This window comes from Amycolatopsis sp. NPDC057786, from assembly GCF_042797905.1.
In the GTDB taxonomy this organism is placed as follows: Bacteria; Actinomycetota; Actinomycetes; order Mycobacteriales; family Pseudonocardiaceae; genus Amycolatopsis.
Map to the genome: position 1 here is coordinate 1 of NZ_JBHVKW010000059.1, position 52,353 is coordinate 52,353.

General features: G+C 68.3%; 49 protein-coding genes and 1 pseudogene. 29 read left to right on the forward strand and 21 right to left on the reverse strand.

The genetic code is table 11. The features are described 5' to 3' along the window. Nucleotides 1-168 precede the first annotated feature (168 nt). Nucleotides 169-573, forward strand: a complete 405-nt coding sequence (locus ACFVM3_RS26225) for a hypothetical protein (RefSeq protein ID WP_125685073.1) — start codon at nt 169-171, stop codon at nt 571-573. Here the strand turns inward: ACFVM3_RS26225 and ACFVM3_RS26230 are convergent. The 9 genes from ACFVM3_RS26230 to ACFVM3_RS26270 all read right to left on the reverse strand — a co-directional run bounded on the left by ACFVM3_RS26230 (nt 551) and on the right by ACFVM3_RS26270 (nt 9,881). Beyond that, a complete protein-coding gene (locus ACFVM3_RS26230; RefSeq protein WP_378442623.1) occupies nt 551-1,105 on the reverse strand; it encodes a hypothetical protein in 555 nt (184 codons plus the stop codon). The genes ACFVM3_RS26225 and ACFVM3_RS26230 overlap by 23 nt on opposite strands. Nucleotides 1,106-1,478: 373 nt before the next feature. Beyond that, nucleotides 1,479-1,850 carry a hypothetical protein gene (locus ACFVM3_RS26235; protein WP_378442625.1) on the reverse strand — a complete coding sequence of 124 codons (372 nt, stop codon included), beginning with the start codon at nt 1,848-1,850 and terminating at the stop codon, nt 1,479-1,481. 579 nt (nt 1,851-2,429) lie between these two features. Next, nucleotides 2,430-3,368: a squalene cyclase gene (locus ACFVM3_RS26240; RefSeq protein ID WP_378442627.1), complete on the reverse strand. Its 939-nt coding sequence runs from the start codon at nt 3,366-3,368 to the stop codon at nt 2,430-2,432. A gap of 10 nt (nt 3,369-3,378) precedes the next feature. Continuing rightward, nucleotides 3,379-4,146, reverse strand: coding sequence for an HpcH/HpaI aldolase/citrate lyase family protein (locus tag ACFVM3_RS26245; protein ID WP_378442629.1), 768 nt, complete (start codon nt 4,144-4,146; stop codon nt 3,379-3,381). Further along, nucleotides 4,131-4,916 (reverse strand): 2-oxo-hept-4-ene-1,7-dioate hydratase, encoded by a 786-nt coding sequence (hpaH, locus tag ACFVM3_RS26250; RefSeq protein WP_378442631.1) that lies wholly within the window; start codon nt 4,914-4,916, stop codon nt 4,131-4,133. Before hpaH ends, ACFVM3_RS26245 begins: the two co-directional genes overlap by 16 nt. A 184-nt stretch (nt 4,917-5,100) precedes the next feature. After that, nucleotides 5,101-6,195, reverse strand: coding sequence for a 3,4-dihydroxyphenylacetate 2,3-dioxygenase (hpaD, locus tag ACFVM3_RS26255; RefSeq protein WP_378442633.1), 1,095 nt, complete (start codon nt 6,193-6,195; stop codon nt 5,101-5,103). 29 nt (nt 6,196-6,224) lie between these two features. Continuing rightward, nucleotides 6,225-7,730 (reverse strand): 5-carboxymethyl-2-hydroxymuconate semialdehyde dehydrogenase, encoded by a 1,506-nt coding sequence (hpaE, locus tag ACFVM3_RS26260; protein WP_378442635.1) that lies wholly within the window; start codon nt 7,728-7,730, stop codon nt 6,225-6,227. Between the two features lie 16 nt (nt 7,731-7,746). Then, a complete protein-coding gene (locus ACFVM3_RS26265) occupies nt 7,747-8,418 on the reverse strand; it encodes a GntR family transcriptional regulator (protein WP_378442637.1) in 672 nt (223 codons plus the stop codon). After that, nucleotides 8,400-9,881, reverse strand: a complete 1,482-nt coding sequence (locus ACFVM3_RS26270; protein WP_378442639.1) for a fumarylacetoacetate hydrolase family protein — start codon at nt 9,879-9,881, stop codon at nt 8,400-8,402. Before ACFVM3_RS26270 ends, ACFVM3_RS26265 begins: the two co-directional genes overlap by 19 nt. A 149-nt stretch (nt 9,882-10,030) precedes the next feature. On the opposite strand from ACFVM3_RS26270, the gene ACFVM3_RS26275 reads away from it, so the two are divergent. Beyond that, nucleotides 10,031-11,404: an MFS transporter gene (locus tag ACFVM3_RS26275; protein WP_378442641.1), complete on the forward strand. Its 1,374-nt coding sequence runs from the start codon at nt 10,031-10,033 to the stop codon at nt 11,402-11,404. Between the two features lie 19 nt (nt 11,405-11,423). On the opposite strand, the gene ACFVM3_RS26280 is transcribed toward ACFVM3_RS26275, so the two are convergent. Next, entirely contained in the window at nt 11,424-12,113 is a 690-nt protein-coding gene (locus ACFVM3_RS26280) for an IclR family transcriptional regulator (RefSeq protein WP_378442643.1), read from the reverse strand. 59 nt (nt 12,114-12,172) lie between these two features. On the opposite strand from ACFVM3_RS26280, the gene ACFVM3_RS26285 reads away from it, so the two are divergent. The 4 genes from ACFVM3_RS26285 (at nt 12,173) to katG (ending at nt 16,957) form a co-directional block, all read left to right on the forward strand. Then, nucleotides 12,173-12,706, forward strand: a complete 534-nt coding sequence (locus ACFVM3_RS26285) for a flavin reductase family protein (RefSeq protein WP_378442644.1) — start codon at nt 12,173-12,175, stop codon at nt 12,704-12,706. Nucleotides 12,707-12,737: 31 nt separating this feature from the next. Next, entirely contained in the window at nt 12,738-14,195 is a 1,458-nt protein-coding gene (gene hpaB, locus ACFVM3_RS26290; RefSeq protein WP_378442646.1) for a 4-hydroxyphenylacetate 3-monooxygenase, oxygenase component, read from the forward strand. Nucleotides 14,196-14,258: 63 nt separating this feature from the next. Then, complete coding sequence (locus ACFVM3_RS26295) at nt 14,259-14,690, forward strand: Fur family transcriptional regulator (RefSeq protein ID WP_378442648.1); 432 nt, start codon at nt 14,259-14,261, stop codon at nt 14,688-14,690. A 32-nt stretch (nt 14,691-14,722) separates the two neighbouring features. Beyond that, a complete protein-coding gene (gene katG, locus ACFVM3_RS26300; protein WP_378442650.1) occupies nt 14,723-16,957 on the forward strand; it encodes a catalase/peroxidase HPI in 2,235 nt (744 codons plus the stop codon). Between the two features lie 51 nt (nt 16,958-17,008). On the opposite strand, the gene ACFVM3_RS26305 is transcribed toward katG, so the two are convergent. The 4 genes from ACFVM3_RS26305 to ACFVM3_RS26320 are packed head-to-tail and all read right to left on the reverse strand — an operon-like array spanning nt 17,009 to nt 19,903. Further along, on the reverse strand, nt 17,009-17,491 hold the full coding sequence (locus ACFVM3_RS26305) for a DUF4383 domain-containing protein (RefSeq protein WP_378442652.1): 483 nt from the start codon (nt 17,489-17,491) through the stop codon (nt 17,009-17,011). 40 nt (nt 17,492-17,531) lie between these two features. Beyond that, nucleotides 17,532-17,987 carry an ester cyclase gene (locus tag ACFVM3_RS26310; protein WP_378442654.1) on the reverse strand — a complete coding sequence of 152 codons (456 nt, stop codon included), beginning with the start codon at nt 17,985-17,987 and terminating at the stop codon, nt 17,532-17,534. Then, nucleotides 17,984-18,880: a hypothetical protein gene (locus ACFVM3_RS26315; RefSeq protein ID WP_378442656.1), complete on the reverse strand. Its 897-nt coding sequence runs from the start codon at nt 18,878-18,880 to the stop codon at nt 17,984-17,986. The genes ACFVM3_RS26310 and ACFVM3_RS26315 overlap by 4 nt, the downstream gene beginning before the upstream one ends. 12 nt (nt 18,881-18,892) lie before the next feature. Then, complete coding sequence (locus tag ACFVM3_RS26320; protein WP_378442657.1) at nt 18,893-19,903, reverse strand: hypothetical protein; 1,011 nt, start codon at nt 19,901-19,903, stop codon at nt 18,893-18,895. A gap of 191 nt (nt 19,904-20,094) precedes the next feature. Between ACFVM3_RS26320 and ACFVM3_RS26325 the strand changes: the two genes are divergently transcribed. From ACFVM3_RS26325 to ACFVM3_RS26345, 5 genes are all read left to right on the forward strand, one after another. Continuing rightward, nucleotides 20,095-21,495, forward strand: coding sequence for a fatty acid desaturase (locus ACFVM3_RS26325; RefSeq protein ID WP_378442659.1), 1,401 nt, complete (start codon nt 20,095-20,097; stop codon nt 21,493-21,495). Then, a complete protein-coding gene (locus ACFVM3_RS26330) occupies nt 21,492-21,686 on the forward strand; it encodes a ferredoxin (protein WP_378442661.1) in 195 nt (64 codons plus the stop codon). Before ACFVM3_RS26325 ends, ACFVM3_RS26330 begins: the two co-directional genes overlap by 4 nt. Nucleotides 21,687-21,688: 2 nt before the next feature. After that, a complete protein-coding gene (locus ACFVM3_RS26335; RefSeq protein ID WP_378442662.1) occupies nt 21,689-22,897 on the forward strand; it encodes an NAD(P)/FAD-dependent oxidoreductase in 1,209 nt (402 codons plus the stop codon). A gap of 173 nt (nt 22,898-23,070) precedes the next feature. After that, entirely contained in the window at nt 23,071-23,697 is a 627-nt protein-coding gene (locus tag ACFVM3_RS26340; RefSeq protein ID WP_378442663.1) for a TetR family transcriptional regulator, read from the forward strand. A 115-nt stretch (nt 23,698-23,812) separates the two neighbouring features. Continuing rightward, on the forward strand, nt 23,813-24,115 hold the full coding sequence (locus ACFVM3_RS26345; protein ID WP_378442664.1) for a DUF1905 domain-containing protein: 303 nt from the start codon (nt 23,813-23,815) through the stop codon (nt 24,113-24,115). A gap of 3 nt (nt 24,116-24,118) precedes the next feature. On the opposite strand, the gene ACFVM3_RS26350 is transcribed toward ACFVM3_RS26345, so the two are convergent. Both ACFVM3_RS26350 and ACFVM3_RS26355 read right to left on the reverse strand, forming a co-directional pair. After that, the gene (locus tag ACFVM3_RS26350; RefSeq protein WP_378442665.1) at nt 24,119-24,901 is read right to left on the reverse strand and encodes an ArsR/SmtB family transcription factor; all 783 of its coding nucleotides are present in this window, start codon (nt 24,899-24,901) and stop codon (nt 24,119-24,121) included. 249 nt (nt 24,902-25,150) lie between these two features. Continuing rightward, nucleotides 25,151-27,181, reverse strand: a complete 2,031-nt coding sequence (locus ACFVM3_RS26355; protein WP_378442666.1) for an MMPL family transporter — start codon at nt 27,179-27,181, stop codon at nt 25,151-25,153. A gap of 106 nt (nt 27,182-27,287) precedes the next feature. On the opposite strand from ACFVM3_RS26355, the gene ACFVM3_RS26360 reads away from it, so the two are divergent. Beyond that, nucleotides 27,288-27,761, forward strand: a complete 474-nt coding sequence (locus tag ACFVM3_RS26360; protein ID WP_378442667.1) for a MarR family winged helix-turn-helix transcriptional regulator — start codon at nt 27,288-27,290, stop codon at nt 27,759-27,761. A 12-nt stretch (nt 27,762-27,773) separates the two neighbouring features. Continuing rightward, a complete protein-coding gene (locus tag ACFVM3_RS26365; protein WP_378442668.1) occupies nt 27,774-29,234 on the forward strand; it encodes an SDR family oxidoreductase in 1,461 nt (486 codons plus the stop codon). A 48-nt stretch (nt 29,235-29,282) separates the two neighbouring features. On the opposite strand, the gene ACFVM3_RS26370 is transcribed toward ACFVM3_RS26365, so the two are convergent. Beyond that, complete coding sequence (locus tag ACFVM3_RS26370; protein ID WP_378442669.1) at nt 29,283-30,998, reverse strand: glycoside hydrolase family 6 protein; 1,716 nt, start codon at nt 30,996-30,998, stop codon at nt 29,283-29,285. 235 nt (nt 30,999-31,233) lie between these two features. Between ACFVM3_RS26370 and ACFVM3_RS26375 the strand changes: the two genes are divergently transcribed. From ACFVM3_RS26375 to ACFVM3_RS26385, 3 genes and pseudogenes are all read left to right on the forward strand, one after another. Continuing rightward, nucleotides 31,234-31,911 (forward strand): response regulator transcription factor, encoded by a 678-nt coding sequence (locus ACFVM3_RS26375; protein ID WP_378442670.1) that lies wholly within the window; start codon nt 31,234-31,236, stop codon nt 31,909-31,911. After that, complete coding sequence (locus ACFVM3_RS26380; RefSeq protein WP_378442671.1) at nt 31,904-33,298, forward strand: sensor histidine kinase; 1,395 nt, start codon at nt 31,904-31,906, stop codon at nt 33,296-33,298. The genes ACFVM3_RS26375 and ACFVM3_RS26380 overlap by 8 nt, the downstream gene beginning before the upstream one ends. A gap of 57 nt (nt 33,299-33,355) precedes the next feature. Next, nucleotides 33,356-34,369, forward strand: a pseudogene (locus ACFVM3_RS26385) (acyltransferase family protein); the annotation flags it as partial. Nucleotides 34,370-34,486: 117 nt separating this feature from the next. Here the strand turns inward: ACFVM3_RS26385 and ACFVM3_RS26390 are convergent. Continuing rightward, a complete protein-coding gene (locus ACFVM3_RS26390) occupies nt 34,487-35,935 on the reverse strand; it encodes a DHA2 family efflux MFS transporter permease subunit (protein ID WP_378442672.1) in 1,449 nt (482 codons plus the stop codon). A gap of 221 nt (nt 35,936-36,156) precedes the next feature. Between ACFVM3_RS26390 and ACFVM3_RS26395 the strand changes: the two genes are divergently transcribed. Next, on the forward strand, nt 36,157-37,008 hold the full coding sequence (locus ACFVM3_RS26395; RefSeq protein ID WP_378442673.1) for a maleylpyruvate isomerase N-terminal domain-containing protein: 852 nt from the start codon (nt 36,157-36,159) through the stop codon (nt 37,006-37,008). 16 nt (nt 37,009-37,024) lie between these two features. Here the strand turns inward: ACFVM3_RS26395 and ACFVM3_RS26400 are convergent, their stop codons facing one another. Next, complete coding sequence (locus ACFVM3_RS26400; RefSeq protein ID WP_378442674.1) at nt 37,025-37,414, reverse strand: winged helix-turn-helix transcriptional regulator; 390 nt, start codon at nt 37,412-37,414, stop codon at nt 37,025-37,027. Between the two features lie 98 nt (nt 37,415-37,512). Here ACFVM3_RS26400 and ACFVM3_RS26405 point away from each other — a divergent pair, with 98 nt between their 5' ends. Continuing rightward, the gene (locus tag ACFVM3_RS26405) at nt 37,513-37,920 is read left to right on the forward strand and encodes a RidA family protein (RefSeq protein ID WP_378442675.1); all 408 of its coding nucleotides are present in this window, start codon (nt 37,513-37,515) and stop codon (nt 37,918-37,920) included. Between the two features lie 4 nt (nt 37,921-37,924). Here ACFVM3_RS26405 and ACFVM3_RS26410 read toward each other — a convergent pair whose 3' ends face one another. Then, nucleotides 37,925-38,404: a cupin domain-containing protein gene (locus tag ACFVM3_RS26410; protein WP_378442676.1), complete on the reverse strand. Its 480-nt coding sequence runs from the start codon at nt 38,402-38,404 to the stop codon at nt 37,925-37,927. Nucleotides 38,405-38,579: 175 nt separating this feature from the next. Continuing rightward, the gene (locus tag ACFVM3_RS26415) at nt 38,580-39,011 is read right to left on the reverse strand and encodes a VOC family protein (protein ID WP_378442677.1); all 432 of its coding nucleotides are present in this window, start codon (nt 39,009-39,011) and stop codon (nt 38,580-38,582) included. Nucleotides 39,012-39,113: 102 nt separating this feature from the next. Here ACFVM3_RS26415 and ACFVM3_RS26420 point away from each other — a divergent pair, with 102 nt between their 5' ends. From ACFVM3_RS26420 to ACFVM3_RS26470, 11 genes are all read left to right on the forward strand, one after another. Then, nucleotides 39,114-39,770, forward strand: a complete 657-nt coding sequence (locus ACFVM3_RS26420; RefSeq protein WP_378442678.1) for a GntR family transcriptional regulator — start codon at nt 39,114-39,116, stop codon at nt 39,768-39,770. A gap of 132 nt (nt 39,771-39,902) precedes the next feature. Continuing rightward, on the forward strand, nt 39,903-41,216 hold the full coding sequence (locus ACFVM3_RS26425; RefSeq protein WP_378442679.1) for an ABC transporter substrate-binding protein: 1,314 nt from the start codon (nt 39,903-39,905) through the stop codon (nt 41,214-41,216). After that, a complete protein-coding gene (locus ACFVM3_RS26430; protein ID WP_378442680.1) occupies nt 41,216-42,163 on the forward strand; it encodes a carbohydrate ABC transporter permease in 948 nt (315 codons plus the stop codon). Before ACFVM3_RS26425 ends, ACFVM3_RS26430 begins: the two co-directional genes overlap by 1 nt. Beyond that, entirely contained in the window at nt 42,156-42,995 is an 840-nt protein-coding gene (locus ACFVM3_RS26435) for a carbohydrate ABC transporter permease (RefSeq protein WP_378442681.1), read from the forward strand. The genes ACFVM3_RS26430 and ACFVM3_RS26435 overlap by 8 nt, the downstream gene beginning before the upstream one ends. A gap of 32 nt (nt 42,996-43,027) precedes the next feature. After that, a complete protein-coding gene (locus ACFVM3_RS26440) occupies nt 43,028-44,359 on the forward strand; it encodes a GH1 family beta-glucosidase (RefSeq protein ID WP_378442682.1) in 1,332 nt (443 codons plus the stop codon). 131 nt (nt 44,360-44,490) lie between these two features. Then, a complete protein-coding gene (locus tag ACFVM3_RS26445) occupies nt 44,491-45,966 on the forward strand; it encodes an amidohydrolase family protein (RefSeq protein WP_378442683.1) in 1,476 nt (491 codons plus the stop codon). Further along, entirely contained in the window at nt 45,963-47,105 is a 1,143-nt protein-coding gene (locus ACFVM3_RS26450) for a M20 family metallopeptidase (protein ID WP_378442684.1), read from the forward strand. Before ACFVM3_RS26445 ends, ACFVM3_RS26450 begins: the two co-directional genes overlap by 4 nt. Nucleotides 47,106-47,136: 31 nt before the next feature. Beyond that, complete coding sequence (locus ACFVM3_RS26455) at nt 47,137-48,021, forward strand: GNAT family N-acetyltransferase (protein WP_378442685.1); 885 nt, start codon at nt 47,137-47,139, stop codon at nt 48,019-48,021. After that, on the forward strand, nt 48,018-49,124 hold the full coding sequence (gene menC, locus ACFVM3_RS26460; protein WP_378442686.1) for an o-succinylbenzoate synthase: 1,107 nt from the start codon (nt 48,018-48,020) through the stop codon (nt 49,122-49,124). Before ACFVM3_RS26455 ends, menC begins: the two co-directional genes overlap by 4 nt. Before the next feature lie 76 nt (nt 49,125-49,200). Continuing rightward, entirely contained in the window at nt 49,201-50,871 is a 1,671-nt protein-coding gene (locus tag ACFVM3_RS26465) for a PucR family transcriptional regulator (RefSeq protein WP_378442687.1), read from the forward strand. Between the two features lie 141 nt (nt 50,872-51,012). After that, nucleotides 51,013-52,281, forward strand: a complete 1,269-nt coding sequence (locus ACFVM3_RS26470; RefSeq protein ID WP_378442688.1) for an MFS transporter — start codon at nt 51,013-51,015, stop codon at nt 52,279-52,281. The last annotated feature ends 72 nt before the right edge of the window (nt 52,282-52,353 follow it).

Genomic DNA, 52,353 nt, shown 5'->3' on the forward strand with positions numbered 1-52,353 from the left:
GAAAAATCGCCCAGGCAGCCTAGCCCACACACCTACACCATGACACAACTACCGAGACACACCCTTGACACATCTCCCGAGACATGACAACGGTTCTAACCGTCCTTACCACTCACGAGTTGCGGCAGTCGCTAGTCTTGATCTTCGACTGCGAGGGAGACTGAATTCATGGCGGAATGGGCCGATCTGGTCGCGTTCGTACGGCACGAATATCGGGTGGTGAAGGACGAAACGGACGAAATTCGCATCCGATTGTCCTACGGCGACGACGACTACGAAGAGCGGGCCCAGACCGTGGTCATCGCACGGGAGGTCTTCGACCGCCGCGAGGACTGGGTGCAGATCGCGACGCCGTTCGCGCGCGTCGACCAGGTCGACCTCGCGACCGTACTGACGGAGATCGGCAACACGATCGTCGTCGGCGGGCTGGTGGTCATGGGAGAGCACCTGGTGCTGCGCCATTCACTGCCATTGGTGAACCTCGACATCAACGAGTTCACCGACCCGCTCGAACTCGTCGCCGGTTCGGCGGAGCTGCTGGAGCAGCAGTTCACCGGACGCGACGACTACTGAGCCGGGTGACCTCCTCGAACGAGGTCACGCGCTCGCATTCCTCTTCCGTGAGCTTGTTGATGGCTGCCCGGTACGCCTGCGCTTGAGCCGTACTGGGCAGCTCGCCGTCGAGGAGATGCGGAAGACCGAGTTCGAACCCGCAGCGGGCCCGCGCGCCGTAGCGGTGCCGGGTGCGGGCGACCGCGGTGGCGACGCGGAGCCCGTGCTCGGTGCCCGGCGGCGTGGCGGGCCTGTCGGTCTCGATGGCCGCGAACCGGAATCCGTTGGCCTGGTCGCATTCCGCGCAGCCGACTGGACCCGAGCCGAGTCCGCTGTCGCAGTCGGTACAGATCAGCCTGTCGAGGGCGGCGTCGACGACTCGCCATTCGAACACGGAAGTGTCGGCGACGACCGATTCGGCGAGGTCGGTTTCCTCTTTCGTCCCGGCGGTCACCTCGTATTCAGCGACGAACGATCGCCACCGGTCCTCGACGCTCGCTTCGACGGCGGCCAAGGCCTCGGCGGGGCGGCCGCCGCGAGGAAGAGCGGTCATGGCAAGACTCTAAACCTAAGGTGTGCGCTATGGGTCCGTCGAGATGGGGTGGGCTCTTCGCCGAAGACGAGCGAGGGCGTGCGTTCGGCGTCCGGGGCTCGGTGGACGCCGGGGGCGAGCTTGTCCATGGCAGGTGATCGATCTGCCGGAGGTGCGCCCGTCGGTGCCCGAGCATCGACTGTGTTGGCGGCGTATCTGTTGACCTATCACAGGTGACCGAACTCCGGCACCGTCACCGCGGAATGTCGGGCAGAGTCGAATGTGGGGCAGAGTGACGAAATTGACCAGTGGTCTTTCGCGGAGATTGGCGTACCCGGAATCCGGGCACGCCAACTCTACCGCAAGAACACTGGCTTCCGGTTATGTGATCACATCACGCTGTTCCATATACGCGGCCAGAGCAGCTGCCGTCTTCCTTGTGGCATACCTGGACAGCCACCTTGGTGCCGTCCTTGATCGCGTCGTCAAAATGCCCACAACCTGCCGCCGCTCCGTTTTCGTCTTCAACCTTGGCGCGAAGCTTTCCATCGACCCACAGCTTGGCGACGATGGTGTCACCATCAAACGCTTCATCGCAGGCGTAAAGATGTTCCCCGTGTCCCTTGAACGTGGCGTGCCCATCGTGCATATACGCCCTGATCGTCTCATCCTTTACGGATGCCGCCGAGGCGGTCGCCGGAGCGAGAACGGCGATCCCGAGAGCGGCGGCCATTGTGGTCAGGCGGATAGCGGTCTTGCTGATCATACGATTTCCTCCAATTGATCTGGCGCCCGAGTTGATCGGTGCCGTTCAATCGGAGAATATGGGTCTGCCGGGACCGGGACTAGATGTTTTCGGTGGAGCGAAAACCATCGGCCGCGGCGGTGCTGATCGCCTGTGCGTACCGGCCGACGGCGCAACCGAAGAGCAATGGTCACAACGGTAGCTCGCCAGCGGGCTGTATGGCACTGAACCGATGCCCGGCTTTTCCAAGAAGGACTACGCCTCGCGATTGTCACCTGGATCGAAACGAAGTACCACCGCAAACATGGGTGATCCGCTCGGACTGCGCCGGGGCCCGTCAGCAGCGCTGGCTCGCGTGACCGGACCGGTCAGGCTTGACTGTGTGGATTTCGGGTCGTCCAACGCCCCAAAATCCACACAGTCCCGCATGAGAGCGCCGATCACGACCGCCGACAGAGGCGGATCGCCGCCTTGTCCGCCACGGTGACTGGGAAGTGCGCGTCGCAACACGCCGCACCATCACTGCTCACGGAGGAGGCCCGACAGCCACCATGGGTGACGGGCCCGCGCCACGCCCACCGCGGCGAGCCAAGCACGCACTCAAGACGCGGAATCCCACCAGTTCAGCACCCGAGTGCCGTACAGCGTCAGCCACTTCGAAGGCTCACCCGCCGCGACGTCGACCTCGAACCACACCCTCCCGGCGTGCCGATGGGCCTGTAGCCAGGTCCCGTCCGGCTGCCGTGCGGCACGGATGCGTTCGACGGCTTCGGCCATTCGTGGATCCGGAGCCGTGCCGCCGTGCAGCGAAGCCTCCCGGAAGTAGTCGGCCGCGTTCAGCACGTCGTAGAACCAGCGGAACGGATACGCGAAGACCGTGATCCACGGCGCGATCTCCGAACCCGTCGACAGCCGCCGGAACAGGCCTCGCTCCAGCAGGTACTCCTCACCCGCGCGCCGCGCGGCCCGCGAAGCCGGAGTGCCACCGGTCGCGGTTTCGAAGGCGAGCAGGCCCTTGAGCGAGTTCAGCGTCGAGTGCACGGACGAGCGCTGGGAACCTGAGACCCATTCGCAGTTCCAGCCACCATCGGGCTGTTGATGCTCCGAGAACCACGTGACGAGCGGGGCGACGTCGGCGCCGAGCCACAGGCCGTTCGCGAGCGTCCACGCGTTGATGCAGCAGTCGACCTCGCCACCCCAGTACGGGAGATCGTCGTACTCCCAACGGCTGTTCCGAGCGAGAAGTTCGGCCGTCCCGCGCAGGACCGCGGCGTCCATGCCCCACTCACGCAGAGTGTTGAGCGACCACGTCGTCGCGGTCCACGGCTGCTCGCCTTCCGTACCGGTGAATCCCGCGGGAAAGAACGCGCCGCCCGCCCACTGGCCGTCCGGATCCTGGTGGGCGAGCAGCCGCGCGCCGAAACCTTCGGTCGCGATCCGCGCCCGCGTCGCCTCCCAGACCTCGGGCGGCTCGTGCGCGAGGTCGCGTTCCACCTGCCAGCGCAGGGCGGGGTCGGAGTCGAGCAGCCACGGGAGCATGCCCAAGACCTTAAGCCCGATGCCGCCGCGCGAGCGCCTCCGAACCTTGTGCGAGCAGGGTGACATCTGCGCCGACCAGCACGAACGAAGCGTCGGCGTCGAGATAGCGCCGGGCCTGCGCCGGGTCGAACGCGTTGACGCCGACCGGTTTTCCCTGCGCGCGAACGGCCTCGAAGGTGCCCAAGACGGCCGAGGTGACGTCGGGGTGCGTCTGCTTTCCGAGCAGGCCCATCGAGGCGGCCAGATCGGACGGCCCGACGAACACCCCGTCGACGCCGTCGACAGCGGCGATCTCGGCGGCCGCCGAGACTCCCGCCGTCGACTCGATCTGCACGAACAGTGACGTGAACTCTTCGGCCTTCGCGAGATAGTCCTCGACCCGGTTCCAGCGCGCCGACCGCGACAATGCGCTGCCGACACCGCGCACGCCCCGAGGCGGATAGCGGACGGCCCGCACGACGGCCTCCGCCTCCTCCGCGCTGTCGACCATGGGAACCAGCAGGTTCTGCGCGCCCAGGTCGAGCAGCTGCTTCAGCGCGACCGCGTCACCGGACGGGGCGCGCACCATCGGCGTGATGGGATACGCGGCGATCGTCTGCAGCAACGACTGCACTGTCTCGAGCCCGGCGGGGGAGTGCTCGGTGTCGACGAGCAGCCAGTCGAGCCCCGAGCCCGCGCAGATCTCCGCGACGACCGGGCTGCCCGACGTGACCCACATGCCGACCAGCGGCCGCTCGCCCAGCCGATCCCGGAACGGCGGATCTAGACGAAGCGGCATGTGATCGCCCCCAGATCCCGGTAGTCGGCGGTCACGGTGTCGCCCGGGTGCACCCACATCGGCCGCGTGAACGACCCGGCCAGCACGATGTCGCCCGGATCGAGCTTGTCACCGTGCTGCGCGAGCTTGTTCGCCAGCCAGGCGACGCCGTTCGCGGGATGGTTCAGCACCGCGGCGGCGACACCGGATTCCTCGATGGTTTCGTTCCGGTACAACAGCGCCGAAACCCACCGCAGGTCGACGGCGTCGACGGCGACCGGGTTGCCGCCGTAGACCATCCCGCCCATGGCCGCGTTGTCGCTGATCGTGTCGACGATGGTCCGGCCGGCCATCTCGATCCGGGAGGACAGGATCTCCAGCGCGGGCACGACGTACTCGGTCGCCCGCAGTACGTCGAATACCGTGGCGTCCGGCCCGGCGAGGGAATCACGGAGCACGAAGGCCAGCTCGACCTCGATGCGCACGTTCGAGAACCGGCTGTGCTCGATCACGGAACCGTTCTCGAACACCATGTCCGCGAAGATGGCGCCGTAGTCGGGTTCGGTGATCCCGGTGGCGGCCTGCATGACCTTCGACGTGAGCCCGATCTTGCGCCCGACCGGCCGCCGCCCCGCCGCGATACCCCGGCGCCGCCATTCGTTCTGCACGGCGTACGAGTCCTCGACTGTCATGTCCGGATAGCGCGCCGTCAGCAGCGGGATCGTCTCCCGGGCCTCCTCCGCGGCCGCCAGTTCATCGGCGATCGCGGTGATCGTTTCCTGTTCGAGCATGTCCCCGCCCTATTGTCTGCTGGTGAACCCGCGACCGCGATCGACGTCGGCAGGGCGCACCTGGTCATCACCGTCACTGCGGCGGATAGGGCGCCCTGCCACCGCGATAGCGGGGCCTTCGGCCGGGGCGGGTTCACGCGTTCGGTCGCCTTTCAGATACATCCGCAGCTCCGCCAACCGGCACTCAGAGCTGGTTGCCGAGCTTGTACTCGCCCTGTTTCCACGCCGGCAGTTCGCCTTCGTCGTCACCCTTGCGGGTGTAGGAGAAGCCGTCGGCGCCGATGGTGACCTCCAATTCGCTTTCCTCGGTCCGCGCGACCACGGGCTGCGGCTTGCCGTCGAGGTCGAGGACGAGTGAGGCGTCGGTGTACCAGGACGGGACCACCGGCGTGCCCCACCAGTCGCGGCGCTGGTTGTCGTGCACGTCCCAGGTCACTACCGGGTTGTCGGGGTCGCCGGTGTAGTAGTCCTGCGTGTAGATCTCGACGCGATGCCCGTCCGGGTCGCGCAGGTACAGGTAGAACGCGTTCGAGACGCCGTGCCTGCCGGGGCCGCGTTCGATGTGGTCCGACATCCGCAGCGAGCCGAGTTTGTCGCAGATGGACAGGATGTTGTGCTTCTCGTGCGTGGCGAAGGCGACGTGGTGCATCCGCGGCCCGTCGCCGCCGGTCATCGCGGTGTCGTGCACGGTCGGCTTGCGGCGCATCCAGGCCGCGTACGTGACGCCCTGGTCGTCCTGGATGTCTTCGGTGACGCGGAAGTTGAGGTCTTCCATATGCTTCACCGCGAGCGGGACGTCCGGCGTGACCTGGTTGAAGTGGTCGAGCCGGACCAGCGCGCCCGGGACGTGCAGGTCGTAGCGCCAGCTGAGCCTGTCGACGTGCTGCACGTCGTGGAAGAACTCGAGTGGGAAGCCGAGGGGGTCCTGCACCCGCACCGAGTCGCCGATGCCCTTCGTGTAGCCATCCGCACGGCGTTCGACCCGACAGCCCAATTCGGTGTAGAACGCGACGGCCTTGTCCAGGTCCTCCGGCGACCGCACCCGATACGAGAAGGCCGCGACCGCCGCGACCGGCCCCTGGCGCAGCACGAGGTTGTGGTGGATGAACTCGTCGATCGTGCGGAGGCTGATCGTGGTCTCGTCCTCCTCGGTCACCGTCAGGCCGAGGACGTCGGCGTAGAACGCGCGCGACCGCGCCAGATCGGTGACGACGAGTTCCATGTACGCGCAGCGCAGGACGTCCGGCGGTGGCGATTTCGGGGTGGGGATCGGCTTCATTGCGAAATCCTTTGTGGACGGGGAACGGGTCAGCCCTTGCCGAAGGCGGGGTTGTGCACCTCGCCGAGGTTGATGTGCACCGCCTGCTGGTCGGTGTAGAAGTCGATCGAGCGGTAGCCGCCCTCGTGCCCCAGCCCGGACGCCTTCACCCCGCCGAACGGCGTGCGCAGGTCGCGGACGTTGTTCGAGTTGAGCCACACCATGCCCGCTTCGACGGACTGCGCGAAGTTGTGCGCCCGCTTGAGATCGTTGGTCCAGACGTAGGCCGCGAGGCCGTACTTCGTGTTGTTCGCGAGTTCGAGCGCTTCTTCTTCGCTGTCGAACGGCGTGATCGCGACGACCGGGCCGAAGATCTCCTCCTGGAAGATCCGGGCGTCCGGTTTGACGTCGGCGAACACCGTCGGCGCCACGTAGTTCCCGGTCGGGAAGCCGTCCGGGCGGCCGCCGCCGGCGACCAGCCTGCCCTCGGTCTTGCCGATCTCGATGTACTTCATGACCTTGTCGTAGTGCTCGGGGTGCACCAGGGCGCCGACCTCGGTCGCGGGGTCGCTCGGGTCACCCACCTTGACCCGCTTGGCCTGCGCGGCGTAACGCTCGACGAACTCGTCGTAGATCGCGCGCTCGACCAGGATCCGGCTGCCGGCCGTGCAGCGTTCGCCGTTGAGGGAGAACACGCCGAAGATCGTCGCGTCGATCGCGGTCTCCAGATCGGCGTCGGCGAAGACGATGGCGGGCGACTTGCCACCCAGTTCCATCGACAGTCCTTTGAGGAACGGCGCGGCGTTGCCGAAGATCAGGCTGCCGGTGCCGCTCTCGCCGGTGAACGAGATCAGCGGGACGTCCGGATGCTTCACCAGCGCGTCGCCGGCGTCCTCACCGAAGCCGTTGACGAGGTTGAACACGCCCGGCGGCAGCCCGGCCTCCTCGAAGATCTCCGCCCACAGCGAGGCGGAAAGCGGGGTGAACTCCGCGGGTTTGAGCACCACGGTGTTGCCGGTCGCGAGCGCGGGCGCGAGCTTCCACGACTCCAGCATGAACGGCGTGTTCCAGGGCGTGATCAGCCCGGCGACGCCGATCGGCTTGCGGTTGACGTAGTTGATCTGGCGGCCGGGCACCTTGTAGGTGTCGTCGGCCTGCGCGACGATCAGGTCGGCGAAGAACCGGAAGTTCTCCGCCGCCCGGCGCGCTTGGCCCAGCGCCTGCGAGATCGGCAGGCCCGAGTCGAAGCTCTCGAGCGCGGCCAGCCGCTTGTCCCGCGACTCGACGAGATCGGCGATGCGGTTCAGCACGCGCGAACGCTCGCGCGGCAGCAGCTTCGGCCAAGGTCCCTCGGTGAACGCCTTCCGCGCGGCGGTGACGGCGCGGTCGATGTCGGCCTTCTTCCCCGCGGCGGCCTGGACGTAGACCTCGTTGGTGACCGGGTCGATCACGTCGAAGACGGCGCCGTCGGCCGAATCGGCGAGTTCGCCGCCGATGTAGTGCCGGATCCGCTCCGGGACACCGTCCGGGATCGGCCGGGGAGTGGTGGTGGTCAAGACTAGCCCTCCTCAGTCAGCGGGTCGCGCGCTCTCGAGCGTCCAAAAAGGCCTGCATGGTGGCCCAGCGGTGATTGCGCGCGGCGAATTCGATGTCGAGCGGATCGGCCTCCTCGGTGATCAGCCGGAGGATCTCCTCGTGCTCCTCGACCGACCGGTGCGCTCGGTCGGGCACGAACGCGAACGTGGAGTCGCGCAGCCCGGACAGCCGGGTCCAGCCCTGGTGCACGAGCTCTAGGATCTGCGGGTTGGGGCAACACTCGAAGAGCAGCGAGTGGAACTGCTGGTTCAGCGCGGTGAACTCATGCGCGTCGAAGTGGTCCAGCAGCGTGATCATGCGCTCGTTCACACGCCGCGCCCGCGCGATGTTCTCTTCGGACAGCTGCGGAGCGGACAGCGCCGTGGCGACACCTTCGACGACCCCGAGGGTCTGCATCGCGTGGACGTACTCGTTCTGGTCCACCATCGCCACCCGCGCGCCTACGTTGCGCTCGAAGGTCACCAGCCGTTCGGCCTCCAGCCGCCGGATCGCCTCGCGCACCGGGACGACGCTCATGTCGAGCGCGCCGGCGATCTCCGCGAGGACAAGCCGGTAGCCAGGTCCGTACTCGTGCCGGGCGATCCGCTCACGCAGCCACTCGTAGGCGAGTTCGGATTTGCTGGTCGTCTTCACTGCTTCTTCTGCCATGCCTCATACCTTTCCCGCCACAACGGGTTCAGCGGGAAGAGCCCCTCGATCGGGCGGCCCTGTCCGACCTGCTCGGCGATCCACGCGTCCTCGTCCTCCTGGACGAGTGCCGCGTCGGCGATCTCTTCGGCCAGCGACGGCGGGATGACGACCACGCCGTCGTCGTCGCCGACGATGATGTCGCCGGGCAGCACGGTGGCCCCGCCGCAGGCGACCGCGACGTCGGTGTCCCACGGCACGTGCTTGCGGCCGAGGACCGCCGGATGCGGGCCCTGCGAGAACACCGGGAGGCCGGTCGCGGCGACGGCCTCGAAGTCGCGGACGCCGCCGTCGGTGATCACCCCGGCCGCGCCGAGGTAGCGCGCCCGCAGCGCCAGGATGTCCCCGAGCGTTCCGGAACCCTTGTCACCGCGGGCTTCGATGACGATCACCTCGCCGGCGCCGACCGAGTCGAAAAGGCGCTTCTGCGCGTTGTAACCGCCGCCATGGGACTTGAAGAGGTCTTCGCGGTTCGGGACGAAACGCAGCGTCCTCGCCGTGCCGACGACCTTCGAGCCGGGCAGATTCGGGCGCACGCCGTCGATCGCGACGTTGTTCAGCCCGCGTTTGCGCAGCTGGGCCGACAAACCCGCGACGGGCGCGCGAACGAGCTTGGCGCGCAGTTCCTCGCTGAGCGCGGGAGTGTCCACTTCGACCTGTTCGACGGGTGTGCCCCAGGCCTCGGCGCGCTGCTTGTCGTCGACCTCGGGCAGGCTGCCGATGTCCGAAAAGGACCGGATGCCCTGGGTGACGGTGGTGTGGAGCCGCCCGCTGCTGAGGGACGTGCCGGGAACGTCCACTTCGACCACGACGACGTCACCGGGGGAGACCACCGTCGAGCCGGCGGGGGTCCCGGTGAGGATGACGTCGCCAGGTTCGAGCGTGAAGTGCTGGGAGAGGTCGGAAACGAACTGGCGCAAGGGGAACAGCAGCCCGGCTGTGGTGTCCTCCTGCACCAGGTCGCCGTTCACCCAGGTGCGGACGCGCAGCGACGAGGGATCGATGTCTCGCGCGTCGATGAGGCCGGGGCCGAGCGGGGTATAGCCGTCGCCGCCCTTGGAACGGACGTTGGAGCCCTTGTCCGCGGCGCGCAGGTCGTAGAGGCCGAAGTCGTTCGCGGCGGTGACCGCGGCGACGTGCTCCCATGCCCGCTCCGGTTTGACCCACCGCGCCGTGGTGCCGATGACCAGCGCGATCTCGCCTTCGAAGGCCAGCAGTTCGGTGCCCGCCGGACGTTCGACCGTGCCGCCGGACGTACCGATCGAGCTCGACGGCTTGAAGAAGTACGACGGGTTCGCCGGCCGCCGCCCGCGCTGCTCGGCGCGGGACGCGTAACTGAGATGGACGGCGATGATCTTGCCCGGCCGGGTGTCCAGCGGACCGGACGCGCGGCCGGAAGGCGATGCTGCCTCGTAAGTGCCCATGTTCCCCTGAATCCTCGACCCTTGCTTCGTATCTAATAACGTATATGATTCCGTGCCACAGTGGCAAGGCGGTCACCGAGTGGCCTTCGCCTCGCCCGGGGATCCCTGCGGGCCGCCACTCGCGTCAGGCCTATGTCAAAGGAGTCAAGGTGTCGAATCCAGCGCAGGATGAACGCACGCCCGGCCGGACCGCTCCACCGTCTTCCGATCGGCGCCGGGTCGCGTTCGCGACCGTCGTCGGCACCACGGTCGAGTGGTACGACTTCTTCGTTTACGCGTCCGCCGCCGGTCTCGTCTTCGGCAAGCTGTTCTTCTCCGGCCTCGGTGCCAACAGCACGCTCGTCTCCTTCGCCACGGTGGGCGTGAGCTTCCTGTTCCGTCCGCTCGGCGCGTTCCTCGCCGGGCACTTCGGCGACAAGTACGGCCGCCGGGTGGTCCTGGTGCTCACCCTGATCCTGATGGGCGTCGCGACCACGCTGATCGGCGTGCTCCCGACGTTCGACCAGATCGGTGTCCTCGCGCCGGTTCTGCTGATCCTGCTGCGGATCCTGCAGGGCGTTTCGGCGGGTGGTGAATGGGGCGGCGCCGTCCTCATGGCCGTCGAACACGCGCCGTCGAAGCGCCGGGGGCTCTTCGGCGCCTCGCCGCAGATCGGTGTCCCGCTCGGGCTGCTGCTGGCCTCCGGTGTCCTGGCGCTGACCAGCCTGCTCGTCCCCGGCCAGGCGTTCCTGGACTGGGGCTGGCGTATCCCGTTCCTGCTCAGTGTCGGGCTGATCCTGGTCGGCCACTACGTGCGGCGCCGGGTCGAGGAGAGCCCGGTCTTCCGGGAGATCGCCGAACGGCGTGAGCAGACGCGGACCCCGATCATCCAGCTGTTCCGCAAACACGCGGTGCTCGTTCTGGTGGCCGCGCTGGTGTTCGCGGGCAACAACGCCGTCGGCTACATGACCACCGGCGGTTACATCCAGAACTACGCGACCAACCCGAAGGGCCCGATCGGCCTCGAACGCGGGCCGGTGCTGTGGGCGGTGACCGCGTCGGCGGCGACCTGGCTGCTGTCGACGTGGGCGGCGGGCGCGGTGTCCGACCGGATCGGCAGGCGGCGTACCTACGTGGTCGGCTGGATCGCGCAACTCGCCGGCGTCGGGCTGCTCTTTCCCTTGGTGGACACCGGGAACATCGTGTTGCTGGCGCTGGGCCTGATCATTCTCAGCGTCGGGCTCGGCTTCACCTACGGTCAGCAGGCGGCGTTCTACGCGGAGCTGTTCCCGGCGTCGATCCGGTTCTCCGGCGTCTCGATCTCGTACGCGCTCGGCGCGATCCTCGGTGGCGCGTTCGCGCCGACGATCGCCACCGCGCTGGTCGACGCGACCGGCACGTCGGTGTCGGTTGCCGTCTATCTGGGCGGGATGACCGTCATCGGCCTCATCGCCACCTTGCTGCTGCGTGATCGGTCGGGAATCCCGCTCGGACCGGACCACGAAGCCGAGCAGACGGTCAGCCCGCTGCGCTTCTCGAAGTGATCCCCGCCGTCCGTGACGCTCACCCGCCGAGAGCGTCACGGACGGCCTTCGCCGCCGCCTTGAGCCGCTCCGCGAGCTCGGCGGGGGTGCGCGTGCTGGACAGGTAGACGACCGCGAGCGCCGCGGGGGCGTGGCCGCGCAAGGGGAGTGGCACGGCCACCGAGCTGAGATTCTCGATCACTTCACCATGGCTGTCCGCGTAGCCGCGGGCGGCCACTTCCTGTACTTCCACGGGCCGGTCTTCCGCCGGCAGCTGGGAAAGAATCGCGCGGCCGGGAGCGCCCGCGGTGAACGGATGCCTGGACCCCGGGCGCTGCGCGACGGACGCGACGGCGTGCCGGGGTTCCACGCTGACCAAGGTCACGCATTCCTCACGGTCCATCACCGCCACGAAGCACGTCATGCCGAGTTCGTTCGCGACCGCGGTCAGTTCGGGCAACGCCGCGGCCTGCAGATCGTGTTTGATCCCCGCCGCGAGCGCGGCCAGCCGCGCGCCGAGTTCGTATTTCCCGGCGGGTTCCCGGGTGAGGAGCCCGTGCTCTTCGAGGGTGCGGATGAGCCGGTACGCGATCGAGCGGTGCACGCCGAGTCGTTCGGCGATCCGGTCGACGCTGAGCGGTTCTTGGGCGTCGGCAAGGACTTCGAGCACGCGGATGCCGCGGCTGAGGGTCTGGGACGTGCTCGCGGTCTTGCGGGACTCCGAAACCATCGTATACGATCCATTTCGATAGTTGAACTGGCTGTTCGATTATAGAACAGGAACCGACGATGATGTCACGCGAAACCAGTTTCTCGCCGGGATCGAGCCTGTACCGGCCGCCCGCGCAGTTCTTCCGAGGTTGTCTCGGCCGGTTCGCGACGGGAGTGGCCGTCGTGACCTTCGATGCCGCCATGAAACGGCACGGCCTGACGGTGAACTCCTTCACCGCGGTCTCGATGGATCCGCCGCTCGTGCTCGTCTCGATCCAGCGCACCGTGAAAAGTCACGACCTGCTCGCCGGTCGCCCGTTCGCGGTCAACGTCCTCGGCGCGGAACAGGAGGCGCTGGCGATGAACTTCGCCGGCCGCCCGACTCCCGAAGGTGCGCCGACGTGGGTCGAAGGCGGGCACGCGCCGCGGCTCGGCGGCGTCCTCAGCTGGTTCGACTGCACGCCGTGGGCCGCCTACGACGGTGGCGACCACACCCTGTTCCTCGGCGAGGTGCAGGAGTTCGACTACCGCTCCGGCGACGCGCTCGGCTTCGTCAACGGGCAGTTCTCGACCATCCACGAATCCGCGCAAGGCCACGAATCCCTGTTCTGACAACGACGTCCACCCCGAGAAGGAGCACGACATGGGAGCCCGTACCGGACAGCAGTACCTCGACAAGCTCAACGCGATGACGCCGGAGTTGTACGTCGACGGCGAGAAGGTGACCTCCAAGGTCGCCGAGCACCCGGCGTTCCGCAACAACGCGCTGACCTACGCGAAGCTGTTCGACCTCCAGCACGACCCGGCGCACCGTGACGTCCTGACCTACGAGTCGCCGACCACGGGGGAGCGGGTCGGAACCTCGTTCCTGGTGCCGCGCAACGAGGAAGACCTCAAACGCCGCCGCGCCGCCTTCTCCGTGTGGGCGCAGTACTCCAACGGTTTCCTCGGCCGCACCGGCGACTACATGAACTCGTCGCTCACCGCGCTCTCGACCGCGAAGAAGTTCTTCTCCCAGGCCGATCCCGTGTACGGCGAGCGCATCGCGAAGTACTACGAGATGGCGCGCGAGAACGACCTCCTCGCGACGCACACCCTGATCCCGCCGCAGGTCAACCGTTCCGTGTCGGGCAGCCAGCAGGGCGGCGGCAACCTGTCGGCGAAGGTGGTCGAGGAACGGGAAGACGGCATCGTCGTCCGCGGCGCCCGGATGCTCGCCACCATCGCGCCGATCGCCGACGAACTCCTGGTCTTCCCGTCGACGGTTCTGCGCGGTACTCCTGAGGACGCGCCGTACTCCTACGCTTTCGCCGTCCCGAACGACGCGCCCGGTCTCAAGTACTTCTGCCGGGCCGGGCTCGACCACGGCCGCTCGCACTTCGACGAACCGCTCGCGTCCCGGTTCGAGGAAATGGACGCGGTCGTGGTGTTCGACGACGTTTTCGTCCCGAACGAGCGGGTCTTCCTGCTGGGGCACCCGGAGCTGTGCAACGCCTGGTATTCCGAGACCGGCGCCGGCGCGCTCATGACCCACCAGGTCGTCACGCGCACGCTGGCCAAGACGGAGTTCTACCTCGGCCTCGCCAGTGAGATCGCCGCCGCGATCGGCATCGGCGGTTTCCAGCACATCCAGCAGGACCTGTCGGAGCTGATCTCGTACGTCGAGATCGAGAAGGCCGTGCTGCGCGCGGCGGAGGCCGACGGCAAACTGAGCGAGGACGGCGTCTTCCTGCCCAAGTGGGAAGTCCTCAACGCCGCCCGGAACTGGTACCCCACGAAGGTCTCGCCGCGGCTGACCGAGATCATCCGCAAGTTCTCCGCCTCCGGCCTCATGGCCCTGCCGGGTGAAGCGGACTTCGAGGCCGAAGGCCGTCCCGACATCGACACGTACCTCCAGTCGGCCACCCTGCCCGCCAAGGATCGCGCGCGGCTGTTCAAGCTGGCGTTCGACGCGTCGGTCTCGAGCTTCGCCGGACGGGAGTCGCTGTACGAGTACTTCTTCTTCGGCGACCCAGTGCGGATGGCGGGCGCCCAGGTGAACGCGTACCCGAGGGAGGCGCTGCAGGAACGGGTCCGGGAACTGCTGGCGCGCGACGAGTGATCCGGGGACACGCCCGGGAGGCAAGAACTTGATTCATTCCAGAAAATGGGCCAGACTGCGCCCGTGCCCACGACCCAGGACTTCGAGCGGATGCTGCGCGGGGCCTCCCTGCGCGTGACGCGTCCCAGGGTGGCCGTGCTGACAGCGGTACGCGACCACCCGCACGCCGACACCGACTCGATCATCGGGGCCGTGCGCACGGAACTCGGCGAGGTCTCTCACCAGGCCATCTACGACGTGTTGCGGGCACTGACCGCCGCGGGTCTCGTACGGCGGATCCAGCCGTCGGGGTCCGTGGCACGGTACGAGTCCCGGGTCGGGGACAACCACCACCACGTCGTGTGCCGGACCTGTGGTGCCATCGCCGACGTCGACTGCGCCGTCGGTCCCGCACCGTGTTTGACCGCGTCGAACGACCAAGGCTTCGTGATCGAAGAGGCCGAGGTCATCTACTGGGGCCGGTGCCCCGACTGTGCCGTTGAACCCCGTTCCTGAGCCCTGCAGTTCTGATTCCCGGAAGGATTCCCGTGTCTGACAGCCCGGACGCCGTAATCGGCGAAATGAACGAAGAGAGCGCGGGCGGCTGCCCCGTCTCGTCGGGCCGCCGCAATCACCCCACCGAAGGCGCGGGCAACCGTGACTGGTGGCCGAACCAGCTCAACCTGAAGATCCTCCGGAAGCACTCGGCCGCTTCCGACCCGATGGACGCCGGGTTCGACTACGCCGCCGAGTTCAAGACCCTCGACCTCACCGAGCTCGCCAAGGACGTCGACGCCGTTCTCACCACGTCGCAGGACTGGTGGCCCGCGGACTTCGGCCACTACGGCGGCTTCATGATCCGCATGGCGTGGCACAGCGCGGGCACCTACCGCATCGAGGACGGCCGCGGTGGTGCGGGCGCGGGTATGCAGCGGTTCGCCCCGCTCAACAGCTGGCCGGACAACGGCAACCTGGACAAGGCCCGCCGCCTGCTCTGGCCGGTCAAGAAGAAGTACGGCCGCAAGATCTCGTGGGCCGACCTGATGATCTTCACCGGCAACCGCGCCCTGGAGACGATGGGCTTCAAGACCTTCGGCTTCGCCGGTGGCCGCGCGGACGTGTGGGAGCCGGACGAGGACGTGTACTGGGGTCCCGAGCGCACCTGGCTCGGCGACGAGCGCTACACCGGTGACCGTGAGCTGGAGAACCCGCTGGCCGCCGTGCAGATGGGTCTCATCTACGTGAACCCGGAAGGCCCGAACGGCAACCCGGACCCGCTGGCCGCGGCCCGCGACATCCGCGAGACGTTCGGCCGGATGGCGATGAACGACGAGGAGACCGTCGCGCTGATCGCCGGCGGCCACAGCTTCGGCAAGACGCACGGCGCGGCCGACCCGGACAAGTACGTCGGCCCCGAGCCCGAAGGCGCCTCGATCGAGGAGCAGGGCCTGGGCTGGAAGAACACCTTCGGCAGCGGCAAGGGCCGCGACGCGATCACCAGTGGTCTCGAGGTCACCTGGACGCCGACCCCGACCCAGTGGAGCAACTGGTTCTTCCACAACCTCTTCGAGTACGAGTGGGAGCTGACCAAGAGCCCGGCGGGCGCCCACCAGTGGGTCCCGAAGGACGGCAAGGCGAAGAACACCGTGCCGGACCCCGAGGACGGCAAGCTCAACCGCGCGCCCGGCATGCTCACCACCGACCTGGCGCTGCGTTTCGACCCGGTCTACGAGCAGATCTCGCGCCGGTTCTACGAGAACCCGGACCAGTTCGCGGACGCCTTCGCCCGCGCCTGGTTCAAGCTGACCCACCGTGACATGGGCCCGATCCAGCGCTACCTCGGCCCGCTGGTGCCGCAGGAGACGCTGATCTGGCAGGACCCGGTGCCCGCCGTCGACCACGAGCTGATCGACGACGCGGACATCGCCTCCCTCAAGGAGAAGCTGCTCGCTTCGGGCCTTTCGGTCTCGCAGCTGGTCTCCACCGCTTGGGCGTCGGCCTCGACCTTCCGCGGCAGCGACAAGCGCGGTGGCGCGAACGGTGCCCGCATCCGCCTCGAGCCGCAGCGCGACTGGGAGGTCAATGACCCGCAGACGCTGGCGCAGGTGCTGCGGACCCTCGAGGGTGTCCAGGAAGCGTTCAACAGCGCGCAGACCGGCGGCAAGAAGGTCTCGCTCGCCGACCTGATCGTGCTGGGCGGCGTCGCCGCCGTCGAGCAGGCCGCGAAGGAGGGCGGCTTCGAGGTCACCGTGCCGTTCACCCCGGGCCGCACCGACGCGACCGAGGAGCAGACCGACGCCGAGTCGTTCGCCCCGCTGGAGCCGACCGTCGACGGATTCCGCAACTACCGTGGCAAGGGGCACCGTCTCCCGACGGAGTACCTGCTCATCGACCGCGCGAATCTGCTGAACCTGAGCGCGCCCGAGATGACCGTCCTCGTCGGCGGCCTGCGGGTCCTCGGCGCGAACGCCCAGCAGTCCAAGCACGGCGTGTTCACCGAGAAGCCGGGGTCGCTGACCAACGACTTCTTCGTGAACCTGCTCGACATGGGGGTCCAGTGGACCGCCACGTCGGAGGACGCGGAGACCTTCGAAGGCCGCGACTCCGCGACCGGCGAGGTCAAGTGGACCGGTACCCGTGCCGACCTCGTGTTCGGGTCCAACTCCGAGCTTCGCGCGGTGGCGGAGGTCTACGCCAGCGACGACGCGAAGGAGAAGTTCGTCCGTGACTTCGTCTCCGCGTGGGACAAGGTCATGAACCTCGACCGGTACGACCTGGTCTGAACCTGATCCGGACGTCCGGGCCCGTCGCTTCCGCGGCGGGCCCGGACGTTTTCATTGGTGCTGCATGTCGGGTTCCGGGTAGTCGCCCGCCTTGCGTTCGAGCGCGGTGGTGAAGACACCCAGCGCGATCATGCCGACGCCGAGGCCGAGATGCAGCCAGTTGTCGGCGACGTTGAACGGGAGGAAATTCCCCGGACTGCTCTGAGGGATCGCCAGGCCGATGATCCACAGAAGCAGATAGCTCCCGCCGCCGATCATCAGGAAGATCCGGGAAGCGGCGCGTTTGCGCGCGGCGAGCACGCCCACCACGCCGAACAGCAGATGCACCAGGTTGTGCAGGATCGACACGGCGAAGACACCGAACAACCGGGCTTCGGAATGGTGTCCGGCGAACTCCAGCTCGTCGTAGCCGGTGGTGATGCCCGGGATGAAGCCGAGGACGCCGACCACGAGGAAGACCGCGCCGACGGCCGGCGCGGCCACTTGCGGCGGACGCCGTCGGGTGCGGATGCCGTCGGCCTGTTCTTCTTCCATGCCGGCCGGGTACCCCGGGTTCTCCGGGGTAATCGTCGGCTCAGACGTCGCCCGACGCCAGGAGTGTCAGTAGTTCGGCGTGCCCGGCCTGGGTGATCAGGCTGGCGGCGTCGAAGTAGATGCGCTCGTTGGTGATCCTGTCCTCGTCGAAGAAGAACACCGCGATGATCGGCACTCGGAACGCCTTGCCGGTGGGCGGGCGGCCGTAGAACTCGCCGAGGTTGGTGCCGAGCAGGTCGAATTCGACGATGACCGACTCGTCGGCGAAGTGGTATCGGACGTTGTCGTGCCGCTGGTCCGGGAACGCGGTCCGGGTCATGCGGTAGTACGCCATGACCTCTTCGTCGCCGTCGAAGACCTGCCCGGTGGCCATGATCTCGTAGTGCGGATGGCCGTTGAAGGTGCCCAGCGTGCGGTCGAACTCGTGGGCCACCTCGGTGTCCATGTGCTCTTCGATGATCTTGAGGCGGCGCTCGCGCAGGTCTTCGCTGATCACTGGTCCTCCGGGTGGTTCCTGGTCGCGATCCGGAGCCTACCGCCGGCGGCCTCGTCGTCGGTGCCGTAGAGCAGCCTGCCGCACGAGCGGGACAGGCAGGTCATGGCCTCGATCTTGTGGCCGGGGAAGTCGCCGATCCTCACCGGAACGGTGGAGAGAGCGATCGACCCGTCGGAGCCGAGGACGCCGGCCTCGTACACGGCCGAATCGAAGGGGCCTTCGTCCCCGGGGTCGGAGGCGGCGGAGATCAGGACGCGGTCGTCCGCGGTGATCTCGACGTCCGAGGTGTGCCGGACGTGGGTGGCCGGGTACGGGACGCGGAACGGGATCGCTTTCGGCTTCTTGAAGGACAGCTTCGAGACGGAGAACTCCGCCGAGTAGAGCGTGGCCGGGCGGGAGTCCTGACCGCGGTCCGCCCAGACCGCGAACAACCGGTCATTCACCTTTTTCAGTGCGAAGCCCTCGTAATTGTCCTCCGGGTCGCCCTTCGGCACCTGGAAAGTGCCGAGTACTTTCAGGCGCCTGTCCTTCAAGGTGAAGTGAAAGCCTTTGCCGTCGCTGGTCAGCGCGAGGAATTCGCCGTTCTTCCCCGGTACGGGTTCGGCCGCTTCGAGATCGACCGGGAGCTCGCCGGGCCAGTCGATGGTGTCCACCTTGGACACCTTGCCGTGGTCGAGACGAACCCGGACAGCGCGATTCTCGCCGGGTTTCTTGTTGTCCCGGAGGACAAGTGCGTCGATCCGGTCGTCGTCCCGGTCGAGGACGGCGATACCGCTGGCGCCGGACGTCATGCCGGTGCCGATGGATTCCCAGCCGTCGTCCGCCAGTGCGGCCGACGGCAGGAACAGGGGAATGGTCAAGGCCGGGAGAATCGCGAAGGAGGCGAATTTCATGTCGCGCCCCGTTCAGCCGCAGGACAGGGTGCCGGCGCGCAGCGCGTGGCCGCCCTCGTTGCCGTCGTCGGCCCAGACGACCTGCTTGCTCCCGGAGGCGCACGTGGCCGAAATCGCGAACCCTTCGTTGTTGTAGTCCGGCATCCCGGCCGGACGGTCGTAGGTGGCCGTGACGGCGAACTTGCCCTGCGCGTCGACGGCCAGCGTCGTCGAGTCACCGCCACAGGTGTCGTCGCAGACCGCCCACAGCTTGCCGGTCGAAGCCTCGTACTCGAGTTCCATGATCGAGCCGAGCCCGCTCGCGAAACTCGCGACCCGGGTGTACTTCCCGCCCGCCTGGTCGAGCGCGTAGGCGTAGATCATCCCGTTGCTTTCGAGGCCGACGAGGTAGAGGCCGGTGCCGTGGCCGGGATAGGTGCTCGGGTTGTACGGCGCTTTCGTGCGCTGATCCACGAATCCCTTGGCGGTGAGGGCGCTGTCCGGGACCCACGAGACGGCTTCGAGGCCGTCGTTGGCCGACACCTTCGGCAGGTCCGCGGTCAGGTTCCATTCGGCCTTGGCGCTGAGGGTCTTGGCCGAACCGGACACGTCGTACCGCAGCACCTTGAGGGCGCTCGTCTTGCTGTTGTCGCCGTCGCGTTCGGTGGCCGCGACCACGCCGTCCGGGGTGGCGACGACGGCTTCGGCGTCGGGGTCGCCCTTGCCGTCGCGGTAGCGCAGCGCCTTGCCCGACGACCAGCCGTTGGCGGTGTCCGGCCGCCACTTGGCGCCGTCGCGCACGAGGCGGTACAGCGTCCCGGGACCGTTCTTGACCGCCCACAGGACGTCGGGACTGCCGAAGGACAGGCCGCTCATGTTGCCGCCGAGGACGTTCGAACCGTCGGCGTTCGTGACGGCTGAAGCGCCAGGCCAGGGGCTGTTCGCCAAAGTGCTCGCGGTGGCGGTCGTGGCGGGCAGGACCAGCAGGGCGGCGGCTACGGCGGCCACGGCGGCGGGCCGGATCCGGCGGGGTGATCGGGGCATTCGCGCTCCTTCGGGGCGGACGAAGTGGGTCGCGGCGTGGCTTCACAAGTTAAGTAAGTTTCCTTACGAATACAAGATATCGCCAGGTTCCCACGAAACGAAGCAACGCCGGATTTACAAATGATGTCCACTTGTCAACGAGGTGTACATCGCCTACAGTTTTGTAAACCCAGCCAACGGAGGAGGGTGCGATGAGCGAGATGACGGGCACGATCCCGGCGGGCTCGACCGAACGGTGGACCGACCGCAAGCGGTACCTCTGGCTGATCGGCCTGGTGGTCCCCTCGCTCGCCTTCCTGGCCATCGGGCTGCACGCGGCCACCGGCTGGGGCGTGTGGTTCTGGATCGGGCCGATCGTGATCCTGGTGATCGTGCCGCTGATCGACCTGCTCGCCGGGCTGGACCGCAGCAATCCGCCCGACGACGTGATCGAACGGCTGGAGAAGGATCGCTACTACCGGTGGATCACCTTCGCCTTCCTGCCCATCCAGTACGCGGGTTTCGTGGTGGCGTTCTGGCTGATCGCCCGCGGTGACCTGTCCGTCGCGGACAAGATCGGGCTGGCGATCTCGATCGGGTGCATCGGCGGTATCGGAATCAACACCGCGCACGAACTGGGGCACAAGAAGGAAAGCCACGAGCGCTGGCTGTCGAAGATCGCGCTGGCGCAGAGTTTCTACGGCCACTTCTACATCGAGCACAACCGCGGCCACCACGTCCGGGTGGCGACCCCGGAGGATCCGGCCAGCAGCCGCGTGGGAGAGAGCTTCTACCGGTTCTGGCCGCGCACGGTGTTCGGCTCGCTGAAGTCCGCGTGGGGCCTGGAGCGCAAGCGGTACGCCCGGCGCGACCGGCATCCGTTCCGCATCGGCAACGACGTGCTCAACGCCTGGCTGATGTCGGCGGTGCTGTGGGCGGCGATGACCGTGTGGCTGGGGCCGGGGATCCTGCCGTATCTGGTGATCCAGGCGGTGATCGGGTTCTCGCTGCTGGAGGTCGTGAACTACATGGAGCACTACGGCATGCGGCGGCAGAAGGTCGGCCCGCCGAACCGGCGCCGCTACGAGCGAGTGGATCCCAGCCACAGCTGGAACTCCAACAACATCGCCACCAACGTGCTCCTCTACCACCTGCAACGGCACAGCGATCACCACGCCAACCCGACCCGCCGCTACCAGACGCTGCGCGACTTCGCGGAATCCCCGGTTCTGCCGACGGGCTACGCCGGGATGATCGTGCTGGCGCTGTTCCCGCCGGTGTGGCGCCGCGTGATGGATCCGCGCGTCCTCGCGCATTTCGACGGCGACATCTCCCGTGCGAACATCCAGCCGTCGAAACGCGCCAAGATCCTGGCGCGCTACGGAACGCGAGTCACCGCGCCCTCCCGGGTCGTCGCCGACACGCACGGCGACGCGACCGAAGGCGGGATGTGCCCGGGCTGCGGCTATGTCTACGACGAGAAACTCGGCGACCCGCGTGAGGGTTTCCCCGCCGGAACGCCGTGGTCGTCGATCCCGGATTCGTGGTGCTGCCCGGACTGCGGGGTGCGGGAGAAGGTCGATTTCGTGGCACCGGGAAGGGTCGGAGCATGATGAGGATCGAAGCGGACCGCGCGAAATGCGACGGGCTGGGCATGTGCGAGGCGATGGCGCCCGACTTCTTCGAGGTGGGCGACGACGGGACGGTCGTCGTGCTCGACGAGCGGCCCGGTGAGGAATACCGCCAGGACCTGTCGGCCGCCGTCGACGCCTGCCCGGTCCTCGCGTTGAAGCTGCGGGACTGACCATGGCTCTGGTCGTCGTGGGAGCGTCACTGGCCGGACTGCGCGCGGTCGAAGCCGCGCGCCGGGACGGGTACCGGGGACGGATCGTGCTGATCGGTGCGGAGGAACAGGCTCCCTACGACCGGCTCCCGCTGTCGAAATCCTTCCTGGCCGCGGACGGCGCCGGGCGAGTCGACCCCTTCCACACCGAGGCCGCGCTGCGCGACGAGTTCGGCATCGAGCTGATGCTCGGCGCGCCGGCGGACGGGCTCGACACCGCCGCGCGCGAGGTGTCGGTCGCCGGGACGACGGTTCCCTACGACGCACTGGTGATCGCGACCGGCGCCACCGCGCGGCGGCTCCCCGGAAGCGACGGGATCGCCGGGGTCCACACACTGCGGACCGTCGAGGACGCGCTCGCCGTCCGGGCCGCACTCGACGATGGCGCGCGCACGGTCGTGATCGGGGCGGGTTTCATCGGCTCGGAGGTCGCCGCCGCGGCCCGGAAACGCGGCCTGTCGTCGACGATCGTCGAGGCGCTCGACGTCCCGCTCGTCCGAGCGGTCGGGGCCGAGGCGGGCGCGGTGTGCGCTTCACTTCACCGCGAGGCGGGCACTGAACTACGGCTGTCCACGATGGTCACCGGCCTGGAATCCGACGGCGGCGCGGTGACCGGCGTCCGGCTTTCGACCGGTGAGGTACTGCCCGCGGATCTGGTGGTCGCCGGCATCGGTGTCGTCCCGGCCACCGCCTGGCTGGCGGGGAGCGGGGTCCCGCTGCACGAGCGCGACGGCGGCGTCGTATGCGATGCGACGCTTTGGACAGGCGTCCCCGGCGTGTACGCCGCCGGCGACGTCGCGCACGCCTCGAACCCGTTGTTCGACGGTGAGCTGATGCGGCTGGAGCACTGGACGAACGCCGCGGAGCAGGGTGCCGCGGCAGCTCGTCACGCGCTCGCCCCAGAGTCGGCCCGCGAGCTGGCGCCGGTGCCGTATTTCTGGTCGGACTGGTACGACCACCGGATCCAATTCGTCGGCACCCCGCGGGCGGACGAGGTGGTGGCCGCCGTCCCGGAGGCCGGCGGCTTCACGGCGCTGTACCGGCGCGGGGACCGCGTCGTCGGGGCGCTGACCATCGACCGGCCGCGCGAGATCATGAAGTACCGACGCCATATCGCGGGGCGGGCGTCGTGGCCGGAGGCGCTGGCGTTCGCGGCGGGCACGGCGGCTTAGAAGTGCCACTCGGACGGAGTTCGACGACAAGGGGGGAGGGCACGCGCGTCTCTTTTCGGCCGAAGGCCTCGGATTTGTGGAGGTGGGCCGCCTGCCTGCCGGGTGAGTGACCAGCCGATGCCGCGGCCCGGCTGCCGAAATCCGAAAACGCGCCTGGAAAGGCACAGCCTAGAATGACGATCATGAGTGAGGCATCGGTCACGGGAGGTCCGTACCGTCAACCGATCGTCTCGGCGGCGATCGAGTTGACCGTGCGTTCCGGCTGGTCCTCGGTGACGATGAGCAAACTCGCGGAGATCGTCGGCGTCAGCCGTCAGACCGTCTACAACGAACTCGGCTCGAAGAGCCGGCTCGCCGAAGCGATGATCTCGCACGAACTCGCGCGGTTCCTCGCTGTGGTCCGTGAAGCGTTCGAACGGCATCCCGACGACCTCGTCGAGGCGATCCACGACGCCGTCCGCGGCGTACTCGAACTCGCTGACGACAACCTCCTGCTGCGCGCCATCGTCTCGGCCACGCACGGCGCCGACACCGAGTTGCTGCCGCTGCTGACATCGCGGGCCGGAAGCCTCCTTGGCGAAGCGACGGTCATGCTGCGCGGTCGTGTCCGCGCCTATGGTCCACCGCTGGACGCCGAGCAACTCGACGTCGCCATCGACGTCGTGGTCCGGACCGTGCTCAGCCACATCATGCAGCCGTCGGACACCCCGGCGCGCACGGCCGACGCACTGGCGTGGATGGCGTCGCGTGTTCTCGGCGCGACGACGGCTCGGTCACTGCGGCATCCTTCGCAGGGCTAGGTCGCTGCCTCTTGGTGAGTGGCACGACGGTTCGGTGTCCCCGATGCCACATTTGGGCGCACACGAGTACCCATGGCCTCGCGAAATTGTCGGACCCGTGTGCGAGGCTCCGACGATGATCGTCGTGTTCGATGCCGAACTCTGGGTCTGGGACGCCCGCCGCGGGGAGACCTGGACCTTCGTCAGCCTGCCCCAGGACATCTCCGAGGAGATCCGCGAGATCACCGACGGCCCGCGCAGAGGGTTCGGCGCGGTCCGGGTCCAGGTGGGGATCGGTGGCAGCAAATGGAAGACGTCGATCTTCCCGGACGCCAAACGCGGCGCGTACGTGCTGCCGGTCAAGAAGGCGGTCCGCAAGGCCGAAGGGATCGAGGAGGGTGATGTGGCGAAGGTGACCGTCGAGCTGATCGACCTCTGATCGTCAAAGCAGCCGTTCACCGAGCGGGGTCGTCAGATAGAGGACGTTGCGGCCGGAGCGTTCACGTGTGACCAGCCCGCTGTCCCGAAGGACCTTGAGGTGTTGGGAAACGGCGCTCGGTGTCACGCCCAAAGCGCGGGCCAGGTCGGTCGTGGTCGCGGGGGACGAAAGCGCCGAAAGGAGGTCGGCCCGCGTCCGCCCCAGTAGCCGTACTGTGCTGGACCCGGCCGAACGAGTTCCGGCGGCCCACAGGGCGCCGGTTCCCCGCGCCGGGTAGCGGATCGTGGTCTGGGTCGACGTGTTCTTCTTGATCAGGACGTAGGGCGAGCCTAGGACGACAGGCATCAACACGAGCCCGCCAGGTCCCCGCGTGACGACACTGTTCCGATTCCGCCAGCGCTCGCCTGCCAGCGTCACCCGGTCGGCGCGCCAGCGCAGGTCCGGATGCAGATCGGCGAACAACCGCTCGGCACCGCCTGCGGTCAGTCGCCGGGCGCGAAACCCGACATCGGCCTCCAGTACCGCCCGCATCCGCGGCCAGTGCGGCAAGACCAGACGGTCGTGTGCGTCCCGTAGTTCGGTTGCGATCTCCCGCAGACCGGACGTGGGGTCGTCGGCGAGCGCCGCGGCGGTGGCGGGGAGCCTTGTGCCGAAAATCCGGCCGAGGCTTGCCCGGACCCGAGCTTCCGGGGTCCGCCGTAGCGCGTCCAAGTCGTTGTCGAGAGAGTCTCCTGAGTCGCGGGGAGCGGGCACGAGGAACTCGGGCCAGCTGAGCCCGCCGTTCACGAGCAGCGGCCAACTCCGGGAAAGATCGAGCGGCTCGCGATCGAGTTCCTCCCGTGCCCACCGGTGCCATACGAGGCCTCGCGCTCCTGGCCGCGCTTCCGATGCTGATCCCGGCGATGCGGGACGCTACTCCTCGGTGAGTTCGGCCGGCTGGTCCGCCGCGTCACCGCTGCCCGCGTCGGTCGGCCGCCGGAGCTCGTCCAGGTTACGGGTAGTTCGTACGCCGGTGCGCTCGTCACGCGCCGGCGTTCAATCCCGGCCGGTCTTCGCCAGCCTCGACGGCCACCAGATCTTCGGCCCGACGTCCACCGCGAGCGCCGGTACCAGCAGCGAGCGCACCAGGAGCGTATCGAGCAGGACGCCGAACGCGACGATGAACGCCAGCTGTGCCAAGAAGAGGATGGGCAGGACGGCCAGTGCGGCGAAGGTCGCGGCGAGTACGACTCCCGCCGAGGTGATCACGCCACCCGTGACGCGGAGACCGCGCAGCGTCCCGTCCCGGGTGCCGATCCTGTCTGCCTCCTCGCGGACCCTGGTCATCAGGAAGATGTTGTAGTCGATCCCCAGCGCGACAAGGAAGACGAAGCCGAACAGCGGGACGACCGGATCGGCGCCGGGGAAGCCGAAGACGTGGTTGAACACCAGCGCCGAGACGCCCATCGTGGCGGCGAAGGACAGCACCACCGTGCCGATCAGCAGCAGCGGCGCGAGCAGTGACCGCAGCAGGAGGGCGAGCACGAGGAAGATCACGACCAGGACGATCGGGATGATCAGCAACCGGTCGTGCTCGGAGGTCTCCCTGGTGTCGAGCAGCGTGGCGGTGGGGCCGCCGACCTTGGTGCCGTCGACGGCGTGCACGGCTTCCCGGATCCGTTGGACCGTCGCGATCGCCGCGTCGGAGTCCGGCGGATCAGCGAGGACCGCGTCGATCTTCGCGAGCCCGCCCGCTTCGCCGCTTTGGCGGACGTCCGAAACACCGGGGACGCGGGCCAGCGCGCTGACCGCCGGGGCCTGACCGACGGGAGTGATGATCACCGTGGGTGAGCCGGATCCGCCGGGGAAGTAGCGAGAGAGGACTTGCTGCCCCGCGACCGAATCGACCGGCGTGAGGAAGACGTCGGACTGCGCGGTGCCGGAGGCCTTGAGCTGGGGGAGGAACGCGCCGCCGACGAGCAGGACGACCGTCGTGACGATCCAGATCGTGCGCGGAGCGCGGGCGACCCAGCCTGACACGCGTGCCCAGATCCCGCCGGTCTCTTCGCGAGGTCGGCTCACCGTCGGCCGGAAGGGCCAGAAGGCGTTGCGACCGCACAAGGCCAGCACCGCGGGAAGGAAAGTGACGGTCGTGAGGAAGGCGGCGCCGATGCCGATGGCGGCGACCGGGCCGAGTCCCTTGTTGGAGTTGAGATCGCTGAACAGGAGGCAGAGCACGCCGAGGATCACGGTCCCCGCCGAGGCCACGATCGGCTCGATGGTCGAGCGCCAAGCCGTGCGGAGCGCGGAGCGCGCGTCGTTGCTCGTCCGGAGTTCTTCGCGGTACCGCGAGACCATCAGGAGTGCGTAGTCGGTGGCGGCGCCGAAGACGAGGATGAACAGGATGCCCTGGCTTTGCCCGTTCAGCGCCAGCACGTCGTGATCCGCGAGCAGGTACACCGCGAGACTCGCCGTTCCCAGCGCGAACACCGCCGACAGCAGCACGAGCAGGGGGAGCAGCGGGCTCCGGTAGACGATGATCAGGATGACCGCGACGACCGCGCCCGCGACCAGGAGCAGCAGGCCGTCGATCCCACCGAACGCCTCCTTCAGGTCGGCGATCTGGGCGGCGGGTCCGGTCACGAGCACCTTCAGCCCGTCGGGGGTATCGCGGGCGAGCGCTTCTCGCAATGCCTCGACGCCGTCCCCGGGGTCGCTCTTGGCGTCCAGCAACACGATGACCTGCGCCCCCGCGTTGCTCTGCGGGGCCGGGAAGAGCCGGGCGTTCGACGTCCGTTCGGCGAGGAATCGCTTGTCGCCCTCGGTCAGGCCGGAGGGCCGTTCGGCGACGACGATCGCCGGGATGACGGCGGCGCTGGAGAACTGCTTCTGGAGTTCGCCCACCTCGGTGGCTTCGGCGGACGCCGGAAGGAAGCTGCTGCTGTCGTTCTCGGTGACCTGGCTCAGCTTGCCCGCGTATGGACCGCTGAACCCGCCGAAGATCAGCCACGCGACCGCGACGAGGGCGGGGAGCAGCCAGCGCAGAGGTGACCGCGTGCGGGCGGGGCGTTCGACTTCCGAGATCATGGACGGATGGCTCCCGTGGCAACACTACTTCGACGAGTGAATAGTTCGACCATCGAAATAGTAGAGTGGTCACCCGGACGGGGCAACGTGAGGGGAGGTTCCGGACATGCCTGAGGACACGGAGCCCGTCACGGACGACTTGCTCGTTCTCCTGCTACGCCAGCTGACGGTCGAGTCGGACCGGTTCGCGGAGATGTTCGGCGAGGCACACGGCCTGCACCGGACCGACCTCAACGCGCTCGCGGTGATCATGGACGCCGCCCGTATGGGGGACCCGATGAGCCCGAGCAGGCTCGCGAGCGCCCTCCACCTGAGTGCGTCCGCGACGACGGCGGTGCTGGACCGGCTGGAGCGGGCCGGGCATCTCTATCGGGACCGGAGCGCCACCGACCGGCGCAAGGTCGAGTTGCGGATGCACGAGCAGGCGCGGCGGATCGGCGCCGAGTTCTTCCAGCCTCTTGGGGAGCGCTACGCCGAAGCGTGGCGCGACATGGGGGAGGACGAGCGGCGGGCGGTCGCCCGGTTCCTCCGCGGCAGCATCGCCGCGACCGTCGAAGTGCGCGGTCGCCTGGCACCGTGAACACTCGGGGACATGCGATGCGCGGTGCTCGGAGCGACCGGTTATGTCGGCGGACGGCTGGTGCCGCAGCTGCTCGACGCGGGCCACGAGGTGCGAGTGGTTGCCCGCTCACCGGAGAAGGTCGCCGAAGAGCCATGGCGTGACCGCGTCGAGGTCGAACGCGGCGACGTCACCGATCGGGCCTCCATCGAGACGGCACTGACCGACTGCGAGGTCGTCTACTACCTTGTGCATTCCCTGGCGCGCAAGGACTTCGTCGACGTCGACCGAGAGGGAGCGCACACCGTCGCGGAGGCGGCGAAGGCGGCGGGCGCGCGGCGGCTGGTGTACCTGGGCGGCATCGTGCCGGACGACGAGGAGTTGTCGCCGCACCTGGCGTCGCGCGCCGAAGTGGGCCGGGTCCTGCTGGATTCCGGAGTGCCCGCCGTCGTCCTGCAGGCCGCGGTGATCATCGGTTCGGGTTCGGCGAGCTTCGAGATGCTGCGCTACCTGACCGAGCGGCTCCCGGCGATGGTGACCCCGCGCTGGGTGCGCAACCGCATCCAGCCGATCGCGATCCGGGACGTGCTGCACTATCTCGTGCACGCGGCCGAGCTGCCGTCCGAAGTGAACGGCGCCTTCGATATCGGCGGGCCGGACGTACTGACCTATTTGGACATGATGCGCCGATACGCCGTCGTCGCCGGTCTGCCGAGGCGAGCCGTCGTACCGGTGCCGGTGCTCACTCCGTGGCTGTCCGCGCAATGGGTCAACCTGGTCACGCCCGTACCGAAGTCGATCGCCGTACCGCTGATCGAATCGCTGGTGCACGAGGTGGTCTGTCACGACCACTCGATCGCCGGCCACATCCCAGACCCCGAGGCAGGCCTTACGCACTACGAGCACGCCGTCGAACTGGCGCTGACCCGGATCCGCAACGCCGACGTGCCGACCCGCTGGTCGGACGCGTCGAGTGTCGCGGCGCCTTCCGATCCGCTGCCGAGCGATCCGGAGTGGGCGGGCGGGACGGTCTACGAGGACGAACGGGCGCAGCGGACGGACGCCTCGCCAGAGGCGCTGTGGGACGTCATCGAATCGATCGGCGGTGAACACGGGTGGTACTCGTTCCCGCTGGCCTGGTCGGTCCGCGGCTGGGCCGACCGGCTCGTCGGCGGCGTCGGGTTGCGGCGCGGACGGCGGGATCCGCGGCGGCTGCACCTCGGCGAGGCGCTGGACTGGTGGCGCGTCGAATATCTCGACCGGCCTCGCCTGTTGCGGTTGCGGGCGGAGATGAAGCTGCCGGGACGCGCCTGGCTCGAACTCGGCGTCGAGTCCGATGAGGACGGTCGTACCGTGTATCGGCAGCGAGCGGTTTTCGAGCCGCGCGGGCTGGCCGGGCACGCGTACTGGAAGGGGATCGCGCCGTTCCACGGTGTCGTGTTCGGCGGAATGGTCCGCAACATCACCGGTGCGGCGCAAGGAGAAGCCTCGTGAGTGGTGAGGACGGTTAGAACCGTCCTCGCCACTCACGAGACCCATTGCCTACAGAGCCGGGTAAGCGTTTCTCAGCAGCTCCTGGAACTGGGCGGAGAACCAGTGTCCGGAGAGCGGCGCGTCCGGAAGCGCGCCGGACATGTTGTTCTGGTTCCGCGGGTTGCCGGTGTACGTCGGGTCGCACATCCGGTCGAAACCCTTGCCCTCGGTGTTCGGGATCTCCTTGCTGGCACCGTCGGATTCACCCGGCGGCTTGATCCAGACGTAGGCGTCGATCCCGGCTTCCGGTGCGGCCTTGGGGCGTTCACCGAGTCCCGCGCCCGCCTGGTTGCACCAGTTCCCGAGATGGATGCGGCGATCCGTCCTGCTCCCGTTCACATAGGTGTCGACCGTGGTGGACGGTCCGGGGCCCGACGGTCGTGCGGCGCCGCCCCAGCCGTTGCGTGAAGTGTCGATGAGCATGCCGACGTCCGCCGGGAAGCCCGCCCGGATCGCCTCCTGCCGGAACGCCTGCGCGTAGGACAGTTCGTCGACGTAGCGGTTCCAGTCCACCCACTTCGACGTCCGCACCGAAGTGCCGCCGACACTGTCGTTCACGGTGAAGTACGGCTCCTTGAGCGCCCCGTAGTTCGCGGTGTTCGCGATGAAGCCGTGCACATTGGCCAAGGTGCTGCCGGAACTCTTCGCGGCCTGTGCGAAGAGGGCGGCGGACGGGCCGAGGTTGTCGTCCCAGCCGAGCCAGCCGTGGTGCCCGGCGTCGATGTAGTTGTACACGTTGGGGATCGCGCCGAGCTTCGCCAGCGCGTAGCCGACACCGGCGACGTAGTTCCCGTTGGCCTTCATGACGTCACATTGGGGCGTGGCCGTCTGCCGGGGTGTCACGTTGGTGACGAGGTTCGGCAGGGAGTCGATCTCGATCACGGTCACCACCCGCAACGCCGCGTACTTCGGATCGGCGAGGATCGTGGCGATCGGGTCGATGTACTCGGCCTGGTAGCGCGGAAGTTCGTCCGCCTTGAGCTCGCCGTTCGACGCGAGCGCGGCGCAGTCACGGCCGGGCAGGTTGTAGATCACCAGCTGGACGACCAGCGGTTTCCCGGCGGCCTGCTGAAGCGCTCCGTCGAGATGGGCGCGCAGCCCGCGGCTCGTGCCCGTGCCCTCGATGGCGGCGATCCGGTCGAGCCAGACGCCGGTCGGCTGGTTCGCGATCCGGGCGCCGCCCGGTTCCGCGGCGGCCTTCGCCGACCATTCCGGGTTCACGTACACCCCGGCGCCGGCGTAGGGGTTGTCCGCCTTGGGGCCGCCGGGACCGGGAGTCGTCGTGGTCGTGGTGGTGGGGGCGGTGGAACCGGTGCAGGTGGTGCCGTTCAACGTGAAGACGGCGGGTTTCCCGTTGGTGCCGGAGTAGCTGCCGTTGAAGCCAGGGGAGACGGTGGCGCCGGTACCGAGCGAACCGTTCCATCCCGCGTCGCTGACCGTCACCCGGGTGCCCTGTTGGCCGAAGTTGCCGTTCCAGCCCTGCTGCACCTGCTGGTTTCCGGGGAAGTCCCAGCTCAGTGACCAGCCCCCGGTGATCGGGTCGCCGAGGTTGGTGACCGTGACGGTGGCCCCGAAACCGGTGTCCCATTGGTTGGTGATCGTGTAGTCGACCTTGCAGCCCGGCGCCGCTTCGGCGCTCGAGCCCAGCACCACCGGCACAGCCACCATCGCGAGTATCGCGCCGATGGCCGATGGTGCCGAAACACCCTTTCCGCGGAATCTCATGCGTCGCCTCCTTGCGACCGGAATCCGATTTATGGGAGCGCTCCCATCGAGGACCGTAAAGGGGCGGCCGGGCCGTGACAAGGCCGGGCGATCCGAAATGTGGGATCGCTCCCGGAATACGACCAAAGGACTGAGCCACCCGGTGGAGGATTGGTCCTGACGGCGGCGAAGCCTTCACCCGGACAGCGGGCGGGCGGCGACCGGATCCGGTCCCGTCGTATGGGATCGTGAGCGGATGAGGATCTTGCTCGTGGAGGACGAGCGACGGCTGGCCGAATCGCTGCGCGCGGGGCTGAGCGCCGAGGGGTATGCCGTGGACGTCGCGCACAACGGCCGCGACGCGCTTTGGTATGCCGGCGAACACCCGTATTCCGCGATGATCCTCGACATCATGCTGCCGGGACTCAACGGCTACCGCGTTTGCCGGAGGCTGCGCGAACGGGGCGACACCACCCCGATCCTCATGCTGACCGCGAAAGACGGCGAGGACGACGAGATCGAGGCGCTGGACACCGGCGCCGACGACTTCCTCCCGAAGCCGTTCTCCTACGGCGTCCTGCTCTCCCGGCTCCGGGCACTGATCCGGCGCGGGGGAGCGACCCGGCCCGGTACGCTCCGGCTCGGCGACCTCGAACTCGATCAGGCGAGCCGTGTCTGCCGTCGCGGCACGGCCGAGATCCCGTTGACCACCAAGGAGTTCGCTCTCCTGGCGTATCTGATGAAACGGCAGGGTGAGGTGGTCACCAAGGCCGAACTGCTGGAGAACCTCTGGGATTTCGCCGCGTCGGCGACCGCGAACCTCGTCGAGGTCCACGTGAGCGCGCTGCGGCGCAAGATCGATCTGCCGTTCGGGGTGGAGACGATCCGCACGGTGCGCGGCGCCGGCTACCACGTGGTGGGCTCCGGTGCGTGAATTCCTGCGGACGACCCGCTTCCGGGTCGCGCTGACCTCGTTCGTGACGTCACTCGTCGCGCTCGGCGTCGTTTCGGCGTGGCTCGTGGTCGACGCCGAGAACCGGCTGGGGGCGGGGGCCGCGCAGGTGGCGAGGGCGCGCGCGGCGGCGATCGTGCAGCTGCTGAACACCGGCGCCGCGCCTGCCGATCTGCTCCTGCTCGTCCGCGACTCGGCCTACGAGGTGGTCGACCAGTCGGGCAGGCGCGTCATCGGGTGCCCTGGTCTGCGGCACGGTCTGCTGGTCAAGGAGGACGACTACCAGCGCGGTGATTCCGTGTCGGTTCTCGAAGCGGGTGCGGTCGACGAGTCGATGGCGGGGTCGGTCGGCTGCCGGGGAGTGCTCGGACGTGACGTGGAGACCACCGAGACACGCGTGCACGTCGCGGCGGAGACGAGCGGCGACAGCAAGTACCGGATCTACGGCGCCGCCGTGGTCGACGAGTCCGGGCAGGCGGCGCTCGACGCGGTACGGGTGACGTTGCTGGCGGGCGTCCCGGTGATCGCGCTGCTGATCGGGGCGGTCGCGTGGCTCGCGGTGCGCCGTTCGCTGCGGCCGGTGGAGGCGATCCGCTCGGAGGTCGCGGAGATCGGCGCGCACGATCTCTCCCGCCGGGTCCCGGCCCCGGACAGCGCCGACGAGATCGCGAAGCTCGCCGAAACGATGAACACGATGCTGGCCCGCCTGGACACGGCGGTCACCCGGCAGAGCCGCTTCACCTCGGACGCGTCGCACGAACTGCGTACTCCGCTGGCCTCCCTCCGGACCCAGCTGGAAGTGCTGCTCGCGCATCCGGACCGGCTGGACTGGCGCGACGCCTGCCGTAACGCGCTCCTCGACGTCACCCGCTTGCAGGACCTCGTCGGAGATCTCGTGCTGCTGGGCAAGCTGGACAACGCGGAACCGGAACGGACCACGCCGGTGCGACTGTCCGAAGTGGTCGAATCCTGTCTCTCCGGACGGCAGGGGGTCCGGGCCGAGATGGACGACGATCCGGTGGTCCTCGGCGACCGCGGCAGGCTGGAACGGTTGCTGCGCAATCTGGTGGACAACGCGCAACGCCATACCCGCACCGGCGTCGAGGTTCGGCTGTCCACTGTGGACGAAGTCGCCGTGGTCGCGGTCACCGACGACGGGCCGGGTATTCCCGCCGCGGACCGTGACCGGGTCTTCGATCGCTTCGTGCGTCTGGACGACGGACGTGCGCGTGACGACGGTGGCGCGGGCCTCGGGCTGGCGATCGTCGCCGAGATCGCCCGGGCACACGGCGGCACCGTCGAAGTCGCCGACCACGACGGCGGTGCCCGGCTCGTCGTCCGCTTGCCGTTGGCGAAAGCGCGAAGCTGAAGACGTCTTCAGCTTCCTTAAGCTTCGGTTCAGCGTCCGCGTCCGAACCTTCGGGGCATGTTCGCTCTTGCGCGCCGCTCCTGGTGGCGGCCACTCGGCCACGCCGACTACCTGGCCTCGTCGTGGTTCCCCGGTCTCACCGGCGTACGCGCGCTTGCCGCCGTAGCCGTCGTGTTCTTCCACTACGGAGGGCCGGTCGTCGACCGTCTCCAAGGCTGGATCGCCGTGCAACTGTTCTTTGTGCTGTCCGGCTTCCTCATCACGACGCTGGCCCTGCGCGAGGAAGACCGTGACGGCCGGATCTCCTTGCGCGGGTTCTACCTTCGCCGGGTCTTCCGGATCATGCCGGTGTACTTCCTGCTCCTGGCGCTGACCACGGTCGCGGTCCTGCTAGGCGGGACGTACCGGAGCAGCAGGCTCGCCGACGCCATGCCGTACTACCTCGTCTTCGGCAACGAACTCGTCGACTTCAACACGCCCTATCCGACGTCGTGGTCGCTGGGCGTGGAGGAGAAGTTCTACCTGGTCTGGCCCGCGCTACTGGTGCTGACTTCGGTCGCGCGAAGCGGGAAGACGGCGTTGCGCCTGCTGCTGGGCGCGTCGGCCGTCCTGGGTGTCGTGCTGTTCGCGCTGCCGCTGGCACCCTCGCACACTTGGGCGAGTCTTTCGGTGCACTACTGCTCGCTCGTCATCGGTTGCCTGCTGGCGATGACGCTCCACCATCCGCGCGGGTTCGCCCTGGTCCGGCCGCTGACCAGCCCGATCGTCGCGACGGTGATCGGTTGCGGGTTCGTCGTGCTGCAGTTCTCCGTCGGCCCGCTGGCGAAGGCACTCGGCGGGCACTGGCAGTCCGTGGTGCCGGTCTACGCGGCGGGCTCGGCACTGCTGCTCGTGGCCGTCGTGTCGCCGGGCCCGGTTCGGACGCTGCTCTCGAGCAGGCCGATGACCTTCGTCGGAGACCGCTCGTACGCGCTCTACCTCGCCCAGACCGGCGCGGCCGGAGTCACGGGCCGGCTACTGCCCAGCGGGCTGGCCAAGGCCGCCGCGACCACCGGTGTCGCGTTGGTGTTCGCCTGCGCGTTGCGCCGCTGGATCGAACAGCCCGCCATCGCCTACGGCCGGAAGGTGATCGGACGACGCGCGCCCGCCGTTCCTCCGGCGGAGGCGACGGCGGGCGCGAGGCGAACGTCAGTGGTGCGCGGCCACCGCACCGGTGCCGGCGCTCTTCTTGACGAAGAGCGATCCGACGAACGCGGCGAGGCCGACGCAACCGGCGACCATGAACGTCGTGCGGATGCCGCCCGCGTCGGGGCTGACCGCCCCGGCAGTGGTGGTGCTGGCCGTGGCCACCGCGATGAACATGGCGGTACCGAGCGCACCGGCGAGCTGCTGAAGGGTGGCGAGGATCGCGCTGCCGTGTGAATAGAGGTGCTCGGGCAGCGAACCGAGGGATTCGGTCATCAGCGGCGTCATCATGAGGCCGAGCCCGCCCATCAGCAGGACATGGATGGCGATGACCGCGATCAGTGGTGAACCCGCGCCGAGCAGGGCGAACAGCCACAGCGAGATCGCCATCGCGGCCGCGCCGGGAATGACCAGGAGCCGGGGGCCGAAGCGGTCGTAAAGCGCGCCGACCGGGCGGCCGAGCAGCCCGAGGACCAGTCCGCCGGGAAGCACCGCGAGCCCGCTGACGAACGTCGTGGTGTGCAGGACGGTCTGCAGGTACAGCGGGAGCAGGATCGCCGCGGCGCCCAGCAGGCACATGAACAGCAGGGCCGTCAGCACCAGGGAGACGACGAAGCTGCGGTGGGTGAACGGACGCAGGTCCAGCAGCGCGCGGTCTTCCTTCTGGAGGCGCAGCTGGCGCCAGGTGAACACGACGAGCGCCACGACACCGACGGCGATCGGCGCCCACGGCGGCACCGGCTGATGCCCGCCCGCGGATTCGCCGGACACCGACAGGCCGTACAGCACGCCGCCGAAACCGAGCGCGGACAGGATCACCGACAGCACGTCCAGCGGCACCTTGCGGGTGTCGCTGTCCAGCCGCAGCTGCAGCATGCCGACCACCAGCGCGGCGATCGAGAGCGGCAGCACGATCCAGAACATCCAGCGCCAGCCGAGCGACGAAAGGACAGCGCCGCCGATGGTCGGGCCGATCGCCGGGGCGACCGCGATGACGATGGTGATCGTGCCCATCGTGGCGCCGCGTTTCTCGACCGGGACCAGGCGCATCACCGTGGTCATCAGCAGCGGCAGCATCACCGCCGTCCCGCAGGCCTGGATGACGCGGCCGGTCAGGAGGAGAGCGAAGCCAGGGGCGAGCGCGCTCACCAGGGTGCCGGTGCTGAACAGGGTGAGCGAGGCCAGGAACACCTGGCGCGGGGTGAACCGCTCGAGCAGGAACCCGGTGGTCGGGATGACGACCGCCATGGTGAGGAGGAAGCCGCTGGTCAACCACTGGACGGTGGTGGTCGGGACCTGGAGGTCGACCGTCAGGTCACGCAGCGCCACGCTCAGGATGGTCTCGTTGAGGATCATCACGAACGCGGAAAGGACCAGGACCCCGATCAGGAGCCCGGCTTTCGCCGGTGCCCTTTCCTGGTCGTGGGCGGTTTCGGGCAGGGTCTCGGTCATCAGTGAAGGGCTCCTGGAAGGGCGCGGGTCCGCGTTGGCCGCCTTCGGCGCCGGCAACGGTGACAGCGAAGGCGAGGCTGAGTCTTTCCGTTCAGTCTGCCTGTGCCGGTCGGTGTGTGTCACGTGAATTTCCGTAGTGAGTACGGTCACTGCGCTTTCGGGCAGCGCGGGATCGCACGGGAGCGGAACGCTTTTCGGTGTCAGCGCGATAAAATCGGCACGTGACCAGAGCGATCTCGGCGGATCGATGGCGTTCGGTGCGGCGAGCCTACCGGGTGACGGGCGCGCGATTCGCGGAACTGGTCGCCCGCGTTCCGGATCCGGACGCGATGGTCACCGCGGAGTGGACGGTGGCCGAAACGGTCGCCCATGTCGCGATGATCGCGAAGATGTACACGTCCCTGGTGCGGCCGGACGGCGCGTCGATTTTGGACGGCCGAGGGCAGAGCCAGGTCGAGAAGACCACTGTGGACACCGTTTCCGTGCTGAACACCTTGGTGTTGCGAGATTTTCCCGAACGCGACATCCAGGTGCTCGTCACCGGATTGCTCGCGGACATCGAGGAAGTACTGCGGGTGACGGAGGACGCGGATCCGGGCACCCCGCTGGAGTGGCTCGGGGGCTCGAAGGTGCCGCTGGCCGGGGTTCTCGCGCACCTTGTCAACGAACTGCAGATCCACGGCTGGGACATCGCGAAGGCGCTGAAGCTGCCGTGGACGATCCAGCCGGCTGATGCGGCGTTGTTCTTCGACCTGTTCCTGGTGGGTGTGCTGAGCCACGAGATCGGGCACCTTCTCGACACCGACGAGCCGCCGCGGGATCGCCGCATCGCCGTGGCGTTCCGGTCCGCGTACACGTCCCCGGTGGTGCTGGTGCTGCGTCGGGGACGGGTGACCGTCGAGGAGCCCGGTGGACCGGTCGATATTCGGATCTCGTTCGACCCGCCGACGCTGAACCTGATGCTGTTCCACCGCGTCGGCAAGGCGCGTTCCGCGCTGACGCGCAAGATCGTCGTCAGTGGTCCGCGACCGTGGCTGTTGCCCGCGTTCCTGCGGGTGGTCCGGTTGCCGTAGGGCTTCGGGTAGCGCGTCAACCGTTGGCAGGCGTGTCGAATCGGCGTCGCGAGTCTTCGATGTGGCCGAGGAACCGGTGGGTCCAGTCGCACATCCCGTCGACCGTGGCGCGGAGGCCGTGCCCCGCCTCGGTGAGGGTGTAGTCGACGCGTGGTGGCACCGTCGGGTGCACCGTCCGCTCGATCAGGCCGTTGCGCTCCAGCATGCGCAGGTTCTGGGTGAGCATCTTGTGGCTGATGCCCTCGATGCCGTTCCGCAGTTCGGTGAACCGCCTGGTGCGGTCGCCGATCGTCTCGATGATCAGGAGCGCCCACTTGTTGGCGACGTCGGAGAAGATCTCCCGCGCCAGCGAGTCCGCCCGCATCAGATCGGCGTCGTCCGAACCGTTGAGCCGCTTGGGCACCATAAGGTTCCCCCGTCACGAAAAAGTGCGTTCTTCCAGGTCGTCGCACACTCTCCTACAGTTCCTGGGTAACCACAAGTGACCACGAACGAGGAGTACGGATGAGCATCACCCTGGTGAACCCCGCGGGACTGCCGGAGATCCCCGCCTACCGGCAGGTGTCGATCGCGACCGGGTCGAAGCTGGTCTTCGTCGCGGGGCAGGTCTCCTGGGACGCCGACGGTGTCCTCGTCGGCGAGGGTGACCTCGCGGCACAGGTCGAACAGTGCTACCTGAACGTCGGCACCGCGCTCGCCGAGGCCGGCGCCACCTTCGACGACGTCGCGAAGATGACCGTCTACGTCGTCGACTGGACGCCGGACAAACTCGCGCTGTTCCTCGAAGGCGTGGACCGGGCGGCCGCCAGGCTGGGCGGCACCCCGGTCCCGCCGGGAACACTGATCGGTGTCGCTGCCCTCGACGTGCCCGAGCACCTCGTCGAAGTCGAGGTGACCGCGGTCGTCGACTGAGCGCTCACTGACCGCGCGCGGCGCGCCAGACCGGGCTGTCGACGTAGTGGTTGTCGTATTGCTTCGAGGAGGCCGCGATCTCCGCCGGGTCGGCTTCGCCACGCGCGACCCGGTCGAGGAGCCGGTAGTAGTCGAAGCGGGCCATGCCCGGCGTGAAGGTGACCAGGACGTCGGCGTCCGAGCCGGCGGCGGGGCCGAACGCGTGCGGCACCTTGGGCGGCACGGCGAGGAAGTCACCCTTCTCCAGCGTGTGCAGTGCTTCCTCGACGAGGACCTGGAGTTTCCCTTCGAGTACGAAGAAGAACTCGGTCGCGCGGGTGTGGAAATGGGCGGGGGTGCCGAAGACGCCGTCCTTCAAAGTCGCGCGATTCGCGGTGAAGCCCCCGTCGGTGGTGTCCGAGTCGGCCAGCAGCGTGATCTCGCTGCCCGGCGCGTCGCTGACGATCTCGGCGTCGGCGGCTCGGAGAAGGATGGGGTCGAACATGGTGGCGTCTCCCTGGTTTCCGTGGTCAGCGGGCTCGCTGTCAGGACCAGCTTCTCGCCGCGCCTGCCCTTGATCAACGCGGAAAGCGGAACCGATTGATAATCTTCAGGTTATCAATCGGTTGTCCGTGAAGGCCCCCAAAGTCCCTCATGGAGGCCTTCACGGACTTGGCCGGTCAAGCGGCGAAGACCTGCGAGTCGTCGGCGAACGCCTTGAACTCCAGAGCGTTGCCAGCCGGGTCCAGCAGGAACATCGTCCACTGTTCACCGGTCTGTCCCTCGAAGCGGACGTAGGGCTCGATGACGAACGAGGTGTCCGCCGCGCGCAGCCGATCCGCGAGCTTCCGGAACTCCGGCACGGTGAGGATCAAGCCGAAGTGGGGCACGGGAACGTCGTGTCCGTCGACGGGGTTGTGGATCCGCTGCGGCCGCTCCGGGGCGAGATGCGTGACGAACTGGTGGCCGTGGAGGTTCCAGTCGATCCACGTGTCGGAGCTGCGGCCCTGTTCGAGACCGAGGACTTCGCCGTAGAAGGCGCGTGCGGCGGCGAGGTCGTCGACCGGCATGGCGAGGTGGAAGCGGGGGATGGGGGAGTCGAGGACGGTCATATCCAGGGCATCCTTTCCGGCAGGGCGGTGGTTGTCGTAATGTTAACATTAGGACAAGAGCGGGGATCGCTAGTATCGGGCGTTCCGGTGGGAAGGATGAGGATGAGCGAACCCGGCAGGGTGGTGCCGGCACGTCGTCGCGGGCTGGCGGACGAGGTCGCCGACAGGGTCAGGGACGCCATCTTCGGCGGCGCCTATCCGCCCGGCGCGCAGCTGCGCGAGGTCGAGCTTTCGGCGGCGCTCGGCGTCAGCCGCGGCCCGGTGCGCGAAGCGCTGCTGAAACTGGAGCGCGAGGGCCTGGTCCGCAGCGAATGGCATCGCGGCGCGATCGTCACGACACTGTCCGATGTGGACGTCGCGGAGCTCGACAGCCTGCGGTCGGCGCTGGAACAGCTGGCCGTCCGGCTCGTGGTCGCGAACGCGCCGGAGGCGGACCTGGCGGCGATCGACGAGGTCGTCGACCGGATGGACCGGGCACGCGACGAGCACGAGATGGTCCGCTGTGACATCGACTTTCACGACGCGGTGTACGCGGCGTCCGGTCATCGGAGGCTCGTCGAGGCGTGGCAGGCGATCCGGTCGCAGGTGCACCTGTTCCTGCTGACCCGGATCGGTGTGAGTTCCGACGGCTATCTCGCGAGCATCCCGGCCGAGCATCGTCGGCTGGCGGCCGCTCTTCGTGCCCGTGACGGCGAGAAGGCGCTCGAACTGTTCGCCGTCCACCGCGGCGAAGCCTTCGCCGTGCTGACCAGGAAGTGAACGAGCCGGACGAATTGGCGTTCAAGGTCTTGACGGCAAGGTTGGCCAAGGCTTAACTCAAGCCCTGAAATAAGACGTGTCCCGGGTCACAGGCTCCGGGCGCGGCTTGGCCACTCACCCCGAGGACCATCGATGCGAATCGGAAAGATCGCTCCCGCGCTCGTCCTGGCGCTGGCGGCCGCCGCCACGACGGCGTGCGGCGGCGGCGACACGTCGTCCAGTGCTCCCAAGGAGCTCGTGTACTGGGCGTCCAACCAGGGCACCAGTCTCGACAACGACAAGGCCGTCCTGCAACCCGAACTCGACAAGTTCGAGAGGGCCTCCGGGATCAAGGTCAAGCTCGAGGTCGTCCCGTGGACGGATCTGCTCAACCGGATCCTCGCGGCCACCACCTCCGGCAAGGGGCCGGACGTGCTCAACATCGGCAACACCTGGTCGGCCTCGTTGCAGGCGACGGGGGCGTTCCTGCCGTTCGACGACGCCGCGCTGGAGAAGGTCGGTGGCAAGTCGCGTTTCCTCGGACCGTCGCTGGCGGCCACCGGGGCGAGCGGGCAGCCGCCGGTCGGCGTACCTCTCTACGGCCAGGCGTACGGCCTGTACTACAACAAGAAACTCTTCGCGGAGGCAGGGATCACCAAGCCGCCCGCCACCTGGGAGCAACTCGTCGAGGATGGCAAGAAGCTCACCAAACCCGACAAGGGCCAGTGGGGGCTCTCGCTCCAGGCGGGTCAGGTCACCGAGAACAGCCACCACGCGGCGATCCTCGGCGCCCAGCACGGTGCGCGGTTCTTCACTCCCGAGGGCAAACCGCAGCTGGCTTCGGATCCGTCGGTCGCGGCCGTGCAACAGTTCGTCGACCTGATGCAGAAGGACAAGATCGTCAACCCGGCCAACGCCGAATACGCGGACACCGCCAAATCCCTCAAGGATCTGTCGGACGGCAAGGCCGCGATGTTCATGAACCAGGCCTCCGCGGGGTCGTTCAAGAACATCGGAATGGACATGGCGAACCTCGGTGTCGCGCCGATCCCGCTGCCCGCCTCCGCCCCGCCGAACGGCCGCAAGGTGACCAGTTTCGTCGCGGGCATCAACATGGCGGTCTTCAAGAACACCAAGAACCCCGACGCCGCGCTGGACTTCGTGAAGTTCATGGTCTCGGCGCCGGAGCAGGCGCTGCTCAACAAGACCTACGGTTCTCTGCCGACCGTCGAGGACGCCTACAGCGACGCGGCGTTCCAGACCGAGGACGTCAAGGTCTTCCAGAACGTGCTCGCGAATTCGGCCGAGCCGATGCCGCAGGTGCCGCAGGAGTCGCAGTTCGAGACCCTGATCGGCACCGCGATGAAGGCGATGTTCGCCGACGTCGCCGCGGGCAAGCCGGTCGACGGAGCCAAGATCCGGGACCAGTTGGACCAGGCGGACCAGCAGATCGCGGCCGGTAGTTGATGCCGACCGCTCTCGACGACGCCCCGGCCCTGAAGCCGGCCGGGGCGCGGCGTGTCCGGCGCGAACGGCGCGGCATCGCGCTGCCGTATCTGCTCCTGCTCCCCGCGATCCTGCTCGAACTGCTCGTCCACGTCATCCCGATGATCGCCGGGCTCGTGATGAGCTTCTTCAAGCTGACGCAGTTCTCCATCCGGGACTTCTCGTCCGCCCCGGCGGCGGGACTGGACAACTACAAGTTCGTCCTGGACTTCGACTCCGCGGCGGGGAAGTCGCTGCTCGGTTCGTTCTGGATCACTGTCCTCTACACCGTTCTCTCGGTGGGGTTCTGCTGGCTCTTCGGCACTTCGGCCGCCGTGCTGATGCAGAAGAACTTCCGGGGCCGCGGCCTGCTCCGGACCCTGTTCCTGGTGCCGTACGCGCTGCCGATGTACGCCGCCGTGATCACCTGGTCGTTCATGTTCCAGAAGGACACCGGCCTGGTGAACGACCTGCTGGGCACCGACTCCTTCTGGCTCATCGGGGACAACAGCTTCTGGTCGCTGGTGGTGGTCTCGGTCTGGCGGAACTGGCCGTTCGCGTTCCTGATCGTGATGGCCGGGCTGCAGAACATTCCCGGAGAACTGTACGAAGCCGCGGCCATCGACGGCGCGGGCTGGTGGCGGCAGTTCCAGGCCATCACCCAGCCGATGCTGCGCCCGGTCAATCAGGTACTCCTGCTGGTGCTGTTCCTGTGGACCTTCAACGATTTCAACACGCCGTATGTCCTTTTCGGAGCGTCCGCGCCGAAGGAGGCGTCGCTGATCTCGATCCACATCTACCAGAGCTCCTTCGTGACCTGGAACTTCGGCCTCGGCTCGGCGATGTCGGTGCTGTTGCTGCTTTTCCTGCTCGTCGTCAGCACCGTCTACTTGGGACTGACCGCGCGGAGGAGGAACGCCATTGTCTGAGCCTCGCTGGGTCCCGTGGGCCCGCCGATTCGTCCTGGGCTTCCTCACCTTGTTCACGTTGGTGCCGCTGTACGTGATGGTCTCGTCGTCGCTGAAGCCGCTCGGGGACGTGCAGGGCGTCTGGGAATGGGTGCCGACGACGCTGACCATCCAGCCGTTCTTCGACATCTGGGAGACCATCCCGCTCGCCGAGTACTTCGTGAACAGTCTGGTCATCTCCGGCTCGGCGGCGATCCTCTCGGTGGTGATCGCGATCTTCGCGGCGTACGCCCTGAGCCGGTTCCGCTTCCGTGGCAAGAACTTCTTCAAGATGACCGTGCTGTCCACGCAGATGTTCCCCGGCATCCTGTTCCTGCTGCCGCTGTTCCTCATCTTCGTCAACATCGGCAACACCACCGGCATCGTCCTGTACGGCTCGCGCCTCGGGCTGATCATCACCTACCTGACCTTCTCGCTGCCGTTCGCGATCTGGATGCTCGCCGGCTACATCGACTCGATCCCGAAGGAACTCGACGAGGCCGCGATGGTCGACGGCACCGGGCCGCTCGGCGCGCTGGTCCGCGTGGTCATCCCCGCGGCGATGCCGGGCATCGTCGCGGTGGGGATCTACTCGTTCATGACGGCCTGGGGCGAGGTCCTGTTCGCGTCGGTGATGACCGATTCGGGCACGCGGACCCTCGCGGTCGGCCTCCAGGAGTATTCGACCCAGGTCCAGGTGTACTGGAACCAGGTCATGGCCGCGTCCCTGATCGTTTCCGTCCCGGTGGTCGCCGGATTCCTGCTGCTCCAGCGTTATCTCGTCGCCGGGCTCACCGCCGGTGCCGTGAAATGACCTGCCCGTCGCTCCGTACAGAGAGGTCCGCCTTGACTCTGCGCCTGCCCGCCGATTTCCTGTGGGGTGCGGCCACCGCCGCGTACCAGGTCGAAGGCGCCGTCGACGCCGACGGCCGCCTCCCGTCCATCTGGGACGATTTCGTCCGGGTCCCGGGTGCCGTCCTGAACGGCGACACCGCCGACGTCGCGTGTGATCACTACCGGCGCTGGCCGGAGGATCTCGCCATCATGAAGAAGCTGGGCCTCGACGCCTATCGTTTCTCCGTCGCCTGGCCGCGGGTGATCCCGACCGGTCGCGGCGCGGTCAACCCGGCCGGTCTCGACTTCTACGACCGGCTGGTCGACGCGCTGCTCGAAGCCGGGATCCGGCCGTTCGCCACGCTGTTCCACTGGGACTTGCCTTCCGCGCTGGAGGGCGGCTGGCCCGAGCGTGACACGGCGTATGCGTACGCGGACTACGCCGCCGTTGTGGCGGCTCGGCTGGGTGACCGGGTGAAGGACTGGAACACCGTCAACGAACCACTGTGTTCGGCCTGGCTCGGCTACCTCGAAGGGCGTTTCGCGCCCGGGATCAAGGATCTCAAGCAGGCGATTCACGCCTCGCACCATCTCCTGCTCGCGCACGGTCTCGGGGTGCGGGCGATCACCGCGAACGCCGCCCAGCCCGCGAACATCGGCCTGGTGGTCAATCTCAGCGGGATCGAGCCGGCGTCGGACTCCGCCGCGGACGTCGAAGCGGCGGCGCGCATGGACGGGCATGTCAACCGCTGGTGGCTCGACCCGTCGAACGGCCGCGGCTACCCCGCGGACATGATCGAGGTCTACGGCGTCGAACCACCCGTGGCCGGGGACGATCTGGAGGTGATCTCGGCCCCGGTCGGCTACCACGGGTTGAACTACTACTTCCGGCAGATCGTCGAGGACGATCCGGACGGTCCCGCCCCGCGCGCCCGTCAGGTGCCGGTCGAGGGCGCGGCCACCACCGCGATGGGCTGGGAGATCCACGGGCAGGGGCTGGCGGACCTGATCCACCGGCTCGCCGACGAGTACGGCGCTCGCGCCGTCTACGTCACCGAGAGCGGGGCGGCCTTCGACGACAAGGTCGCCGAGGACGGATCGGTCCACGACGCCGACCGTATCGCCTACCTGGAAGAACATCTGGGCGCGGTGGCGGGCGCCGCCGAAGCGGGCGCTCCGGTGAAGGGCTACTTCGCCTGGTCGTTGCTCGACAACTTCGAATGGGACAGCGGGCTGAGCAAGCGGTTCGGGCTCGTGCGGGTCGACTACGACACACAGGTCCGCACGGTCAAGGCGAGTGGGCACCGGTACGCGGAGATCATCGCCGAGCACCGCGGCCGCTGACCGGCTGGGAACCGCCAGCGGTTCGTGCGGGCGGATGGACCGAGGGGTCCGGATTCGTCGCGCGGTACGAACGGACGCCCGCCGAAACCTCCTAGGGTCGCCATGAACGAGGCGATCCTAGGAGGAGAAGCATGCGGACACTCTTGCGTGGCGGTCGTGTCATCGATCCGGCGACGGGGTTCGACGACACGGCCGACGTGCTGGTATCCGACGGGGTGGTCACCGCCGTCGGGGCGGGTTTGACCGCGGAGCCGGGCGATGTGGAGATCGACGTCTCCGGGCTCGTCGTCGGGCCGGGCTTCATCGACCTGCACAGCCACGTGCACACCATCGCGGGCCAGCGGCTGCAGGCGATGGACGGTGTGACGACCGCGCTCGACCTCGAGGCCGGGTTGATGCCGATCGAGCGGGCCTACGCCGAGGCTGCCGCCGCGGGACGTCCGCTGCACTACGGATTTTCCGCCTCCTGGGGTGCGGCGCGGGCGCAGGTGCTCGCCGGGATCGAGCCGGACGCGAATATCGACAGCGGGCTGGCGGTGCTCGGAAACCCGGCCTGGCAACGGACTTCCTCACCGAAGGAACTCGCGGCGTGGCTGTCCCTTATGGACGGTGAGCTGGCCGCGGGCGCGCTCGGCGTCGGCGTGTTGCTCGGTTACGCGCCCGACACCGACCCCGGCGAGTTCCTCGCGCTGGCCCGGCTGGCCAAGGAGGCCGGGGCGCCGACGTACACCCATGTCCGTGAATTGGTCGAGGTGAACCCGGAGACGCCGATCGACGGTTCGGCCGAGATCGCGATCGTCGCGGCCGAGACCGGCGCCGCGATGCACCACTGTCACGTGAACAGCACGTCCGGCCACCAGATCGAGCGGGTGCTAACGGCGCTCGAAGCCGGCCGGGCGGCGGGGTCGCGGGTGACCGTCGAGGCCTATCCGTACGGTGCGGGCAGCACGGGGATCGGCGCCGCCTTCCTTTCGCCCGAGCGCTTGAAGATGAAGGGACTGTCCCCGTCCAGCGTGATCATGCTGGAGTCGGGGGAGCGCATCGCCGACGAAGGCCGCCTGCTCCAGGTGCGCGCCGAGGATCCCGGCGCGCCGTGCATCCTGGAGTTCCTCGACGAAAGCAGCCCGCACGACCTCGGACTGCTGCGCCAGGCGCTCGCGTTCCCGGACGCCATCGTCGCCAGCGACGCGCTGCCCGTGTACTGGAAGAACGGCACCAGCGAGAGCACCGAATGGCCGCTGCCGCCCGGCGGCGCGACCCATCCGCGCACGGCCGGCACCTACGCCAAGACGTTGCGCCTGATGGTGCGCGAGAGCAAGGCCTGGACCTGGCTGGAGGCGTTCCGGCGCTGCTCCTATCTGCCGGCCAGGGTGCTCGACGAGGTCGCTCCCGGGGCCCTGGCGAAGGGGCGGCTCAACGTCGGTGCCGACGCGGACATCGTCGTGATCGACCCGCACGCGATCACCGACGCGGCGACCTATTTCGACTCGACGCGGCCCTCCGTCGGCGTCCGGCACCTGTTCGTCTCGGGTGTCCCGGTCGTCACCGACGGGAATCTGCGCACGGACGCGTTCCCCGGCAAGCCGCTGCGGGGTGAGCCGCGATGAGCGACCTGCTCGCGGACATCGAGACGCTCGTACGCTGCGAGTCGCCGTCGTCGGATCACGAAGCGGTGGCCCGCAGCGCCGAAGTGGTGGCCGGGGTCGGCCGGAGACTGCTCGGCATGGACCCCGAGAAGATCGTCGTCGACGGCGTCACCCACCTCCGCTGGAGCTTCGGCGCCGGACCGCCTCGTGTCCTGCTGCTCGGTCACCACGACACGGTATGGCCGCACGGTTCACTGGAGACCCATCCGTTCTCCGTGCGGGACGGAGTGTTGCGCGGACCCGGTTGCTTCGACATGAAGGCGGGGGTCGTGATGGCGATGCACGCCGCCGCTGCCGTTCCCGATCGCGACGGACTGTCCATTTTGGTCACCGGCGACGAGGAGATCGGCTCGCCGTCCTCCCGTGCGCTGATCGAGGAGACTTCGGCGGGATGCGACGCCGCGTTCGTGCTGGAGGCTTCGGCCGACGGCGGCGCGCTGAAGTGCCGCCGCAAAGGCGTTTCCCACTACCGGGTGGAGGTGACCGGCCGCGCCGCGCACGCCGGGCTCGAACCGGAGAAGGGTGTCAACGCGGGGGTCGAGATCTCCCACCAGATCCTCGCCGTGGCCGCGCTCGCCGATCCCGGTGCCGGGACCAGCGTGACACCCACGGTCGTTTCGGCAGGCACGACGGTCAACACCGTTCCGGCCGCCGCGCGGGTCGCCGTCGACGTCCGTGTCTGGAACGAGGCCGAACAACTCCGTGTCGACCGGGCCATCCGGGGACTCCGGCCGGTAGTGGAAGGCGCCGAGGTCCGCGTGACCGGCGGGATCAACCGGCCGCCACTGGAAGAAGGTTCGTCGGCGGGACTGTTCGCCTTGGCAGGCGAACTGGCGGAGGAACTCGGGCTCGGAGAGCTGACGTCCGCGTCGGTCGGCGGTGCCTCGGACGGCAACTACACCGCCGGGATGGGCGTTCCGACGCTGGACGGCCTCGGCGCCGTCGGTGGCGGGGCGCACGCGGATCACGAACACGTCATCGTCGCGGAACTGCCGCGCCGTACCGCCTTGCTGGCCGCGCTCGTGGAAAACGTCCTCGCGAAGCGGGGTCCGTCCGGTGCGACGAATCCCGCGGGCGAATCTGGTACGGCACGACGGTGACTCGGCCGAGGTGCCGGGAAAGGATTGCCCCGTGACAAATCTTGCTGCGAACGCGGAAAGCCCGGCGTCGGCGGCGGTACGCGACGAGGCTGTCGCCGCCGCGCGGGCCGCGGCCGCGGCTTCGGGCGTCGAAATCCGCGAACTGACCGAAATCACCGATCTGGCCGCCGTGGTCGGCCTGTTCGAGTCGATCTGGCGGTCCGGGCCAGGCGGCAGGCCGGTGAGCACGGAACTGCTCCGCGCGATGTCCACGGCAGGGAACTACGTCGCGGGCGCTTTCGGGAACGGTGAACTGCTGGGCGCTTGTTTCGGTTTCTTCGGGAGCCCGGGAAAGGCGAGTCTGCACAGCCATATCGCCGGTGTCGCCAAGGCGGGCGCGGGCCGCGGGATCGGGCACGCGCTCAAACTGCACCAGCGCGGATGGGCGCTGCACCAGGACGTCTCGGTGATCACCTGGACGTTCGACCCACTGGTGCGGCGCAACGCCTACTTCAACCTCGGCAAACTCGGCGCGCGCCCGATCGGTTACCTGCCCGACTTCTACGGTCCGATGGAGGACGACATCAACGGTTCGGGTGACACCGACCGGCTGATGGTCGGCTGGGATCTCCGGAGCCCGGAGGTTCGCGCGGCGGCCTTCGGCGAACCGGTCCTCATCGACGCGGAAGCGCTGGGCGCGGCGAGGGCGCTCTCGGTCGGCCCCGACGGTGGTCCGAGCATCGGATCCGCGGACACGCCTACCGTGCTCGTCGCGGTCCCGCCCGACATCGAACGCTTGCGCCGCACCGATCCCGGACGCGGCGACGCGTGGCGCGTCGCGCTGCGCGAAGTCCTCGGCGGACTGATGGCGGACAACGCCCACGTCGCCGGTTTCGATCGTGCCGGCTGGTACGTGATCTCGAAGGAGCAGTCGTGAAACTCAGCGGTGTGGAACTGCGCCGGGTCCGGATGCCGCTCGTGGCCCCGTTCCGGACGTCGTTCGGAACGCAGTCCGAACGGGAACTGCTGCTGGTCCGCGCGGTGACCCCGGCGGGCGAGGGCTGGGGCGAATGTGTGGCGATGGAGGCGCCGCTCTACTCGTCGGAGTACAACGACGCCGCCGAGCACGTCCTACGGAACCATCTGATCCCCACCCTGCTGGCGGCCGAGGACGTGACCGCGCACAAGGTGACACCGTTGCTGGCGAAGTTCAAAGGTCACCGGATGGCGAAGGGCGCGTTGGAGATGGCGGTCCTCGACGCCGAACTACGTGCGCACGACCGGTCCTTCGCGGCCGAGCTGGGGTCCACTCGCGACTCCGTGGCCTGCGGGGTCTCGGTCGGCATCATGGATTCGATCCCGCGCCTGCTCGACGTCGTCGGCGGCTACCTCGACGAGGGTTACGTCCGGATCAAGCTGAAGATCGAGCCCGGCTGGGACGTCGAACCGGTCCGGCAGGTGCGCGAGCGTTTCGGTGACGACGTGCTGCTGCAGGTCGACGCGAACACCGCGTACACGCTGGGCGACGCCCCCTTGCTGGCCCGGCTGGACCCGTTCGACCTGCTGCTGATCGAGCAGCCGCTCGAAGAAGAGGACGTACTCGGCCACGCCGAACTGGCCAAGCGGATCCGGACGCCGATCTGCCTCGACGAGTCGATCGTCTCGGCCAAGGCCGCCGCGGACGCGATCAAACTCGGTGCCTGCCAGATCGTCAACATCAAACCGGGCCGGGTCGGCGGGTACCTCGAAGCCCGCCGGGTGCACGACGTCTGCGCGGCGCACGGGGTCGCGGTGTGGTGCGGCGGGATGATCGAGACCGGGCTCGGCCGGGCGGCGAACGTCGCGCTGGCCTCGCTGCCCGGTTTCACGCTGCCGGGTGACACCTCGGCGTCCGGCCGGTTCTACCGCACCGACATCACCGAGCCGTTCGTGCTCGACGCCGGGCATCTGCCGGTGCCGACCGGGCCCGGGCTCGGCGTGACTCCGATTCCCGGCCTGCTGGACGAGGTCACCACGGAGAAAGCGTGGATCGGTTCGTAGCGTTCTACGAATTCCGGGGTTAGATTTGGTCGGATCGAACCGGTCGGTTCGGCGACGCCGGGGCTAACTTCGGGGGGTGCTGACACCCGTGCCCAGCAAGCCGCATACGAGCTTGGGACGCGTCCTCGAAGACCTCGGGGACGTGCTCCTGGAGCCGGTCGCGGTCGGCCGGACCACCCGCAAGCAACTCGGCGGGGTGGTCATCCACGATCCGCACGACGAATCCGACATCCCTGGCGGTGCCGTCGTGCTCGGCGTCGGGGTGCGGGACCAGGACGAGGTCGTTCGCCTCCTGCACGACGTGGGTGCGAGAGGCGCGGCGGCGCTCGTCGTCCGCTCTCCCGTCACCCCGGCGCCGGAACTCCGGCGGGCCGCGGAGTCGTCCGGGGTCGCCCTGCTGGGGCTCGCGCGAGGCGCGTCCTGGGCGCAGCTCGCCGCCATGCTCAGGACGTTGCTCGCCGAAGAGGACGTCGGCGAGGTCTCACCGCAGACCCTCGGTGGAATGCCTTCGGGTGATCTGTTCGCGCTGGCCAACGCGATCGCCGCGCTCATCGACGCGCCGGTGACCATCGAGGATCGCAACAACCGGATCCTCGCGTTCTCCGGGCGCCAGGACGAAGCGGATCCGTCACGGGTGGAAACGATCCTCGGCAGACAGGTGCCGGAGCGGTTCGCCCGCGGTCTCGAAAAGGACGGCGTCTTCGAGAAGCTGTACCGGGACCAGGCACCCGTGTACGTCGATCCGCAGCGGTACGACGACAGCGCCATCGCGCTGCCCCGCGTGGCGCTCGCCGTCCGCGCCGGCGACGAGGTGCTCGGATCGATCTGGGCCGCGGTGCGGGAACCGCTCAGCGACGAGCGGACCCAGGCGCTGATCGACGCCGCCAAACTCGTCGCGTTGCATCTGCTCCGGTTGCGCGCGGGTGCCGACGTCGAGCGGCGGCTGCGCGCGGATCTGGTGAGCACGGCACTCGAAGGAGGGTCCGGCGCGCCGGAGGCCATCGCCCGGCTCGGGCTGCTCGGCCAGCCGTCGATCGTGCTCGCCATGGGACTGTTCGGCGCACCCGATCCCGAGGACGATCTCCGGCTGGTCGCGGACCGCCAGCGGGTCGCGGACGCGCTGGCCATGCACCTGAGCGCCGTCCAGCCCCGGTCAGCCGTCGCGCTGGTCGGCGACGTCGCGTACGGGATTCTCCCGATGCCCGGCGGTCAGACCGACTGCCAGGAACGCTCGGTGCGGGTCGCGTCGACCTTCCTGGAGCGCACGGGACGCCGGGCGGCGGCCGCGATCGGCATCGGACCGCTCGCGCTCGACGCGTCCGGTCTCCACGCCTCCCGCGACGGTGCGGACCGGGCGTTGCGCGTGCTGCTCACCAATGGCGGCGCCAAACGCGTCGCGACCGCCGAAGACGTCCACGTCGACGCGCTCATGCTGGAGCTGGCCGACCTCGCCGCGGCCAGAGGAGACGTCGCGACGGGACCGGTCGCGCGGTTGCTCGCCTACGACGCCCAGCACCAGTCGCAACTGGTGCACACCCTTCGGTGCTGGCTCGACGCGTTCGGCGACATCGGAGCCGCGTCCGCGTCGGCCTATGTCCATCCGAACACCTTCCGCTACCGGCTGCGGCGCCTCGCCGAAGTCGGCGAGATCGACCTCGACGACGCGGGGGAGAGGTTCGCCGCGATGTTGCAATTGCGGCTGCTGCCCCGTGACGCGCGGACCGGGCCGCCGGGCACCGAAGACTGACCTTGGTCTCCCGTCCCGAAAGGACGACCGATGTTCGTGTGATCGCACGAACTCCGCCCGGCGACCGCGTTTCAGAATGAGTGATCGGCGCCACGCTCGCGCCGTTCTCCCTTTCTCTCCCGAAGATCCCGCGGAGGCGCCATGACGGCAGTGGTCAATGAGGACACCTGGACAGCACGGCGGATCAACCGGACGGCGCTCATCACGATGGTGGTGATGGTGTGCGCGTGGGCGGTCGACTACATCGACCGGTTCTCGATCGGGATGGCGCTGCCGATGATCGGCGCCGAATTCGAGCTCAGCAAGACCGAACAAGGCTGGCTCGTCACCGTGTTCGCGCTGGTGTACATGGTCTGCCAGATCCCGGCGGGTTTCCTCGCCGACCGGTACGGCTCGCGCGGGCCGATGCTGGTCACGCTGCTGCTCTGGTCGGCGTTCACCGCGATGACCGGGATGGCGGGCACCTTCGGCATGCTGCTCGTCGTCCGTGGCCTTTTCGGTGTATGCCAAGGACTTTTCCCGGCGGCGTCGTTCAAGGCGATCGCCGAACGAACCACCCCCGGCAATCGCGCGACGGTGACCGGCGTGATGCTTTCCGCGGGCGGAATCGGCGCAGGCCTGGCGCCGCTGATCGTCGGCCCGCTGCTGATGGCGGTCGGCTGGCGGCACACGTTCTTCTGGATGGCCGGGGTCGGCGCGCTCATCGGCGTGGCCGTGTGGACGATCCTGCCCAAGGCACTGCCCGAAAGGCTGAGCAGCCTCCCGCGCGACGAGGTCAAAAACCCCGAGGTGTCCCGGAAACAGGTCTTGAAGTCGCCGGTGATCTGGAAGTTCACCCTGCTGTTCTGCGTCACCAACATGCTCAACTACGGGATGATCACCTGGGTGCCCAGCTATCTGCTGGAGTCGAGGGGTCTGTCGTTGAGCCAGACCGGGATCCTGGCCGCGATCCCGATGCTGGTCAGCATCGGGACGACCATCCTCGGCGGCTGGCTGTTCGACCGGTACTTCCACGACCACGGCCGCTGGTACCTCGGCTCGATCGCGCTCGTGACCGTGGTGCTGCTGACGTTGATGGTGAACGCGGACAGCACCGCGGAGTTCACGCTCTACGAGACGCTCGCCCTCGCGGTGTTCGGCATGGCGACGATGGCGGTCTTCGGCCTGCCGCTGCGCGTACTGCCCACTGCGGTCACCGGGATCGGCATGGGAGTGATGAACTTCGGCGGCCAGGTGGCCGGCGCGGTCGCGCCGGTCGCGATGGGCTGGCTAGCCGACACTTTCTCCTACACCGCCGCGTTCGGTTTTCTCATCGGTACCACGTTTCTCACCGCCGTGATGGCGTTCTGGGTGCCGCAGAACCCGGCGCAGTTCTCGTTCGCTCCAGCGAAATCCAGCACTGGCTCTTGACCGGTTCCGGTCACTCAGTGCGTGTCGCGAAAGCCACTTTCGCGACGTCTGATGTCCCGAAAGTGGCTTTCG

Coding starts and splice junctions, on each gene's coding strand:
- ACFVM3_RS26225 (WP_125685073.1), top strand. CDS start 169: ATGGCGGAATGGGCCGATCTGGTCGCGTTCGTACGGCACGAATATCGG.
- ACFVM3_RS26230 (WP_378442623.1), bottom strand. CDS start 1,105: ATGACCGCTCTTCCTCGCGGCGGCCGCCCCGCCGAGGCCTTGGCCGCC.
- ACFVM3_RS26235 (WP_378442625.1), bottom strand. CDS start 1,850: ATGATCAGCAAGACCGCTATCCGCCTGACCACAATGGCCGCCGCTCTC.
- ACFVM3_RS26240 (WP_378442627.1), bottom strand. CDS start 3,368: ATGCTCCCGTGGCTGCTCGACTCCGACCCCGCCCTGCGCTGGCAGGTG.
- ACFVM3_RS26245 (WP_378442629.1), bottom strand. CDS start 4,146: ATGCCGCTTCGTCTAGATCCGCCGTTCCGGGATCGGCTGGGCGAGCGG.
- hpaH (WP_378442631.1), bottom strand. CDS start 4,916: ATGCTCGAACAGGAAACGATCACCGCGATCGCCGATGAACTGGCGGCC.
- hpaD (WP_378442633.1), bottom strand. CDS start 6,195: ATGAAGCCGATCCCCACCCCGAAATCGCCACCGCCGGACGTCCTGCGC.
- ACFVM3_RS26265 (WP_378442637.1), bottom strand. CDS start 8,418: ATGGCAGAAGAAGCAGTGAAGACGACCAGCAAATCCGAACTCGCCTAC.
- ACFVM3_RS26270 (WP_378442639.1), bottom strand. CDS start 9,881: ATGGGCACTTACGAGGCAGCATCGCCTTCCGGCCGCGCGTCCGGTCCG.
- ACFVM3_RS26280 (WP_378442643.1), bottom strand. CDS start 12,113: ATGGTTTCGGAGTCCCGCAAGACCGCGAGCACGTCCCAGACCCTCAGC.
- ACFVM3_RS26285 (WP_378442644.1), top strand. CDS start 12,173: ATGATGTCACGCGAAACCAGTTTCTCGCCGGGATCGAGCCTGTACCGG.
- hpaB (WP_378442646.1), top strand. CDS start 12,738: ATGGGAGCCCGTACCGGACAGCAGTACCTCGACAAGCTCAACGCGATG.
- ACFVM3_RS26305 (WP_378442652.1), bottom strand. CDS start 17,491: ATGGAAGAAGAACAGGCCGACGGCATCCGCACCCGACGGCGTCCGCCG.
- ACFVM3_RS26315 (WP_378442656.1), bottom strand. CDS start 18,880: ATGAAATTCGCCTCCTTCGCGATTCTCCCGGCCTTGACCATTCCCCTG.
- ACFVM3_RS26320 (WP_378442657.1), bottom strand. CDS start 19,903: ATGCCCCGATCACCCCGCCGGATCCGGCCCGCCGCCGTGGCCGCCGTA.
- ACFVM3_RS26325 (WP_378442659.1), top strand. CDS start 20,095: ATGAGCGAGATGACGGGCACGATCCCGGCGGGCTCGACCGAACGGTGG.
- ACFVM3_RS26330 (WP_378442661.1), top strand. CDS start 21,492: ATGATGAGGATCGAAGCGGACCGCGCGAAATGCGACGGGCTGGGCATG.
- ACFVM3_RS26335 (WP_378442662.1), top strand. CDS start 21,689: ATGGCTCTGGTCGTCGTGGGAGCGTCACTGGCCGGACTGCGCGCGGTC.
- ACFVM3_RS26340 (WP_378442663.1), top strand. CDS start 23,071: ATGACGATCATGAGTGAGGCATCGGTCACGGGAGGTCCGTACCGTCAA.
- ACFVM3_RS26345 (WP_378442664.1), top strand. CDS start 23,813: ATGATCGTCGTGTTCGATGCCGAACTCTGGGTCTGGGACGCCCGCCGC.
- ACFVM3_RS26355 (WP_378442666.1), bottom strand. CDS start 27,181: ATGATCTCGGAAGTCGAACGCCCCGCCCGCACGCGGTCACCTCTGCGC.
- ACFVM3_RS26360 (WP_378442667.1), top strand. CDS start 27,288: ATGCCTGAGGACACGGAGCCCGTCACGGACGACTTGCTCGTTCTCCTG.
- ACFVM3_RS26365 (WP_378442668.1), top strand. CDS start 27,774: ATGCGATGCGCGGTGCTCGGAGCGACCGGTTATGTCGGCGGACGGCTG.
- ACFVM3_RS26370 (WP_378442669.1), bottom strand. CDS start 30,998: ATGAGATTCCGCGGAAAGGGTGTTTCGGCACCATCGGCCATCGGCGCG.
- ACFVM3_RS26375 (WP_378442670.1), top strand. CDS start 31,234: ATGAGGATCTTGCTCGTGGAGGACGAGCGACGGCTGGCCGAATCGCTG.
- ACFVM3_RS26390 (WP_378442672.1), bottom strand. CDS start 35,935: ATGACCGAGACCCTGCCCGAAACCGCCCACGACCAGGAAAGGGCACCG.
- ACFVM3_RS26400 (WP_378442674.1), bottom strand. CDS start 37,414: ATGGTGCCCAAGCGGCTCAACGGTTCGGACGACGCCGATCTGATGCGG.
- ACFVM3_RS26405 (WP_378442675.1), top strand. CDS start 37,513: ATGAGCATCACCCTGGTGAACCCCGCGGGACTGCCGGAGATCCCCGCC.
- ACFVM3_RS26410 (WP_378442676.1), bottom strand. CDS start 38,404: ATGTTCGACCCCATCCTTCTCCGAGCCGCCGACGCCGAGATCGTCAGC.
- ACFVM3_RS26415 (WP_378442677.1), bottom strand. CDS start 39,011: ATGACCGTCCTCGACTCCCCCATCCCCCGCTTCCACCTCGCCATGCCG.
- ACFVM3_RS26420 (WP_378442678.1), top strand. CDS start 39,114: ATGAGCGAACCCGGCAGGGTGGTGCCGGCACGTCGTCGCGGGCTGGCG.
- ACFVM3_RS26425 (WP_378442679.1), top strand. CDS start 39,903: ATGCGAATCGGAAAGATCGCTCCCGCGCTCGTCCTGGCGCTGGCGGCC.
- ACFVM3_RS26430 (WP_378442680.1), top strand. CDS start 41,216: ATGCCGACCGCTCTCGACGACGCCCCGGCCCTGAAGCCGGCCGGGGCG.
- ACFVM3_RS26445 (WP_378442683.1), top strand. CDS start 44,491: ATGCGGACACTCTTGCGTGGCGGTCGTGTCATCGATCCGGCGACGGGG.
- ACFVM3_RS26450 (WP_378442684.1), top strand. CDS start 45,963: ATGAGCGACCTGCTCGCGGACATCGAGACGCTCGTACGCTGCGAGTCG.
- ACFVM3_RS26470 (WP_378442688.1), top strand. CDS start 51,013: ATGACGGCAGTGGTCAATGAGGACACCTGGACAGCACGGCGGATCAAC.